At 73.5% G+C, this 56,992-nt stretch carries 50 protein-coding genes and 3 tRNA genes (2 of these 53 cut by a window edge); 13 read left to right on the forward strand and 40 right to left on the reverse strand.

Annotated elements, in window-relative coordinates; translation table 11 throughout:
* From DWV08_RS07955 to DWV08_RS08000, 10 genes are all read right to left on the reverse strand, one after another.
* On the reverse strand, positions 1–149 hold the 5' end (the start) of the coding sequence (locus tag DWV08_RS07955) for a Gfo/Idh/MocA family protein (protein WP_115413300.1). 862 nt of this gene lie to the left of the window's left edge; the window shows 149 of its 1,011 coding nt (coding positions 1–149); its start codon is at positions 147–149; its stop codon lies off the left edge, out of view.
* 2 nt (positions 150–151) lie between these two features.
* Positions 152–1,261, reverse strand: coding sequence for a DegT/DnrJ/EryC1/StrS family aminotransferase (locus DWV08_RS07960; protein WP_115413301.1), 1,110 nt, complete (start codon positions 1,259–1,261; stop codon positions 152–154).
* Entirely contained in the window at positions 1,258–1,953 is a 696-nt protein-coding gene (locus DWV08_RS07965; protein WP_115413302.1) for an acyltransferase, read from the reverse strand. Before DWV08_RS07965 ends, DWV08_RS07960 begins: the two co-directional genes overlap by 4 nt.
* A gap of 32 nt (positions 1,954–1,985) precedes the next feature.
* Positions 1,986–3,098, reverse strand: a complete 1,113-nt coding sequence (locus DWV08_RS07970) for an acyltransferase family protein (RefSeq protein ID WP_115413303.1) — start codon at positions 3,096–3,098, stop codon at positions 1,986–1,988.
* Positions 3,095–3,643 carry a 5-(carboxyamino)imidazole ribonucleotide mutase gene (purE, locus tag DWV08_RS07975; RefSeq protein WP_115413304.1) on the reverse strand — a complete coding sequence of 183 codons (549 nt, stop codon included), beginning with the start codon at positions 3,641–3,643 and terminating at the stop codon, positions 3,095–3,097. Before purE ends, DWV08_RS07970 begins: the two co-directional genes overlap by 4 nt.
* Positions 3,640–4,857 carry a 5-(carboxyamino)imidazole ribonucleotide synthase gene (locus DWV08_RS07980; protein ID WP_115413305.1) on the reverse strand — a complete coding sequence of 406 codons (1,218 nt, stop codon included), beginning with the start codon at positions 4,855–4,857 and terminating at the stop codon, positions 3,640–3,642. The genes purE and DWV08_RS07980 overlap by 4 nt, the downstream gene beginning before the upstream one ends.
* An 18-nt stretch (positions 4,858–4,875) precedes the next feature.
* Positions 4,876–6,342: an ATP-binding protein gene (locus DWV08_RS07985; protein ID WP_115413306.1), complete on the reverse strand. Its 1,467-nt coding sequence runs from the start codon at positions 6,340–6,342 to the stop codon at positions 4,876–4,878.
* 3 nt (positions 6,343–6,345) lie between these two features.
* A complete protein-coding gene (locus tag DWV08_RS07990; protein WP_115413307.1) occupies positions 6,346–7,041 on the reverse strand; it encodes a response regulator transcription factor in 696 nt (231 codons plus the stop codon).
* A 117-nt stretch (positions 7,042–7,158) separates the two neighbouring features.
* Entirely contained in the window at positions 7,159–8,358 is a 1,200-nt protein-coding gene (locus DWV08_RS07995; RefSeq protein WP_115413308.1) for an adenylate/guanylate cyclase domain-containing protein, read from the reverse strand.
* Entirely contained in the window at positions 8,355–9,269 is a 915-nt protein-coding gene (locus tag DWV08_RS08000; protein ID WP_115413309.1) for a biotin--[acetyl-CoA-carboxylase] ligase, read from the reverse strand. Before DWV08_RS08000 ends, DWV08_RS07995 begins: the two co-directional genes overlap by 4 nt.
* Positions 9,270–9,443: 174 nt before the next feature.
* Between DWV08_RS08000 and DWV08_RS08005 the strand changes: the two genes are divergently transcribed.
* The 5 genes from DWV08_RS08005 to DWV08_RS08025 are packed head-to-tail and all read left to right on the forward strand — an operon-like array spanning position 9,444 to position 15,600.
* A complete protein-coding gene (locus DWV08_RS08005) occupies positions 9,444–11,033 on the forward strand; it encodes an acyl-CoA carboxylase subunit beta (RefSeq protein ID WP_115413310.1) in 1,590 nt (529 codons plus the stop codon).
* The gene (locus DWV08_RS08010; RefSeq protein WP_115413311.1) at positions 11,030–11,305 is read left to right on the forward strand and encodes a hypothetical protein; all 276 of its coding nucleotides are present in this window, start codon (positions 11,030–11,032) and stop codon (positions 11,303–11,305) included. Before DWV08_RS08005 ends, DWV08_RS08010 begins: the two co-directional genes overlap by 4 nt.
* A 31-nt stretch (positions 11,306–11,336) precedes the next feature.
* A complete protein-coding gene (locus tag DWV08_RS08015) occupies positions 11,337–13,025 on the forward strand; it encodes a DUF885 domain-containing protein (RefSeq protein ID WP_115413312.1) in 1,689 nt (562 codons plus the stop codon).
* A complete protein-coding gene (locus tag DWV08_RS08020; protein WP_115413313.1) occupies positions 13,022–13,765 on the forward strand; it encodes a Maf family protein in 744 nt (247 codons plus the stop codon). The genes DWV08_RS08015 and DWV08_RS08020 overlap by 4 nt, the downstream gene beginning before the upstream one ends.
* A gap of 56 nt (positions 13,766–13,821) precedes the next feature.
* Positions 13,822–15,600 carry an acetyl/propionyl/methylcrotonyl-CoA carboxylase subunit alpha gene (locus DWV08_RS08025; protein ID WP_115413314.1) on the forward strand — a complete coding sequence of 593 codons (1,779 nt, stop codon included), beginning with the start codon at positions 13,822–13,824 and terminating at the stop codon, positions 15,598–15,600.
* Positions 15,601–15,612: 12 nt separating this feature from the next.
* On the opposite strand, the gene DWV08_RS08030 is transcribed toward DWV08_RS08025, so the two are convergent.
* A complete protein-coding gene (locus tag DWV08_RS08030) occupies positions 15,613–17,079 on the reverse strand; it encodes an NAD(P)H-quinone dehydrogenase (protein WP_115413315.1) in 1,467 nt (488 codons plus the stop codon).
* 98 nt (positions 17,080–17,177) lie between these two features.
* Here DWV08_RS08030 and DWV08_RS08035 point away from each other — a divergent pair, with 98 nt between their 5' ends.
* Together DWV08_RS08035 and DWV08_RS08040 are read left to right on the forward strand one after the other, a co-directional pair.
* Positions 17,178–18,023, forward strand: coding sequence for a purine-nucleoside phosphorylase (locus DWV08_RS08035; RefSeq protein WP_115413316.1), 846 nt, complete (start codon positions 17,178–17,180; stop codon positions 18,021–18,023).
* Positions 18,024–18,114: 91 nt separating this feature from the next.
* Positions 18,115–19,836, forward strand: a complete 1,722-nt coding sequence (locus DWV08_RS08040; RefSeq protein ID WP_115413317.1) for a phospho-sugar mutase — start codon at positions 18,115–18,117, stop codon at positions 19,834–19,836.
* Positions 19,837–19,934: 98 nt separating this feature from the next.
* Here DWV08_RS08040 and deoC read toward each other — a convergent pair whose 3' ends face one another.
* The gene (gene deoC / locus DWV08_RS08045) at positions 19,935–20,600 is read right to left on the reverse strand and encodes a deoxyribose-phosphate aldolase (protein WP_115413318.1); all 666 of its coding nucleotides are present in this window, start codon (positions 20,598–20,600) and stop codon (positions 19,935–19,937) included.
* 132 nt (positions 20,601–20,732) lie between these two features.
* Here deoC and DWV08_RS08050 point away from each other — a divergent pair, with 132 nt between their 5' ends.
* Positions 20,733–21,830 (forward strand): NUDIX domain-containing protein, encoded by a 1,098-nt coding sequence (locus DWV08_RS08050; protein WP_115413319.1) that lies wholly within the window; start codon positions 20,733–20,735, stop codon positions 21,828–21,830.
* A 7-nt stretch (positions 21,831–21,837) separates the two neighbouring features.
* On the opposite strand, the gene DWV08_RS08055 is transcribed toward DWV08_RS08050, so the two are convergent.
* The 8 genes from DWV08_RS08055 to DWV08_RS08090 form a co-directional block, all read right to left on the reverse strand.
* Positions 21,838–23,148: a thymidine phosphorylase gene (locus DWV08_RS08055; RefSeq protein WP_115413320.1), complete on the reverse strand. Its 1,311-nt coding sequence runs from the start codon at positions 23,146–23,148 to the stop codon at positions 21,838–21,840.
* Positions 23,149–23,322: 174 nt separating this feature from the next.
* Positions 23,323–23,778: a cytidine deaminase gene (locus DWV08_RS08060; RefSeq protein WP_115413321.1), complete on the reverse strand. Its 456-nt coding sequence runs from the start codon at positions 23,776–23,778 to the stop codon at positions 23,323–23,325.
* A gap of 13 nt (positions 23,779–23,791) precedes the next feature.
* The gene (locus tag DWV08_RS08065) at positions 23,792–25,129 is read right to left on the reverse strand and encodes an ABC transporter permease (protein ID WP_115413322.1); all 1,338 of its coding nucleotides are present in this window, start codon (positions 25,127–25,129) and stop codon (positions 23,792–23,794) included.
* Positions 25,126–26,670, reverse strand: a complete 1,545-nt coding sequence (locus tag DWV08_RS08070; protein ID WP_115413323.1) for an ABC transporter permease — start codon at positions 26,668–26,670, stop codon at positions 25,126–25,128. Before DWV08_RS08070 ends, DWV08_RS08065 begins: the two co-directional genes overlap by 4 nt.
* On the reverse strand, positions 26,667–28,238 hold the full coding sequence (locus DWV08_RS08075; RefSeq protein ID WP_115413324.1) for an ABC transporter ATP-binding protein: 1,572 nt from the start codon (positions 28,236–28,238) through the stop codon (positions 26,667–26,669). The genes DWV08_RS08070 and DWV08_RS08075 overlap by 4 nt, the downstream gene beginning before the upstream one ends.
* A gap of 106 nt (positions 28,239–28,344) precedes the next feature.
* A complete protein-coding gene (locus DWV08_RS08080; protein WP_115413325.1) occupies positions 28,345–29,460 on the reverse strand; it encodes a BMP family lipoprotein in 1,116 nt (371 codons plus the stop codon).
* A 248-nt stretch (positions 29,461–29,708) separates the two neighbouring features.
* Positions 29,709–30,950, reverse strand: coding sequence for a M20 family metallopeptidase (locus DWV08_RS08085; RefSeq protein ID WP_115413326.1), 1,242 nt, complete (start codon positions 30,948–30,950; stop codon positions 29,709–29,711).
* Positions 30,951–31,035: 85 nt separating this feature from the next.
* Positions 31,036–32,232, reverse strand: coding sequence for a mannose-1-phosphate guanylyltransferase (locus tag DWV08_RS08090; RefSeq protein WP_115413327.1), 1,197 nt, complete (start codon positions 32,230–32,232; stop codon positions 31,036–31,038).
* A gap of 274 nt (positions 32,233–32,506) precedes the next feature.
* Between DWV08_RS08090 and sdhC the strand changes: the two genes are divergently transcribed.
* The 4 genes from sdhC (at position 32,507) to DWV08_RS08110 (ending at position 35,949) form a co-directional block, all read left to right on the forward strand.
* Entirely contained in the window at positions 32,507–32,884 is a 378-nt protein-coding gene (gene sdhC, locus DWV08_RS08095) for a succinate dehydrogenase, cytochrome b556 subunit (protein ID WP_115413328.1), read from the forward strand.
* 5 nt (positions 32,885–32,889) lie between these two features.
* Complete coding sequence (locus DWV08_RS08100; protein WP_115414959.1) at positions 32,890–33,339, forward strand: succinate dehydrogenase hydrophobic membrane anchor subunit; 450 nt, start codon at positions 32,890–32,892, stop codon at positions 33,337–33,339.
* 73 nt (positions 33,340–33,412) lie between these two features.
* Complete coding sequence (gene sdhA, locus DWV08_RS08105) at positions 33,413–35,188, forward strand: succinate dehydrogenase flavoprotein subunit (RefSeq protein ID WP_115413329.1); 1,776 nt, start codon at positions 33,413–33,415, stop codon at positions 35,186–35,188.
* Positions 35,188–35,949, forward strand: a complete 762-nt coding sequence (locus DWV08_RS08110) for a succinate dehydrogenase iron-sulfur subunit (protein WP_115413330.1) — start codon at positions 35,188–35,190, stop codon at positions 35,947–35,949. Before sdhA ends, DWV08_RS08110 begins: the two co-directional genes overlap by 1 nt.
* A 195-nt stretch (positions 35,950–36,144) precedes the next feature.
* On the opposite strand, the gene DWV08_RS08115 is transcribed toward DWV08_RS08110, so the two are convergent.
* From DWV08_RS08115 to DWV08_RS08165, 11 genes are all read right to left on the reverse strand, one after another.
* Positions 36,145–37,797 carry a thiamine pyrophosphate-binding protein gene (locus DWV08_RS08115; protein WP_115413331.1) on the reverse strand — a complete coding sequence of 551 codons (1,653 nt, stop codon included), beginning with the start codon at positions 37,795–37,797 and terminating at the stop codon, positions 36,145–36,147.
* Between the two features lie 168 nt (positions 37,798–37,965).
* Positions 37,966–38,787, reverse strand: a complete 822-nt coding sequence (locus DWV08_RS08120) for an exodeoxyribonuclease III (RefSeq protein WP_115413332.1) — start codon at positions 38,785–38,787, stop codon at positions 37,966–37,968.
* A complete protein-coding gene (locus tag DWV08_RS08125; RefSeq protein WP_115413333.1) occupies positions 38,784–39,683 on the reverse strand; it encodes a bifunctional methylenetetrahydrofolate dehydrogenase/methenyltetrahydrofolate cyclohydrolase in 900 nt (299 codons plus the stop codon). The genes DWV08_RS08120 and DWV08_RS08125 overlap by 4 nt, the downstream gene beginning before the upstream one ends.
* A 106-nt stretch (positions 39,684–39,789) precedes the next feature.
* Positions 39,790–41,058: a serine hydroxymethyltransferase gene (locus tag DWV08_RS08130; protein WP_115413334.1), complete on the reverse strand. Its 1,269-nt coding sequence runs from the start codon at positions 41,056–41,058 to the stop codon at positions 39,790–39,792.
* A gap of 180 nt (positions 41,059–41,238) precedes the next feature.
* Positions 41,239–42,366, reverse strand: a complete 1,128-nt coding sequence (locus tag DWV08_RS08135; RefSeq protein WP_115413335.1) for a UDP-N-acetylmuramate dehydrogenase — start codon at positions 42,364–42,366, stop codon at positions 41,239–41,241.
* Positions 42,363–42,836 carry a MaoC/PaaZ C-terminal domain-containing protein gene (locus DWV08_RS08140; RefSeq protein ID WP_115413336.1) on the reverse strand — a complete coding sequence of 158 codons (474 nt, stop codon included), beginning with the start codon at positions 42,834–42,836 and terminating at the stop codon, positions 42,363–42,365. The genes DWV08_RS08135 and DWV08_RS08140 overlap by 4 nt, the downstream gene beginning before the upstream one ends.
* A 42-nt stretch (positions 42,837–42,878) precedes the next feature.
* On the reverse strand, positions 42,879–43,328 hold the full coding sequence (locus tag DWV08_RS08145) for a MaoC family dehydratase (RefSeq protein WP_115413337.1): 450 nt from the start codon (positions 43,326–43,328) through the stop codon (positions 42,879–42,881).
* 232 nt (positions 43,329–43,560) lie between these two features.
* On the reverse strand, positions 43,561–43,731 hold the full coding sequence (gene rpmG / locus DWV08_RS08150) for a 50S ribosomal protein L33 (protein ID WP_029360274.1): 171 nt from the start codon (positions 43,729–43,731) through the stop codon (positions 43,561–43,563).
* A 97-nt stretch (positions 43,732–43,828) separates the two neighbouring features.
* Positions 43,829–43,905: transfer RNA gene (locus DWV08_RS08155), tRNA-Met, on the reverse strand.
* 54 nt (positions 43,906–43,959) lie between these two features.
* Positions 43,960–44,032 (reverse strand) — tRNA-Thr (locus tag DWV08_RS08160).
* A gap of 85 nt (positions 44,033–44,117) precedes the next feature.
* Positions 44,118–44,199: transfer RNA gene (locus tag DWV08_RS08165), tRNA-Tyr, on the reverse strand.
* A gap of 231 nt (positions 44,200–44,430) precedes the next feature.
* On the opposite strand from DWV08_RS08165, the gene DWV08_RS08170 reads away from it, so the two are divergent.
* Positions 44,431–44,919, forward strand: a complete 489-nt coding sequence (locus DWV08_RS08170) for a YajQ family cyclic di-GMP-binding protein (protein ID WP_115413338.1) — start codon at positions 44,431–44,433, stop codon at positions 44,917–44,919.
* 161 nt (positions 44,920–45,080) lie between these two features.
* Here the strand turns inward: DWV08_RS08170 and DWV08_RS08175 are convergent, their stop codons facing one another.
* From DWV08_RS08175 to DWV08_RS08215, 9 genes are all read right to left on the reverse strand, one after another.
* Complete coding sequence (locus DWV08_RS08175) at positions 45,081–45,350, reverse strand: hypothetical protein (RefSeq protein ID WP_115413339.1); 270 nt, start codon at positions 45,348–45,350, stop codon at positions 45,081–45,083.
* A 68-nt stretch (positions 45,351–45,418) separates the two neighbouring features.
* Complete coding sequence (locus DWV08_RS08180; protein ID WP_244923663.1) at positions 45,419–45,679, reverse strand: hypothetical protein; 261 nt, start codon at positions 45,677–45,679, stop codon at positions 45,419–45,421.
* Positions 45,680–45,988: 309 nt separating this feature from the next.
* Positions 45,989–46,471: a hypothetical protein gene (locus DWV08_RS08185; RefSeq protein WP_115413341.1), complete on the reverse strand. Its 483-nt coding sequence runs from the start codon at positions 46,469–46,471 to the stop codon at positions 45,989–45,991.
* Positions 46,472–46,589: 118 nt separating this feature from the next.
* Positions 46,590–46,859, reverse strand: coding sequence for a WXG100 family type VII secretion target (locus tag DWV08_RS08190; protein WP_115413342.1), 270 nt, complete (start codon positions 46,857–46,859; stop codon positions 46,590–46,592).
* Positions 46,860–47,059: 200 nt separating this feature from the next.
* Complete coding sequence (locus tag DWV08_RS08195) at positions 47,060–51,526, reverse strand: type VII secretion EssC family protein (protein ID WP_115413343.1); 4,467 nt, start codon at positions 51,524–51,526, stop codon at positions 47,060–47,062.
* 112 nt (positions 51,527–51,638) lie between these two features.
* The gene (locus DWV08_RS08200; protein ID WP_115413344.1) at positions 51,639–52,349 is read right to left on the reverse strand and encodes an FHA domain-containing protein; all 711 of its coding nucleotides are present in this window, start codon (positions 52,347–52,349) and stop codon (positions 51,639–51,641) included.
* Between the two features lie 73 nt (positions 52,350–52,422).
* Complete coding sequence (locus DWV08_RS08205; RefSeq protein ID WP_115413345.1) at positions 52,423–54,084, reverse strand: serine/threonine-protein kinase; 1,662 nt, start codon at positions 54,082–54,084, stop codon at positions 52,423–52,425.
* Positions 54,081–56,846 carry an FHA domain-containing protein gene (locus tag DWV08_RS17055; RefSeq protein WP_115413346.1) on the reverse strand — a complete coding sequence of 922 codons (2,766 nt, stop codon included), beginning with the start codon at positions 56,844–56,846 and terminating at the stop codon, positions 54,081–54,083. Before DWV08_RS17055 ends, DWV08_RS08205 begins: the two co-directional genes overlap by 4 nt.
* A protein-coding gene (locus DWV08_RS08215; protein ID WP_115413347.1) for a PP2C family protein-serine/threonine phosphatase crosses the window boundary here: on the reverse strand, positions 56,843–56,992 show its end. The gene runs 729 nt beyond the window's last position; the window shows 150 of its 879 coding nt (coding positions 730–879); the start codon falls outside the window, past its right edge — the gene reads right to left on this strand; it ends in the stop codon at positions 56,843–56,845. The genes DWV08_RS17055 and DWV08_RS08215 overlap by 4 nt, the downstream gene beginning before the upstream one ends.

Here is a 56,992-nt window from a genome sequence, read left to right on the forward strand (position 1 = left end):
TCGAGGCCCGCGGCGGCGCCGTGCGGGTCGCCGTGCGCGTCCGCGACGGCCACCAGGTCCACACCCTCGAGGCCGTGGAGGTTGCGGGCGTGATGGCGCCCCATCATGCCCAGGCCGATCAGTCCGGCCCGCAGGGTCCTGCTGCCCATGCTCACGCTCCTGCCCCCGCCACGGTGTTCACGGCGGTCACGATCCGTTCCCGGTCCTCGTCGGTGAGGCTCGGATGGACGGGCAGCGAGAGCACCTCCGCCGCGAGCCGCTCGGTGACCGGGAGATCCACCTCGGTGCGGAAGGTGCGCAGGCGGTGCACCGGCGTGGGGTAGTACACCCCGCAGCCCACCTGGTGCTCCTCGCGCAGGGCGGTGGCGGCGGCGTCGCGCTCCGCCGCGCTCGCCCCCTCGAGCCGGATCGTGTACTGGTGGTAGACGTGGGTGGCGCCCTCGCGCACCACCGGCGTCACCACGCCCCGAAGGTGCGCGTCGAAGAAGGCGGCGCAGCGCTGCCGGGCGGCGGTCCAGCCGGACAGCTTCGCCAGCTGCACCCGCCCGATCGCGGCGTGGATGTCCGTCATGCGGTTGTTGTAGCCCACGATCTCGTTGGCGTACTGCGTCTCCATGCCCTGGTTGCGCAGCAGGCGCACCGTGCGGGCGGTCTCCGCGGCCGCGCAGGCGACCATGCCGCCCTCGCCGGAGGTCATGTTCTTGGTGGGGTAGAGCGAGAACATCGCCCCCTGCCCGAAGGTGCCCACCGGGGCGCCCTGCCAGGTGGCGCCGTGCGCCTGCGCCGCATCCTCGAACACCCACAGGCCGTGGCGCTCGGCGAGCGCGAGCAGGGCGTCCATCGGGGCGGGATGCCCGTACAGGTGCACGGGCTGGATGCCCACGGTGCGCTCGGTGATCGCGGCCTCGACCGCCGCCGGGTCCACGGTGAAGATCTCGGGGTCTACGTCCACGAACACGGGCGTCGCGCCGGTGACGGCGACGGTGTTCGCGGTGGCGGCGAAGGTGAAGGAGGGCACGATCACCTCGTCGCCCGGGCCGAGCCCGAGCGCGAGCATCCCCAGGTGCTGGCCGGAGGTGCCGGAGTTCACGGCGACCACCTCACGCCCGTCCACCAGGGCGGCGGAGAACTCCTGCTCGAAGGCGGCGACCTCGGGGCCCTGCGCCACCATCCCGGAGGCGAGCACCCGATCCACCGCCTCGCGCTCCTCGGAGCCGATCAGCGGCTTGGCCGGCGGGATGAAGGGGAGATCGGTGCTCATGCGGCGGGTCCGTCCTGTGCGTCGGGGTCCTCGGTGCGGTCGAGGGCGGCCGGGCGCGGGGCGTCGGCCTGCGGGGCGGAGGCGAGCAGCAGCCCGCCGGTGGAGTCGTCGGGGACGTACCACTCCCCGGTGGCGGGGCACACCCACGAGTCGGTGCCGTCCGCGGCGGGGACCAGCTTCTGCCCGGCGCGGCCCACCCAGCCGATCCGCCGGGCGGGCACGCCGGCGACGAGCGCGTGCGGGGGGACGTCCTTGACCACGGTGGCACCCGCGGCCACCATCGCCCAGGCGCCGATCGTCACCGGGGCCACGCACACCGCGCGCGCGCCGATGGAGGAGCCCACCTCGCAGGTCACACCCACCGGCTCCCAGTCCGCAGCGGACTTCGCGGTGAGGTCCGGGTTCACGGCGCGGGGGAAGTGGTCATTGGTGAACACGGCGGCGGGACCGACGAAGACGCCGTCGGCGAGGGTCGCGGGTTCGTAGACCAGGGCGTGGTTCTGCACCTTGCAGCCGTGGCCCATCGTCACGCCGGAGCCGATGTAGGCGCCGCGGCCCACGATGCAGTCGGTGCCGAGCGCGGCGCCCTCCCGCACCTGGGCCAGGTGCCAGATCGCACTGCCGCGGCCGATGGTCGCGTCCGGGGAGATGTCGGCCCCCGGGGCGACCCGGTAGGCGGGGGTGTCACTCATGGCCACGACGATACCGCCATCGTCCCGGGTTCTCAGGACGAGGCGCGGCGCGCCCGGGCGGTGCCGTCCGAGGGTGCACGGTCCGGCGCCCCGGGGGCCCGCAGCAGCCAGTGCGGGCCCCATCGCGTGAGCACGGCGTCGACCGCCAGCGCGCACACGATCGCGAGCGCGCTGAGCGCGGGGACCAGGAGGGTGGAGCGGACCGTGTCGCCCAGCACCTCCCCGGCGTGCGAGGCGCGCCACAGCATCACCGCCGCGCTGATCACCAGCGGATGCACCAGGTAGATCACCAGGGTCCGGCTGCCGATCAGGCTCCCGGCCCGGGCCAGCGGCGCCCACCGTGCCGGCAGGGGCAGCAGCGCCGCGCAGGCCGCGAGCCCGCTCAGCGAGGCGGCCAGCTCCATCACCCGGTGCAGGGCCGGTGCGGGCTGTGCGACCTCGAGCGTCGCGACCAGCGCGCAGAACAGTGCGGCGAGCACCGTGCCGGCCCATGGCGCGCCCCGCTCCCCCCGGCGCAGGATCCACGAGCGCGCCGTGAACCCGAGCACGAACCACAGCGCGTTGTCCAGCAGCTGGAACACCCCGTAGGTGAGGTCCGGGGAGGCCTCCACCGCCCGCATCGCCGTCTCCACCGCGGGCGCCGCCGCATAGGCGAGGAGCGCCACGGCCACCAGGGCCCCGCGGTGCACGCGCCCCAGCCGGGCGAGCGCGAAGAACACCGGCAGTACCGCGATGAACCAGTAGGGGGAGGCCGCCACCAGCATCCCGGTGACCTCTCCCCACAGGAAGCCGGCCGGATCCCCCGGCGCGTACTGCGGCCAGGCGATCACCGCGAACAGCAGGCTCCACAGCAGGTACGGCCACAGCAGATCCGCATAGCGCGGCCGCGCCACGGCCGCGAGCGGACGGTGCACGGCCCCGTGGGCGAGCAGCCCCGAGACCGCGAAGAACAGCGGCATCCGCAGCGGCACCAGCGCCAGGTTCCCCTCCACCCACCATCGTGCGGCGCGGGTGTCGACCCCGGCGAACAGGTCCCCGCGCGCACCGACGGCCACGTGGTAGACCACCACAAGCACGATCGAGAGCGCCCTGGCCAGATCCAGCCAGGCGATCCGCCCCGGCGCCGCCGCGGCGGGCCCGCTCACCGGGAAGCCTTCAGCGCCTCTCCCTTGGCGAGCGCGATGTCGCGCAGCTCCCCCTGGAAGGCCACCATCCGCTCCCGCAGCCGCGCAGCCTCCTCGTCGCCGCCGGCGGCGAGGATCCGGGCGGCGAGCAGCCCCGCGTTGCGGGCCCCGCCGATGGAGACGGTGGCCACCGGCACCCCGGCGGGCATCTGCACGATCGAGAGCAGGGAGTCCATGCCGTCGAGATGCTTCAGCGGCACCGGCACGCCGATCACGGGCAGCGGGGTGAGGGAGGCGAGCATGCCGGGGAGGTGGGCGGCGCCGCCGGCCCCGGCGATCACCACGCGCAGGCCGCGGTCGGCGGCCCCGCGGCCCCAGGCGACCATGTCCTCGGGCATCCGGTGGGCGGAGACCACCTCGACGCTCGTGGCGATCCCGAACTCGGCGAGGGCCTCCTCGGCCGCCTTCATCACGGGGTGGTCGGAGTCGGACCCCATGACGATCCCGACGAGGGGCCGGGACGACGTCTGCTCTGCGATCTGGTCTGAGGTCTGCTCTGCGGTCATCGGGGCTCTCCGTCGACGGTGGGGGCGGTGGGACGGTCGGCGTCGGGCCCGTCCACGATCAGGCGCTCGGCGCGGTGGGCGCGGCGGAGCAGGTCCTCGGGGTCCTCGCCCACCAGGGTGACGTGGCCGATCTTGCGGCCGGGGCGCACGGTCTTGCCGTAGAGGTGGATCCGCAGCTCCGGATCCTCGCCGAGCGCGGCACGGGTGCCGGGGGCGAGGTCCTCGGCGGCGCCGCCCAGGAGGTTCACCATCACGCTCGCGGCCGCGCGGGGGGCGGTGGAGCCCAGCGGCAGATCCGCCACGGCGCGCAGATGCTGCTCGAACTGCCCGGTCACGGCACCGTCCATGGACCAGTGCCCGGTGTTGTGCGGGCGCATCGCGAGCTCGTTGACGAGCACCTCGCCGCCGGGGGTCTCGAACAGCTCCACGGCCAGCATCCCGGTGACGTCGAGGTCCTCCGCGATCGCGAGGGCGAGCTGCTGGATCCGCTGCTGGGCGGCGTCGTCCAGGCCGGGCGCGGGGGCGACCACCTCGTAGCAGACCCCGTCCTTCTGCACCGACTGCACCACCGGGTAGGCGACGGACTGCCCGCCGGGGCGCCGCGCCACCTGGGCGGAGAGCTCCCGGGTGAAGGGCACCAGCTCCTCGGCGAGCAGCTCGCCGTGCGCGGCGAGCCAGTCCCGGGCCTGTGCGGCACCGTCCACGATCCGCACCCCGTGGGCGTCGTAGCCGCCGCGGGGGGTCTTCACCACCAGGCGCCCGCCGGCCTCCGCGAGCGCCTCGGCGAGCGCCTCCTCGCTCCCGATCCGCCACCAGCGGGGGCAGGGGTGGCCGAGCGCGGTGAGGCGCTCCCGCATCACGAGCTTGTCCTGGGCGTGCACCAGCGCGGCCGGGCCCGGCCGCACCGCGACGAGGGACTCCGCCTCGAGCCGTTCGAGGATCTCGGTGGGCACGTGCTCGTGGTCGAAGGTGAGCACCTCGACCTCCTCGGCGAGGGCGCGGACGGCCTGCTCGTCGTCGTGGCGGCCCGGGTGGACCTGCGCGGCGACCTGCGCGGCGCTCTCCTCGGGGGCGGTGGCGAGCACCGGGGTGGCCAGGCCCAGCTCGATGGCGGGGCCCAGCATCATCCGCGCCAGCTGACCGGCGCCGACGATGCCGACTCGTCGGGCCGCGGGGGCGGGGGTGCGGGCGGGCTGGGGCGGGGTCTCGTGCACGGCGGCCAGTGTACGAGGTCAGGCCTCCGAGCGCGGACGACGCCGCACCACGGACCCCTGCGGGAGGGAGTCGAGGTCATCGCCGCCCGTGCGGTGCGCGCGCCCTCCCTGCGGGGTCATGTCCGCGCGCGGTCCTCGTCCGCTCCGGGCCGAGCGCACACGCGCTCCCCGGGCGCGATGTCCGCGCCCGCTGCGACTCTCCTCGTAGGCATCCTCCTCCGGGTCCACGTCCGTCTCGCCGGGCGCGGAGATGAGGAACACGCCGAAGGTGGCGGGGCTCTCGGTGAGCAGCTCGAGGCGGCCGCCGTCGTCCTCGACGAGGGTGCGGGCGAGGGCGAGCCCCACTCCGGTGCCGCTGGAACTGCGCCCGGAGACCGAGCGCTCGAAAATGCGGGCGCCCAGCTCGGCGTCGATGCCGGGCCCCTCGTCGGCGACCTCCACCACGGTGGAGTGGTCGTTGCGGCGCACCTTCACGGTGGTGCGCCCGTCGCCGTGGGCGAGGGCGTTCTCGATCAGGGTGGCGATCACCTGGGTGAGCGGGCCGGTGGAGCCCCACACCGCGGCGCTGCGCGGCACCTGCACCCGCAGCTCGCGGCCGGCGCGGCGATAGGCCGGGGACCACTCCTCGCTCTGCTGGGTGAGCACGGTGCGCAGCTCCACCACGCCGGGGGTGCGGCGCTGCGAGGAGCGCGGGGCGTTGATGAGGTCGTGCACCACCTCCGTGAGGCGGTCGATCTGCTCCAGCGAGATGCGGGCCTCGTCCCGCACCCACTCCTCGGAGCTGGTGGCGAGGATCTCGTCCAGCCGCATCGACAGCGCCGTCAGCGGGGTGCGCAGCTGGTGCGAGGCGTCCGAGGCGAGGCGGCTCTCCGCCTCCAGCCGCTCGTTGAGCATCGCGCCGGAGCGCGCGAGCTCCTCGGCGACGTCGTCGATCTCCACGATGCCGGAGGGGTTCCAGGGCCCGCGCGAGCGCCCCGAGCCCATCTCCTCGGCGCGCCGGCTGAGTCGTGCCAGGGGCATGGAGATCCGCTGGGCCTGCCACAGCGCGACGGAGACGCCGATGGACAGCGCCGCCAGACCGGCCACGGTCATCAGCACCCAGGCGCTGGCGGTGTGGGCGCGCACGTCCGATTCCGGGATCGCGACCGTGATCGCCTGACCGGAGGCGCCGTTGGTGTTGCTCGAGGAGCCGCCGCCGCTCGGCTGCTCCCCGGCCGTGTATTGATTGTCCTCATAGGTGACGGAGATGTAGAGGCTGAGATCCGACTGCGCATCCACGTGGCGCTGCAGCAGCGCGTCGTCGATCTCGCCGTCCTCCTGGAGCCGGGTCTCGGTGTCGACCCGGACCTCGTCGAGGATGCTGTTGAGATCGTTGGTGAGGTTCTGGCGCACCAGCTGCAGCCAGGAGAACCCCAGCGGGATGCCGAGCATGAGCACGGCCAGCAGCACGGTGATGATGGTGGCCTGCAGCACGCGCTGCCGCACGCGTCAGCTCTCCGTGCCGGTCTCGAAGCGGAAGCCCACTCCCCTCACCGTGGTGATGCGGCGCGGGTCGGTGGCGTCGTCGCCGAGCTTGCGGCGCAGCCACGAGATGTGCATGTCCAGCGTCTTGGTGGATCCCCACCACTCCGCACCCCACACCTCGCGCATCAGGTCGTCGCGGGTGACGACGCTGCCGGACTCCCGCACCAGCACGGTGAGGAGGTCGTACTCCTTCGCGGAGAGGCTCAGCTCCTCCCCGTCGGCGTAGGCGCGGCGCGCGGAGACGTCGAGGGTGACGCCGTTGACGTCGAAGCTGTCCCCGGTCTCCTCGGTGGCCTGGGAGCGCCGCATCAGGGCGCGGATGCGCGCCTGCAGCTCGCCGAGGCGGAACGGCTTGGTGACGTAGTCATCGGCGCCGGCGTCGAGGCCCACCACGGCGTCGACCTCGTCGGCCCGGGCGGTGAGGATGAGGATCGGGCACTCGAGCCCGCCCTTGCGCAGGCGGCGCGCCACCTCCAGCCCGTCCAGGTCGGGCAGGCCGAGGTCGAGGATCACCAGGTCGATGGACTCGGCCCCGGCGGCGATGGCCAGCGCGTCCATCCCGCGCGAGGCGCGCGTGACGGTGTACCCCTCACGGTCCAGCGCCCGGGAGAGGGGTTCGGCGATGGCGGAGTCGTCCTCGACGAGAAGCAGTCGTGTCACGCGATCCATCCTATGACGATGCCGGCAGAGTGGGCCCTGTGCCCCGTGCGGGGCGGGCGCGGCTCCATCATCCCAGCCCGCGGGAGTCGATGGGGACGACCGTGCCGCGCGGCACGCTCACAGGCCGAGGTCCAGCGGGGCGGAGCCCTCGCGGCGCATCTCCCTCACGCGCACCTCGCCGATGCCGTGCAGCTCCACCGACTCCCCCCGGTCGAAGGAGAAGCCTCCCGGCAGCGCCTCGGCGATCGCGGCGGCGGTGTCCGCGTCCACCAGCACCGCTGCCGGTCTGGCCACGGACTCCATCCGGGCGGCGAGGTTGACGGTGGGGCCGAACACGTCCCCGTAGCGGGAGAACATCGAGCCCCAGGACAGCCCCACGCGCACGGGCGGGAGGTCCGTGGCCTCGGTGATCGCCTCCGCGAGGCTCACCGCGATCTGAGCGCCGTCCTCCGGCGTGTCGGCCAGGAACATGATCTCGTCGCCCACGGTCTTGACCACTCGTCCGCCGCCCACGGAGATGATGTCGCGGCTGACCTGTTCGAACCGCCCCACCATGTCCGCGAGCTCGGCGCCCGGCAGGTCCTGGGCGAGCCGGGTGAACTGGACGAGGTCGGCGAAGCCCACGGCCCGCTGCAGCGGGAACAGCTCGTCGGTGTCCCGGTGCAGCACCTCGCTGCCGGCCCGGGCGGCGTAGGCCGCGAGCTGTCGGCGGAAGGTGAACATCACCTGGGACTCGAAGATCTCCAGCAGCTCGGGGATGGCGTCGAGCATCTGCTGGCGGGCGCGGGCGTCGTCCAGCCCGTCGGCGTGCTTCGCCTCGTCCACCAGCGCTTCGGTGATCCACATCGCCAGGCGCCCCATGTGGAATCCCATGCCGCGGGAGATGCTCGCGAAGGCGCGCTCGGTGATCGCCCCCTCCTCGACCACGGCGGCGAGGTCCCCGATGGCGTAGGCGTCCTCCTCGGTGAACACCACCGTGTCCTCGTCCACCGGGGTGAAGCCGAGCGAGCGCCAGTACACGGAGGTGAGCCGCTCGGGGATGTCGTGCTGCTCGGAGAGGTCGCGGCGGGAGTACTTGCGCGGCCCCTGCAGCAGCACCTTCTCCAGCGCGCCCACGCTGCGGCGCACCGCGGCGAAACGGCGGTTGATGTCGAGGATCTCCTCCTCGCCCAGAGGGTCCGAGGCCTCGTCGTCCCGGGAGAGATCCGGCAGCTCGGAGGTCTCCGTGCCGAAGGCGTCCCGCGGCGACGAGCCCTCGAGCCCCTCGGGTGCCGCCGAGCGCGCCGGGCGCTCAAGATCGTCCATGCCTTCGGTCACGTGCCGTGCTCCTCCTGCTCGATGTCCATCGCCTCCTGGATGTCGGACCGGACGGGTCCGCCCGGTCGCAGATGCCGCACATCCCCGATGTCCACGGCCGTCCGGCCCCCTCCCGCGAGGTCGACGACCAGTCGGCCGCATGCGTCGATCTCCCGGGCGGTGCCGTGCACCGAGCGCGGCCGTGTCCCGCCCGCACCCGTCTCCCCCAACGGGTCGATCCGCACATCGCACCCGAGTGTGAGGCAGGTCATAGTGTAGCGCCCGTGGATCCCCGCGGAGACGGCGTCTCCCCCCGCGGACTCCAGCCGCGCCAGCTCGACGCCCAGCGCCTCCGCGAGCGCGGTCTCGAGCCGCTCGCGCAGCGACTCCACCGGAAGGTCGGCGCCGCCGGGCACGGGCGCGCCCTCGCCGAGCAGGCCGTCCTCGCCGAGCAGCCAGGCGGCGCCGGGCACCGGGGCGCCGTCGGGGTCCACCACCGGGCCGCGCAGGTTAAGCCCGACGCCCAGCAGCACGAGGTCCGTCCCGCGCGCCTCGACCAGGATCCCGCCCAGCTTGCGTCCGTCCCCGGTATGCAGATCGTTGGGCCACTTCAGTCCGGGGCCGCCCTCGCCTCCGAACGCGTCGCCCAGCACGCGATCCAGCGCGGCGAGCGCGGAGAGACCCGCCACCTGCGGGAACCAGCCGCGGCGGTCCGGCGCGAGCGCGGTGCGGTGCACGACGGTGAGGGCGAGGCTGGCCCCGGCGGGGCTCGCGAAGGCGCGGCCGAGCCGGCCCCGGCCGCGGCTCTGGTGCCGGGCGGCGACGGCGAACGGGTGGCGGGCCCCCTCGGCGAGGAGGCGCAGCGCCTCGTCCTGGGTGGAGGTCACCTCGTCGCGGCGGAGGATCCGCGGACTGCTCCCCGGTGGGCCCATCGGGTCTCCTTCCCTCGCCACGTCCCGGACAGGCGTGTGCCGTGTGCGACATCCGGGGACGGACGCGCCGTGCACGCACCGGACGCTCGCCGCCGTCGGACGTGCGTAGCGTAGTATCCCCGTGTCCATCCGCAGGAACAGCACGCGGCCCCACGGGCCGCAGCAGGAGGCTCCGTGACCGACGCCCCGAGGCCGCTCACCACCGCTCAGCGACTCGAGGACCTGCGCGAGCGCGATGCGGTCGCGGTCTCCGCGGCCGACGAGGTCGCGGTCCAGAAGCAGCATGCGCGCGGCAAGAAGACGGCCCGTGAGCGGATCTCCGACCTGCTGGACGACGGCTCGTTCGTCGAGACCGACCGCTTCGTGCGCCACCAGGCCCGCAGCTTCGGCATCGATGCCAAGCGGCCCGACGGCGACGGGATCGTCACCGGGTACGGCACCGTGGACGGGCGGCAGGTGTGCGTGTACTCCCAGGACTTCACCGCCTTCGGCGGCTCCCTCGGCGAGGCCCACGGCCGCAAGATCCAGAAGGTCCAGGACCTCGCGCTGCGCACGGGCGTGCCGATCATCGGCATCCTCGACGGCGGCGGCGCGCGCATCCAGGAGGGCGTGGCCTCGCTGGCGATGTTCGCCGGGATCTTCAAGCGCAACACCCGCGCCTCCGGCGTGATCCCGCAGATCTCCCTGATCATGGGCCCGGCGGCGGGCGGCGCCGTCTACTCCCCCGCCCTCACCGACATCATCGTGATGGTGGAGAAGACCTCCCACATGTTCATCACCGGACCGGACGTGATCCGCACCGTCACCGGCGAGGACGTGGGCTTCGAGGAGCTGGGCGGGGCGCGCACCCACACCTCCCGCTCCGGGGTCGCCCACTACATGGCGCCGGACGAGGCCGAGGCGATCGAGTACGTCAAGGACCTGCTGAGCTACCTGCCGGCGAACACGCTGAGCCCTGCCCCGTCGTTCCCGGTGCACGTCGAGGAGTCCCTCACGGCGACGGACACGGCGCTGGACACCCTGGTGCCCGACTCCCCCAACCAGCCCTACGACATGCTCACCGTGCTGCGCGCCGTGCTCGACGACGGCGAGTTCCTCGAGGTCCAGTCGATGTTCGCGCAGAACGTGCTGGTGGGCTTCGGGCGCGTGGAGGGGTACAGCGTGGGCATCATCGCCAACCAGCCCTCGCACCTGGCGGGCACCCTGGACATCGACGCCTCGGAGAAGGCGGCCCGCTTCGTGCGGCTGTGCGATGCGAACAACATCCCGGTGCTCACCTTCGTGGACGTGCCCGGCTTCCTGCCCGGCACCGACCAGGAGTACGGCGGCATCATCCGGCGCGGCGCGAAGCTGCTGTACGCCTACGCCGAGGCGACGGTCCCGCTGATCACGGTGATCACCCGCAAGGCCTACGGCGGCGCCTACATCGTGATGGGCTCGAAGGAGCTGGGCGCGGACATCAACCTCGCCTGGCCCACCGCGCAGATCGCGGTGATGGGCTCGCAGGGTGCGGTGAACATCCTCCACCGCGGCGACCTCCGCGAGGTCGCCGAGCAGGGCGGGGACGTCGCCGCGGCCCGCGCCCGCTTCGAGACCGAGTACGAGGAGCAGTTCGCCACCCCGTACACCGCCGCCGAGCGCGGCTGGATCGACGGCGTGATCCGCCCGGCCGAGACCCGGCTCGAGGTCTCGCGCGCGCTGCGCGCCCTGCGCACCAAGCGCGATGCGCTGCCCACCAAGAAGCACGGGAACATCCCGCTGTGAGCGCGGCCGACGCGACCGGCGACGCCGCGGCGGCGCCCGGCGCGGACGTGCGCCTGGTGCAGGGCTACCTGCGCGACGACGAGCTCGCGGCGATCGCCGTGGTGGTCTCCGCCATGAGCGTCACCAGCCGCCTCGAGGCGGAGGAGCGGATGCTCGCCGAGGGACGCGGCGCCGGGGCCGGGGCCTGGAACGACGCGGTGCACGGCCACCCGCGCGGCCATGCGCTGCGCAGCCATCCCTCCCCCACCGCCTGGCAGTTCTCGGACCGCTGAGCACGGGCGGCACGGCACTAGACTGCGGCGCATGCCCGATCCCACCGCCGTGACCGCACCGCGCCCCACGACCGCCCTGGACGCCCTCGCCGACGAGTACGTGGAGCTTAGCGCCCGCCTCGATCCGTTCCTCGCCACCTCCCTGGGGATCCCCGGGCACGACCACGAGGTCACCGACTTCTCCCCCGCCGCCGTCGCCGAGCGCACCGACGCCGCCCGCACCCTGCTGGCGCGCGCCGCCGAGGTGCCGGACGAGGACGCGGCCGACGCCGTCACCCGGGCCGCGCTCACCGAGCGGCTGGGCCTCGAGATCGAGCGTTCCGAGCAGCACCTGGACATCGCGACCGTCAACAATCTCGCCTCCCCGCTGCAGTCCCGGGACGAGCTGGACCAGATGCCCACGGACACCGCCGAGGACTGGCAGGTGATCTCCGAGCGGATGTCCCGCTTCCCCGACGCCCTGGGCAGCTGGGCGCAGTCCCTGCACGAGGCGGCCGGTCACGGCGTGCTCTCCGCGCGCCGCCAGCTGCTGCTGGGGGCCGAGCAGGCGCGCGGCTTCGCCGCCGAGGACGGCTTCTTCGCCTCCTTCGCCGCCGGCGCCGTGGGCGACGACGCGCAGCGCGCCCGGGTGCAGGAGGCGGCCCGCACCGCCGCGCAGGGGTACCTGGCCCTGGCCGACGAGCTCGAGCAGCTCGCCGCCCGGGCCCCCGAGCGGGACGCGGTGGGCCGGGACGCCTACGCCCTGGCCTCCCGCACCTTCCTGGGCTCGCAGATCGACGTGGACGAGACCTACGCCTGGGGCGTGGAGGAGCTCCGCGCGATCGTCGCCGAGCAGGAGGCCGTGGCCCGCCGGATCAACGAGCGAGCCGGGAACGGGGCCGGCAGCTCGGTGGAGGCGGCGAAGCAGGCGCTGAACGCCGATCCCTCCCGGGTGCTGCACGGCACCGAGGAGCTGCGCGCCTGGATGCAGGACCTCAGCGACCGGGCGATCGACGAGCTCGCCGGCACGCACTTCGACATCCCCGAGCCGCTGCGCCGGCTCGAGTGCCGGATCGCGGCCACCGGCTCCGGCGGCATCTACTACACCGGTCCCAGCGAGGACCTCACCCGTCCGGGGCGGATGTGGTGGGACGTGCCGAGCGGCACCACCGAGTTCCACACCTGGCTGGAGACCACCACCGTCTACCACGAGGGCGTGCCCGGCCATCACCTGCAGGTGGGCACCCAGACCCTCCAGGCCTCCGCCCTGAACCGGTGGCGGGCGATGATGTGCTGGGTCTCCGGCCACGGCGAGGGCTGGGCGCTGTACGCCGAGCGCCTCATGGACCAGCTGGGCCATCTCGCCGACGACGGCGACCGGCTGGGGATGCTGGACGCGCAGCGCCTGCGCGCGGGCCGTGTGGTGCTCGACATCGGCCTGCACTGCGAGCTGCCGATGCCCGACTCCTTGGCGGGCTCCGCCGGCGGGGCCTGGACCTACGAGAAGGCCTGGGACTTCATGGGCGCGCACTGGGGCGTCACCGAGGCGGAGCGCCGCTTCGAGCTGCACCGCTATCTGGGCTGGCCCGGCCAGGCGCCCTCGTACAAGATCGGCCAGCGCCTCTGGGAGGAGCTGCGCGCCGAGGCCGAGCGCGCCGGCACCCCGGTGCGGGACTTCCATCGCCGCGCCCTGGAGCTCGGCGGCCTGCCGCTGTCCGTCCTCGAGGAGGCCCTGCGATGACCGCCCCCACCCCTGCCGCCGACGGCGCGGCGCACGATCCGCTGCTGCTGCTCGCCTCCGCCTCCGCGGGCCGCCGCGCCACGCTGCGCGCGGCGGGCATCGAGCACGCGACCCTCCCGGTGGACCTCGACGAGGAGGGGATCCTCGCCCGGGCCCGGGAGCTCGCCGCGGAGTCCTCCGAGCCCGCCGGGACACCCACCCCTGCGGAGGAGGTGCTGCTGCTGGCCCGCGAGAAGGCGCTGGCGGCCACCGCCCGCTCCGAGGGCGGCTATGTGGTGCTGGGGTGCGACTCGATGCTCGAGCTGGACGGCGAGGTGATCGGCAAGCCGCACACCTCCGAGCGGGCCCGCGAACGCTGGCGCGCGATGCGCGGGCGCACCGGGGTGCTGCACTCGGGGCACTGGATCGTGGACGACCGCGACGAGGCCGACGGCGGCACCGGCGCGACCTTCGGGGCGACGGCGAGCTGCGAGCTCACCTTCGCGGCGCTCTCCGACGAGGAGATCGACGCCTATGTCGCCACGGGCGAACCGCTGGGCGTGGCCGGGGGCTTCACCCTCGACGGCCGCGGCGGCCCGTTCGTGGAGCGCGTCCAGGGCGATCCGCACGCGGTGGTGGGGCTGTCCCTGCCGCTGCTGCGGCGCATGCTCGGCGAGATCGGGCTGGGCGTGCACGAGCTGTGGGAGGAGCCGGCCGAGGATTCCGCCCACGGCGCCTCGCCCGGACCTGCCGCCGACTGAGCCGCCGCGGTACTACACTCGACCTCTGCTGACCCCCTCGGAAGGACCTCTCCCCGATGCCCGCACGCTCCTCCAAGCCCCGCCCCCTGACCACGGTGCTGATCGCCAACCGTGGGGAGATCGCGGTGCGGATCGCCCGGGCGTGCCGGGATGCCGGACTGCGCTCGGTCGCGGTGTACGCCGATCCCGATCGTGACGCCCTGCACACCCAGATCGCCGACGAGGCCTACGCCCTGGGCGGCACCACCGCCGCCAGCTCGTACCTGGTGGTCGACAAGATCCTCGACATCGCCCACCGCTCCGGCGCGGACGCGATCCACCCCGGCTACGGCTTCCTCTCCGAGCGCGCGGACTTCGCGCAGGCCGTGATCGACGCGGGCCTGACCTGGATCGGACCGCCCGCGGACGCGATCGAGAAGCTGGGCGACAAGGTCTCCGCCCGGCACATCGCGCAGAAGGCCGGCGCCCCGCTGGTGGCCGGCACCAAGGACCCGGTGAAGAACTCCGACGAGGTGGTCGACTTCGCCCGCGAGCACGGCCTGCCGATCGCGATCAAGGCCGCCTTCGGCGGCGGCGGCCGCGGGCTGAAGGTGGCGCGCGAGGAGTCCGAGGTGCGCGAGCTGTTCGACTCCGCGGTGCGCGAGGCGGTCTCCGCCTTCGGCCGCGGGGAGTGCTTCGTGGAGCGCTACCTCGACTCGCCCCGGCACGTGGAGACCCAGTGCCTGGCGGACACGCACGGCAACGTCCAGGTGGTCTCCACCCGCGACTGCTCGCTGCAGCGCCGCCACCAGAAGCTCGTGGAGGAGGCCCCGGCGCCGTTCCTCAGCCCGCAGCAGAACGCCCAGCTGGTCTCCTCCTCGAAGGCGATCCTGCGCGAGGCCGGCTACGTGGGCGCCGGCACCTGCGAGTTCCTGGTGGGTGCCGACGGCACCATCTCCTTCCTCGAGGTGAACACCCGCCTGCAGGTCGAGCACCCGGTCACCGAGGAGGTGGCCGGCGTGGACCTGGTCCGCGAGCAGCTGCGCATCGCCGCCGGCGAGCGGATCAGCGAGCAGGATCCCGCCGTGCGCGGCCACTCCTTCGAGTTCCGCATCAACGGCGAGGACCCGGGCCGCGGCTTCATGCCCGCCCCCGGGCGCATCCAGCGCTTCGAGATGCCCTCCGGCCCCGGCGTGCGGGTCGAGACGGGCGTGCGCGCGGGGGACGAGATCTCCGGCGCCTTCGACTCGATGCTCGCCAAGCTCGTGGTCACCGGCGCCACCCGGCAGCAGGCGCTGGAGCGCTCCCGCCGCGCCCTCGCCGAGTTCCATGTCGAGGGGATCCCCACCGTGCTCCCCTTCCACGCCCGCGTGGTCGAGGATCCCGCCTTCGCCCCGGCGGATTCGGAGCAGCCCTTCGGCGTGCACACCCGCTGGATCGAGACCGAGTTCGACAACGACCTGCCGGCCGCGCCGCTGCCCGGCCAGCCGGAGGAGCCCGAGGACCGCGAAGCCGTGGTGGTCGAGGTGGACGGCCGACGGGTCGAGATCAGCCTCCCCGCCTCCCTGCGCGCCCCGCAGGCCGCCGTGCGCCAGCGCCGCAAGCGCCAGCACCGGGCCGCCGGCGCCGAGGCGAGCGGCGGCGGCAGCGTCACCGCGCCGATGCAGGGCACCATCGTGAAGGTGCTCGCCGAGGAGGGCCAGTCGGTGGCCGACGGCGACCTGCTGGTGGTGCTCGAGGCGATGAAGATGGAGCAGCCGATCACCGCGCACCGCTCGGGGATCGTGAAGGGGCTCAGCGCCGAGATCGGCGCGACCGTCTCCGCCGGCGCCGTGCTCTGCGCGATCGAGGACTGACAGCCGGCGCCGTCAGCCCTGGTCGTCGAGGAGCCTCTGGCGTGCGACCTCCGCGAGGGAGCCGGTGAGCGAGGGGTACACGGTGAACGTGCCCGCCACCTGCTCCGCCGTGAGCCGGTGCGCGACGGCGAGGGTGTAGGGCAGGATCAGCTCGCTGGCCCGCGGCGCGACCACCACCGCCCCCAGCACGGTGTGCGAACCGGGGCGCACGATCAGCTTCACGAACCCCTCGGAGATCCCCTGCATCTTCGCCCGCGGGTTGGTGTCCAGCGGCAGCGTGAGCACCTCGCCGCGGGTCTCCCCGGAGGCGACGTCCTGCTCCGAGGCGCCCACCACCGCGATCTCGGGGCTGGTGAAGATCGCGGAGGAGACCTGCGCGGCGATCAGCGGGGAGACGGCGTCGCCCAGGGCATGGTGCATCGCGATCCGGCCCTGCATGGCGGCGACGGAGGCGAGCGGGTACACGCCCGTGCAGTCCCCGGCGGCGTAGACGCCCCGCACCGAGGTGCGCGAGACGCGGTCGGTCTCGATGTGCCCGCTCTCGCGCACCCGCACCCCGGCGGTGAACAGGCCGAGGTCCCTCGTGGAGGGGATCCCGCCCAGTGCCATCAGCACGTGGCTGCCGGTGATCTCCTCCCCGGAGGTGAGGGTCACCGCCACGCCGTCCTCGGTGCGTCGCGCCGTCTCGGCCCGGGTGCGGGAGCGCACCGTGATCCCGCGGCGGGCGAAGGCGTGCTCGAGCACGTCGGCGGCGTCCGCGTCGGTGCCCGGCAGCACCTTGTCCCGGGAGGAGACCAGGGTGACCCGGCTGCCCAGGGCGCGGTAGGCGCTGGCGAACTCGGCGCCGGTGACGCCGGAGCCCACCACGATCAGATGCTCGGGCAGGCGGTCCAGGTCGTACAGCTGGGTCCAGTTGAGGATCCGCTCGCCGTCGCAGGGGGCGCCGGCCAGCTCGCGGGGCCGGGCGCCCACGGAGAGCAGCACCACGTCTGCGTCGAGCAGCTCCTCGCAGCGTCCCGAGGCGTCGAGCACCTCCACCCGGTCCGGTCCGTCCAGCCGGCCCCTCCCGTCGAGCACCCGCACCCCGGCCTCGACCAGGCTGGCGCGGATGTCGGCGGACTGCGCGGCGGCCAGCTCCCGCACCCGGCGGTTGACGGCGGCGAGGTCCACGTTCAGGGAGTGCGCCGCCGGGGCGGTGCCGTTGTCGGCGTCGCGGATGCCCAGCTGCTCGGAGCCGGCCACCAGGTCCAGCACGTCCGCGGTGGCGATGAGGGTCTTCGAGGGCACCACGTCGGTGATCACGGCGGCGCCGCCGATCCCGCGCTCCTCGACGAGCACGGTCTCCGCGCCGTGGCGGGCCGCGGTGAGCGCGGCCTCGTAGCCGCCGGGGCCGCCGCCGATGATCACCACCCGGGCACGGTCCCCGGCGCGCTCGACGCGCCGGGGGTCGGAAGGGAGGGCGGTGCTGGGATCCGTCACGGCTCAATTGTGGCAAAGAGCGCGCGGTGGGGAGGCGAATCCGACGGCCCGGCCGCGGAGCGTGGGCGGCGGCCCGCGCTCTGCGCTACCTTCGGTCCATGACGACTTCGACTCCGGATCCGTACCAGCTCGCCCGCGAGGCCGCCGCCTCGATCGCCGAGGCCAGCGGGGTGCCCTCGCACGATCTCGCCCTGGTGCTCGGCTCGGGGTGGTCCGGCGCGGCGGACCTCCTCGGCGAGACCGTGTGGCAGGCCGACGCGACCACCGTGCCCGGATTCCGCCCCCCGGCCGTCGCCGGCCACGTGGGGACCCTGCGCTCGATCCGCGTGGAGGGCACGGGGGCGCGCGCGCTGGTGCTCGGCGCCCGCACCCACTTCTACGAGGGCGCGGGGGTGGACGCGGTGGTGCACGGGGTGCGCACCGCGGCCGCGACCGGCGCGCGCACCATGGTGCTCACCAACGGCTGCGGCGGCATCGACCCCTCCTGGACGCCCGGCACCCCGGTGCTGATCCGGGACCAGATCAACTTCACCGGCGCCACCCCCCTGGTGGGTGCGAACTTCGTGGACCTCACCGATCTGTACACGCCGGCGCTGCGCGCGATCGCGCACGAGGTGGACGACAGCCTCGACGAGGGTGTGTACATGCAGTTCTCCGGCCCCACCTACGAGACCCCCGCGGAGGTGCAGATGGCGAAGACGATCGGCGCGCACCTGGTGGGGATGTCCACCGCGCTCGAGGCGATCGCCGCCCGCGAGGCGGGCATGGACCTGCTGGGCATCTCCCTGGTCACCAACCTCGCCGCCGGGATCAGCGGCGAGGCGCTCAGCCACGAGGAGGTGCTCGAGGCGGGGCGGGAGGCGGGCCCGCGCATCTCCCGCCTGCTGGCCGAGACGGTGCGACGGATCACCGAGCGCCCCGCCGAGGTGGGCGCGGGCGCCTGAGCCCGCGCGCCCGCACCGCACCGCGCACCACGCACCGCACCGCACCGCAGAGCACGCCGCAGCACACACCGCACGGGAGGAGCACACCGCGATGAGCATCGACGCCGCACTGCGGGACCGGATCGATCAGTGGCTGGAGCACGATCCGGATCCCACCACCCGGGCCGCGCTGGAGGGTCTGCGGGAGCAGGCCGAGGCCGGCGACGCCGCCGCGCTCGAGGAGATCACCGACGCCTTCGCGGCCGATCTGGAGTTCGGCACCGCCGGGCTCCGCGGCCGGATGGCCCCGGGCCCGCACCGCATGAACCTCGCCGTGGTCTCCCGCGCCGCCCGCGGCCTCGCCGACCACCTGCGCGAGGACGTCGGCCTCGAGGACCCGCTGGTGGTGATCGGCTACGACGCCCGTCACCGCTCGGCCGACTTCGCCCGCCGCTCGGCGGAGATCATGACCGCGGCCGGCTGCCGGGTGCACCTGCTGGAGCGCTTCGGCCCCACCCCGCTGGTCGCCTTCGCGGTGCGGCACCTGGAGGCCGATGCCGGCATCGTGGTGACCGCCTCCCACAACCCGCCGGCGGACAACGGCTACAAGGTCTACCTGGGCGGGCGCGCGGCCGATGCCGACGGCCGCGGCGTGCAGATCGTGCCGCCCTCGGATGCGCAGATCGCCGCCCGCATCGCGGCCGTCGGGCCCGCCTCCGGGATCCCGACGGCGGAGGCGGGCTGGGAGCTGCTGGGCGAGGAGCTGCGGGAGGACTATCTCGCGGCGATCTGCGCGCTGCCGGACCCGCAGGGGCCGCGCGGGGTGCGGATCGTGCACACCGCGATGCACGGCGTGGGCACGGAGACGGCGCTGGCGGCGCTGCACCGCACCGGCTTCGAAGAGGTGCACCCGGTGGCGAAGCAGGCCGATCCGGATCCCGACTTCCCCACCGTCGCGTTCCCGAACCCGGAGGAGCCCGGGGCGATCGATCTCGCGCTCGAGCTGGCGCGCACGGTCGAGGCCGACGTGGTGATCGCGAACGACCCCGATGCGGACCGCTGCGCGGCCGCCGTGCTCGACGCGCACCGGGGCGACTGGCGGATGCTCACCGGCGACGAGCTGGGCGTGCTGCTGGGCGACCACATGGTGCGCCGCCACGGCCGCCGCGGCACGCTGGCGCGCTCGATCGTCTCGAGCCGCTGGCTGGGACGGATCGCGGAGAAGTCCGGGCTGGAGCCCGCGGCGACGCTCACCGGCTTCAAGTGGATCACCCGTGCGCCGGGGATCGTGTTCGGCTACGAGGAGGCGATCGGCTACTGCGTGCAACCGGACGTGGTGCGCGACAAGGACGGCCTCTCCGCCGCGCTGATGGTGGCCGAGATGGCGGCGCTGGCGAAGGCCGAGGGCGGCACCCTGATCGGGCGGCTGGACGAGCTCGCCCAGCGGGACGGCCTGTTCTCCACCGCGCAGCTCTCGCTGCGGGTGGCGGAGCTCGCCGAGCGGGACGTGATGATGGCGCGCCTGCGGGCCGAGCCGCCCGCCGCGCTGCTGGGCTCCCCGGTGGCGGCGAACCAGGATCTCGCCGAGGGCTCGGTGGAGACCACCGGGCTGCCGCCCACCGAGGGCGTGCTGCTGCTCAGCGAGGACGGCACCCGGGTGGTGGTGCGCCCCTCCGGCACCGAGCCGAAGCTGAAGTGCTACCTCGAGGTGCTCTCCTCGGTCCCGGCCGGGGCACCCGTCGAGGAGCTCACCGCGATCCGCCACCGCGCCGACGAGCGCCTCGAGGCGCTCACGGCGGAGCTGCGCGAGGTGCTCGGCGCCCCCACCGACTGAGCCCGTGAGCCCGCCCGCGGCGGCACCCCCGGCGTGACGGCACCGGGCCCCGCCCGCGATGTGCGGAGGGGCCCGGCGCCATCGACAGGCGCGGCGGCTCAGTACCCGCTGCCGGTGCCGCCCTCGAGGATGGCCTTGGAGGAGGAGAGCCCGAGCCGGCTCGCGCCGGCGGCGACCATCGCCTCGGCCGCCTCGCGGGTGCGGATGCCGCCGGAGGCCTTGACGCCCAGGCGGTCGCCGACGGTCTCGCGCATCAGCCGCACCGCGTGCTCGGCAGCGCCGCCGGCGGGGTGGAAGCCGGTGGAGGTCTTCACGAAGTCGGCCCCGGCGCGCTCCGCGGCCTGGCACACGCCCACGATCTGCGCGTCCTCGAGGGCAGCGGATTCGATGATCACCTTGAGCACCACGGGCGCCGGGGCGGCCTCGCGCACCGCCCGGATCTCCGCCTCGACGGCGTCGAACTCGCCCGCGCGGGCCAGGCCCACGTTGAGCACCATGTCCACCTCGTCGGCTCCCTTGGCGACCGAGTCCGCGGCCTCGGCCGCCTTGAGGGACGGGGCGTGCTGCCCCGAGGGGAAGCCGCACACGGTCGCGACCTTGACGGTGGTCTCGACCGGGAGCATCGACGGGGAGACGCAGACGGAGTAGGTGCCCAGCTCCTCGGCCTCCCGCAGCAGCGCGGTGACGTCGTCGCGAGTGGCCTCGGGCTTGAGCAGGGTGTGGTCGATGAGCTGTGCGAGCTGTGCGTTCTCGAGTGCGGTCATGGAGCGATCTTGGCAGAACCCTGCCCCTGCGCGCATCCGTTCCGGCGCGGAGCGTCCGATCCTGCGACCGTCCCCACTCCCCCGGCCCGGGGGCCGGGCGACCTCCCCGGGCCCGTCGTAGACTGGCTGGCCGTGACCACCCCCTCGCCGTCCCGGGCCCCGCGCCGCATCGTCCTGCTCACCGGCCCCTCCGGCAGCGGCAAGGGCGTGGTCTCGCGCCGCGCAGGAGTGCCCGCGCTGAACCTGGACGACTTCTACCGCGAGGGCGACGATCCGACGCTGCCGCGCCGCTTCGGGATCCCGGACTGGGACCACCCCGCCTCCTGGGACGCGGGCGCGGCGCTGCGTGCGCTCACCGCGCTGGCGCACGACGGCGCGGCCGAGATCCCCACCTACTCGATCGCGCTGTCGCGCCGCACGGGCTCGGCGCGGCTGGAGCTCGGGGACGCGCCGGTGCTGATCGCCGAGGGCATCTTCGCCGCCGAGCTGATAGCCCCGCTCGCCGCCGCCGGACTGCTCGCAGAGGCAATCGTGCTGGACCGTGCGGTGCCCGTGGTGTTCACCCTGCGCCTGGCCCGTGACCTGCGCGAGCACCGCAAGCCGGTGCCGATCCTGCTGCAGCGCGGCACCGCCCTCGCCCTCCAGCAGCGCGACGACATGCACGGCTGGGTGCGTGCGGGGCTCCGGCCCGACGGGCTGCGCGCCGCGGTGCGCAGGATCCGGGAGATCGTCGTCCACGCCGAGGCGGAGCGGCACTGCCGGCCCGCCTCCGCGGCGCGCTCCCGGCTGCGGATCGCGGCGGTGTGCTTCCTGCGCGACGCTCCCGCGGGGACGGCGCCCGGCACCGAGCTGCTGTGCGTCCGCAAGCACGGCACCGGCTCCTGGATGCAGGTGGGCGGGAAGCTCGACGGCGAGGAGAGCGCCCGGGAGGCGGCGCTGCGCGAGGTCGAGGAGGAGCTGGGCGTCCGGCTGCATGCCGAGGAACTCGACCCGCTGGGCGAGTTCGAGGCGGTGGCCGCGAACGAGCCGGGCACCGTGGTGCACGCGAGCGTGTTCCTCACCCGCACCCCGCTGCCGGGCCCTCTGCAGGTGCGCGCCGAGCTCGCCGAGCACCGGTGGATCCCGCTCGAGAACGACGGCGCGCACGGCAACGGAGGACGTCTCGCGCCGCTGATGCGCGAGCACATCCTGCCCGCGCTGCGGCGTCGCGAGGCGTCGCGCCGCCCCTGAGCCGCCCTCAGCCGATCCGGTCCAGCACGATCCGGCGCTCGGGAACCTCCGTGCCGGGGGCGGAGAGGTCCCAGGCCCTGTCCAGCGCCTCGAGCGCCCGGGCGAGGCGGCCGGGGGTGTCGGTGTGGAGGCGGGCGAGCACGTCCCCGGCCCGCACCTCCTCCCCCAGGTGCTTCTCGATCTCGACGCCCGCGGCGGCCTGGACGGCCTCCCCCGGGCGCGAGCGTCCCGCGCCGAGGCGCCAGGCGGCCACGCCCACGCCCATCGCGTCCAGCCCGGTCACCACGCCGTCCTCGCTCGCGCGCAGCTCCTCGACGTGCTGCGCGGTGGGCAGCGGGGCGTCGACGTCCCCGCCCTGCGCGGCGATCATCGCGCGCCAGGAGTCCATCGCCCGCCCGTCGGCGAGCGCGGCCTCCACGTCGGCGTCGTGCACCCCGGCGGCCTCGAGCATCTCGCGGGCCAGGGCGCAGGTCAGCTCCACCACGTCGGCCGGGCCGCCGCCGGAGAGCACCTCGAGGGACTCGCGCACCTCGAGGCCGTTGCCGGCCGTGCGGCCGAGCGGCGCGGACATGTCGGTGAGCAGGGCGACGGTGCGCACCCCGGCGTCGGTGCCGAGGTCCACCATCGTGCGGGCGAGCTCGCGGGCGTCGCCCTCGTCCTTCATGAAGGCGCCGGCGCCGGTCTTCACGTCGAGGGTGAGCGCGGCGGTGCCCTCCGCGATCTTCTTGGACATGATCGAGGAGGCGATCAGCGGGATCGCCTCGACGGTGCCGGTCACGTCGCGCAGGGCGTAGAGCTTCTTGTCCGCGGGGGCGAGGCCGGACCCGGCCGCGCAGATCACGGCGCCCACCTCGTCGAGCTGCCGCATCATCTCGTCGTTGGTGAGCGCGGCGCGCCAGCCGGGGATCGCCTCGAGCTTGTCGAGGGTGCCGCCGGTGTGGCCGAGGCCGCGCCCGGACAGCTGCGGCACCGCCACGCCGTAGGAGGCGACCAGCGGGGCCAGCGGCAGGGTGATCTTGTCCCCCACCCCGCCGGTGGAGTGCTTGTCGGTGGTGGGCTTGGCGAGGGCGGAGAAGTCCATCCGCTCGCCGCTGGCGATCATCGCGGCCGTCCAGCGGGCGATCTCGGGCCGCTCCATGCCGCGCAGGAAGATTGCCATGGCGAGCGCCGCCATCTGCTCCTCGGCGACGACGCCGCGGGTGTAGGCGTCGATCACCCAGTCGATCTGGGCCTCGTCGAGGCGGGAGCCGTCACGCTTGGTGCGGATCACGTCGACGACGTCGAAGGGCTCGACGTCCGGGGTGGGGTTCTCGGTCACGGGTGCTCCTCGGGATCGTGGCGGGGGTGGTGGTCGGTGGGCCGGCGAGGGCCGTGGCCCGGGGGCCGCCGGCGAGGGCGGTCCGGGCGCCGACGGCGCTCGTGGCCGACGGGACGGCCACGGGCGATGGGCGGTGGGCGCCGGAGCGCCGGCACACCCGGGGTCCTCAGGGTCTCAGGGTCGCAGATCCGCGGGGCCGAAGGCCTGAGGCAGCACGTCGTCCATGCCGCGCGGGCCCTCCGGCGTGAGGAGCACCAGATCGGGTGCGGCGTGCTCGGAGAGCAGCTGGCGGCAGCGCCCGCAGGGCATCACCACCTGCCGCTCCCCGCGCGGCAGGGACTCGTCCCCGCCCACGCACACGAAGCGGCGCAGCCTCCCGCCGCCTCCGGCGACGAGCTCGCTGATCAGCCCGCACTCGGCGCAGAGGGTGACGCCGTAGCCCGCGTTCTCCACGTTGCAGCCCCGCACCAGGCGGCCGTCCTCGGCGAGCCCGGCCGCGCCCACCCGGAAGCGGGAGTACGGGGTGTACGCGCGTTCGGCGATCTCCCGAGCGGCCGCCAGCAGATCCGTGAACTCCTCGGAGGGTTCCGGGGCGACGGGCTCGGGCGCGGCGGAATCGTGGAGGCTCATGCCTGCGATGGTCTCACTGCTTGACGTACGGCTGGCCGTTGGCGGCCGGGACGCGCACGCGCCCCACCACCCCGGCCACCGCGAACAGCGCCACCACGTAGGGGAGCATCAGCAGGAAGTCACCCGGGATCGACACCCCGCCCGCGGAGGCGGACATCGTGCCCAGCCGCAGCTGGAGCGAGTCCGCGAACGCGAAGGTGAGCGCCGCCAGCAGCGCGCCGACGGGGTGGTAGCGGCCCAGGATCATCGCGGCCAGGGCGATGTAGCCCTTGCCGGCGGACATCTCCTCGCCGAAGGCGACGCCGGTGCCGATGGTGAGCGTGGCCCCGCCCAGCCCGGCCACGGCCGCGCCCAGCAGCACGTTCTTCCACCGGGTGAGGTTGACGTTGATGCCCACGGTGTCCGCCGCCTTGGGGTGCTCGCCCACGGAGCGCACGCGCAGACCCCAGCGGGTGCGGAACAGCGCGACCGTGAGCCCCGCGACGATCAGCCACATGAGGTACACGAGGATGTTCTGGTCGAACAGCGCCGCGCCGATCAGCGGCAGGTCGGCCAGCACCGGGATCCGCAGCGTGGGCAGGCGCATCGGGGCGTTGAACAGGCCGGGGTTGTCCCGCATCACGGAGCCGAAGAAGAACGAGGTGATGCCGATCGCCAGCACGTTCAGCACCACGCCCACGATGATCTGCTGCACCTGGTAGCCCACGGCGAACAGGGCCAGCAGCGCTCCCATGAACAGCGCCATCAGGGGGGCGGCGAGCAGTCCGATCCACACGCTGCCGGTGAGGGAGCCGATCAGCGTGGCGCCGAAGGCGCCGAACAGCAGCTGCCCCTCGATCGCGATGTTGATGACGCCCGCGCGCTCGGAGAGCACGCCCGAGAGCGCGCCGAACGCGAGCGGGACCGCGAGCACCAGGGTGCCCTGCAGCAGGGTGGTGACGTCGAGGGTGCGCTCGGAGATCACCCAGGTGAGGAACGAGAACACCCACGCCGCGGCGAACACGGCCAGCAGCGTGGTGCGCACCCGTGCGCGGGGGCGGGCGCTGCGGGCGTTGAGCACCCACAGTCCGGCCGAGGCCAGGAGCGCGAGCACGGAGAGGGCCACCGCGCCGCCCTTCGAGGGCACGGTGATCCGCTCCGGTATCAGACCGAAGGGGTTCAGATCGCTCTCGTGGACCACCACGTACACCGACTCGACGCCCGGGATGCCGCGCAGTCCGAAGACGACCAGGGCGAGCAGGCCCAACACCGTGGTCGCGGCGGGCACACGCCACCAGCTGTCGGGGCGCCTGTCCTCGAACACCTTCTCGGTCGCGGAGTCGTCCATGACGACGGGTGATGCCGTGCTCATCGCTCCTCCTCCTGCGCATCGGTGGGCTGCTCGGGGCGGTCCGGGCCGGGCGGTCCGTCGCGCTCGCCGCTGCGCTCCCCCGACGTGGCCGGGCCCGGATCGGGGTCGGCGTCCTCGGCCTCCGCGGGGCTGCGCCGCGCGTCGTCCGCGACGGTCGCAGCGGTGGCCGCCGCCCCGGCGGCGACCGCGCCGCCCTGCTGCGCCCCGCGGGCGCGGCGCACGCGGGCGCGGGCGCCGGGATGATCCACGCGCCGCAGCCCGATCAGGGTGCGCACCAGCGGGGGCGCGGCGATGAACAGCACCACCAGCACCTGGATCACCTGCACGAGGTCCAGCGGCACCCCCTGGTTCGACTCCATGAAGCGCCCGCCGGTGGACAGACCCGCGAACAGCAGGCCGGCCAGCACGATCCCGACAGGACCGGAGCGGCCCAGCAGCGCCACCGTGATCGCGTCGAAGCCGATGCTCCCGGCCACGCCCTCGGTGAGCCGTCGCTCCGTGCCGAGCACGTGCACGGCACCGGCGAGGCCCACCAGTCCGCCGGCGACGGCGAGCACCAGGAAGGCGGTGCGCGCCGGGGAGATGCCGGCCACCTGGGCGGCACGAGGGTTGGAGCCCACGGCGCGGAAGTGGAAGCCGATCGTCGAACGGCTCATCAGCCACCACAGCAGCACGGCGGCGCCGGCGGCGAGGAACAGGCCCGCGTGGAGCCGGAAGCCGGAGCCCAGCAGCAGCGGCAGCGCGGCGTTCTCGCCCACCGAGGGCGAGGTGGGCTGGGACTGGTTGGCGCCGGTGAACGCCGCCGTCTTCAGGGCGAAGAACAGCAGATAGGTCGCGATCCAGTTCAGCATGATCGTGCTGATCACCTCGTTGGCGCCGAAGCGCGCCTTGAGGAAGCCGGCGATGCCGCCCCAGACCCCGCCCGCGAGGACGCCGGCGATCAGGCAGGCCAGCAGGTGCACGGCGACGGGGAGATCGAAGGTGAAGCCCACGTAGCCGGCGGCCATCGCGCCGGCGATCAGCTGGCCCGTGCCGCCGATGTTGAACAGTCCCGCGCGGAAGGAGACGGCCATGCCGGCGGAGGCGATGATCAGCGGGGTCGCGACGGTGAGGGTCTCGGTGAGCGGTCGCAGCCCGGTGGCGAGGGCGGGCAGCAGCACGTAGGTGCCGCTGCCGCCGGCCTCGCGGATACTCTCGGCGGTGCGCTGGAAGCCGGGGACATCGAAGATCGCGCCGCGGAACATCGCGCCGTAGGCCTGGGTGACGGCCTGCCAGATCGCGCCGAGCGCGTCGGTGGGGCGGGCGACGAAGTACCCGAGGGTCTCGCGCACCTCCTGGTTCGCGATGACGATCAGCACGGAGCCGATCACGAAGGCGAACACGAAGCTCATCACCACCACCAGCAGGTCGCCGCGAGCGATCCGCTGCAGGGTGCGCGACAGCGCGGTCTCCGCGCTCTGCTCGGGCGGCGGCGGGGTGTCGGAGCTGCCCGCCCCGACACCGGGCGCGGAGCCGGTCTCCGCGGCGTCGAGCGTGCTCATGCGATGTCTCCTTCGTCCGCGAGCTGGGAGTCGGTGGTGCGGGCGCCGGCGGCGACGGCCTCGCGGGCGGCCTCGGCCGAGTAGCCGGCCATCATCAGGCCCAGCACGTCGCGGTCCTCGTCGCCAGGCACGATGCCGAGGATCCTCCCCCGGTACATCACCGCGATGCGGTCGGCGAGCTGGGTGACCTCGTCGAGCTCGGTGGAGACGATCACCACCGGGGTGCCCTTGTCCCGCTCGTCGAGGATGCGGCGGTGGAGGAACTCGATCGAGCCGACGTCCACACCGCGGGTGGGCTGGGAGGCGAGCAGCAGGGACAGCTCGCGGTTCAGCGCCCGCGCCATCACGATCTTCTGCTGGTTGCCGCCGGAGAGGGTCGAGGCCGCGGCGGAGGCGGACCCGGTGCGGATGTCAAACTCGGGGATCAGCCGCTTCGCGTTCTCCGCGATGGCGCGCAGGGACATGGCGACCGCGCTGCCGAAGGGCGGGCGGTCGTGCTGGTCCAGCACGAGGTTCTCGGCGACGGAGAAGTCCGCCACCAGGGCGTCGTGGGTGCGGTCCTCGGGGACGAAGCCCACCCCGGCGTCGAGCACCTGCTTGGTGCTGCGGCCCACCAGCTCACGGCCCTCCAGGCGCGCGGAGCCGTGCACCGTCTCCTGCAGGCCCAGCAGCGCCTCGGTGAGCTCGGTCTGGCCGTTGCCCTGCACGCCGGCGATGGCGAGCACCTCGCCGTGGCGCACGTCGAAGGAGACCCCGTCCAGGGTGCGGGTGCCCGCGGCGTCGGTGACCCGCAGATCCTCCACCTCGAGCGCGACCTCGCCCGGGGTCGCCTCCGCCTTCTCCTGGGCGAGGGAGACCTGCCGGCCCACCATCAGGGAGGCGAGCTCGGCCTGGTCCGCGGAGGGATCCGCCTCGCCGACCACCCGGCCGCGCCGGATCACCGTGATCCTGTCGGAGACCGCCTTGACCTCGCGGAGCTTGTGGGTGATGAACACGATCGAGGTGCCCTCGTCCCGCAGCTGACGCATGATCGCCATCAGCTCGTCGGTCTCCTGCGGGGTGAGCACCGCGGTGGGCTCGTCCAGCACCAGCACCTCGGCGCTGCGGCTGAGCGCCTTGATGATCTCGACCCGCTGCTGGGCGCCGACGGGGAGGTCCTCCACGCGCGCATCGGGATCCAGGTCGAAGCCGAAGCGGGCGGAGATCTCCCGCACCAGGGTGCGGGCGGCGGCGATGTCCAGCAGGCCGCCGCGGGTGGGCTCGTTGCCCAGCACCATGTTCTCCGCGACCGTGAACACCGGCACCAGCATGAAGTGCTGATGCACCATCCCGATGCCGGCCTCCATCGCGTCCCCCGGATCGGAGAAGGAGACCGGCGTCCCGTCGATGACGATCTCGCCGCCGTCGGGGCGGTACAGCCCGTACAGCACATTCATCAGGGTGGACTTGCCGGCGCCGTTCTCCCCCAGCAGGGAGTGGATCTCGCCGGGTTCGACCACCAGGTCGATGGCGTCGTTGGCCACGAAGGTCCCGAAGGTCTTCGTGATCCCGCGCAGTTCGAGCTTCACAGCACTCGCTTCCGTCGGCGCCGGCCGAGCTGCTCGGCCGGACGGTTCTCGGACAGGGGACGCGGCCCCCGCCCGGGCGGGCGGGGACCGCGTTCAGAGCATCGGCTCAGGCGCCCTCGGGCGTAGCCTGCGAGTCGACGACGACGGACCCGTCGATGATCTCCTGCGTCAGGGTCTCGACCTCCTCGGCGAGCTCCGCGGGGACCTCGTCCTCGAAGTCGTGGAACGGCGCCAGGCCCACACCGCCGTTCTCGAGGGTGCCCACGTACGGGGTGCCGTCGAACTCGCCGCCGGCGGCGCCGGTGATGACGTCCTCGACCGCGGTGCCCATCTCCTTCATGACGGAGGTGAGGATCACGGACTGCGCGTCGGGATCGGAGGCGTTGGACTCGTAGCCGTCGGAGTCGACCCAGATCACCATGCGGCCGTCGGACTCCTTGGCGGAGGCGAGGGTGCCGGCGCCCACCGGGCCCGCCACGGGCATCACGATGTCCGCGCCCGCGCTGTAGAACTCGTCAGAGACGGCCTTGCCCTTGGACTGGTCCTCGAAGTCACCGGTGAAGGAGCCCTCCTGGGCATCCTTGTCCCAGCCCAGCGCCTCGACCTCGGTGCCGTGCACCTCGTTGTAGTGGGCCACGCCGTCCACGAAGCCGTCCATGAAGATGGTGACGGTCGGGATGTTCACGCCGCCGTAGGTGGCGACCTTGCCGGTCTCGGTGGTGCCCGCCGCGAGGTAGCCCGCCAGGAACGCGGCCTCGGCGGTGTTGAACTCGAGCGGCTTGACGTTGTCGAGCTCGATCGGGTTGCCGTCGGCATCCTGCGCGGTGGAGTCGACGATCGCGAAGTCGGTGTCCTCGTTGTCCTGGGCGGCCTTGCCGGTGGCCGGCGCCAGCAGGAAGCCCACCGTGACGACGAGGTCGCAGTCCTGGGTGACCATGTTGTTGATGTTCGGCTCGAAGTCGGAGACCGAGGTGGACTCCGCGGTGGCGGTCTCGATGCCGAGCGCCTCCTCGGCGGCGAGCAGGCCGTTGTAGCTGGACTCGTTGAAGGACTTGTCGTCCCAGCCGCCGGCGTCCGAGACCATGCAGGCCTTGTAGTCGCTGGAGGCGCCGCCCATGTCGCTGCCGCCGCCTCCGGCGGTCTCCTCGGGAGCGGAGCCGCAGGCCGCGAGGGTCAGTGCGCCGGCGCCCACCAGGGCGAGGGAACGAGTGATGCTCTTCATGGGGATTCCTTCGATCAGGGGAGGGGCCGGTGCGCCCCGAGGGTCCTCGGCGACAGCGCTGTCGCAGTGCGTCTCGGACCATAGCCTCACCCGGGTCCCCGGCGAGCGCTCTTCGGTCCCACGTGATGAACCGTTATGAAATCGACGCGGATCTGACGTATGGACCTCCCGCGCCCGGGCACCGCCCCGGGCCGCCGCCCTGCACACCCCGTCCGCGGGCGACGGCTCGCGCGCGCCGACCGGCCCGCTCAGGCGGGCTGCAGGTCGCGCTGCACGCAGGCCGCGGCGAGCACGGAGGCGCCGATGCCGATGGCGCGCTCGTCGATCAGCAGGTCCCCCATGTGGAGGTCGAAGGTGCGCCCGCCGGGGGTGCGGGTGCCCAGCCGCGCGAGGGCGCCGGGCACCTTCTCGAGGTACCAGGCGAAGTCCTCGCCGCCCAGGGACTGCGCGGTGGGGTCGAGGTTCTCCGCCCCCAGCACGCCCTCCACCGCGGCGGCCAGCACGTCCACGCTCGAGCGGGCGTTGGAGACCGGCGGCACGCCGCGGTCGTGGCTCACCCGCGCCTCCACGCCCCAGGGACGCACCAGGTCGGCGAGCACCGTCTCCAGCAGCTCCTCGGCCTGGTCCCAGGCCTCGTGGTCGAGGCAGCGCAGGGTCCCCTCGAGGGTGCCGCTGGAGGGGATGGCGTTGAAGGCCGAGCCGGCGTGGATGCTGCCCCAGGTGAGGTTCACCCCCGAGCGGGGGTCCATGCGGCGGGTCAGGGCGGCGGGCAGCTGGGTGACGATCGAGCCGAGGGCGTAGACGAGGTCCTGGGTGAGGTGGGGGCGGGAGGTGTGACCGCCCGCGCCGCGCACCTGGATCCGCACCGGGTCGGTGGCGGAGGTGATGGGGCCGGACTTCAGACCCACGTGGCCCACGTCCACGCCGGGGTCGCAGTGCAGGGCCAGGATCGAGTCCACCCCGTCCAGCACGCCCTGGCCGATCAGCTCGAGCGCACCGCACGGGTGCTGCTCCTCCGCCGGCTGGAACACCAGGCGCACCCCGCGCCGGAGACCGCCGGCCTCGGCGGCGCGCACCAGCGCCGTCGCCGCGCCGAGCACGGCGCTCATGTGCACGTCGTGCCCGCAGGCGTGGGAGACGCCCTCCACGGTGGAGCGGTAGGCGACGGTGGTGAGCTCCGGGATGCCGAGGGCGTCCATGTCCGCGCGCAGCGCCATCAGCGGCAGCGAGGGGTCGGTGCCCGGGATGTCGCAGAGCAGGCCGGTGTGCGCCATCCGCCGCGGGGACAGTCCCAGGCCGCGCAGCTGCTCCTCGATGAAATCGGTGGTGGCGTGCTCCTGGTGCGAGAGCTCGGGGTGGCGGTGGAGGTGGCGGCGCACCGCGCGCAGCGCCTCCTCGGACTCGGCGACGGTGCGGGCGATCAGCCCCGTCGGCCCCAGCATCGCCTGCTGCTGCGAGGTCCCCGCCAGCACCTGCTGCGACTGCTTCACCTGTGTCTCCTGCGTTCTCGGCCCGACCGCCGCGACCGGTCGTCGCGGGCGGCGCCCTCGCGCCGGCCGCTGCGGGCGGCCGACGTCAGCGCAGGCGGTCCAGGCCGTGCCCCTCGAGGCGGGCGACCAGCCGTGAGAGGTCCTGCGCCTGTGCGTCGGCGAGCACCAGCAGGGCGTCCTCGGTGTCCACGATGCTGATGCCGTCCAGCCCGACCAGGGCGATGTGGCGATCGGTGGAACCGTACACCGTGGCCCGCGAGGAGACGGCATCGACCTGGGCCCCGCCGAGCACCCGCACGTCCCCGTCGTCCGCCCCGTCGCCGCTCGCCGCCCGCGTGCCGTCGGGCCGCTCGCGCAGCTGGCGTGCCAGGGCGGCGAAGTCGCCCACGTCGTCCCAGCCCACGGAGGCCGGCACCACGGCCACCTTCCCCTCGGCGGCGAGCGGCTCGGCCAGCGCATGGTCGATCGCGATCGCCGTGAGACGGGGCCAGACCCGCTCCAGCACCGCGCCCTCCTGGGCGGTGCCGTGGGCGGCGGCGATCTCCCGCACGCCGGCGGCCAGGGCCGGCAGCTGGAGCGCCAGCTCGTCGAGCAGCCAGGAGGCCCGCGCGAGGAACATGCCCGCGTTCCACAGGAAGCGACCGCTGGCCAGGAACTCCTCCGCGCGCTCGCGATCGGGCTTCTCGACGAAGCGGTCCACCCCGTGAGCGCCTGCGGGGAGGGCGCCCGGCCCGCCGGGGCGTGCGAGAGGGCGGTCCGGCCGCGCCGGCGAGTCCGGGCCGCTCGCCGCGTCGCCGGCCGAGCGCTCGATGTACCCGAACCCGGTGGCGGGATGGGTGGGCTGGATGCCCAGCGTGACCAGGTAGCCCTGCGCGGCGGCGTCCCGCGCTACGGCGACGGCGCGGGCGAAGGCCTCGCGGTCGCCGATCAGGTGGTCCGCGGCGAAGGAGCCGAGGACCGCACCGGGGTGCTCCCGCTCGATGAGGGCGGCGGCCAGCGCGATCGCCGGCATCGAGTTGCGCGGGGAGGGCTCGGCCACGATCCGCGCGACCTCCGGGCCGCCCAGCTGCTCCCGCACGGCGGCCCGGTGCATCGCACCGGTCACCACCACCGGGGGCGCGTCGGCGAGGGGTGCCAGCCGGGAGACGGTGTCCTGCAGGAGGCTGGTGCCCTGACCGGTGAGGTCGAGGAGGAACTTCGGCCGCGCGCGGCGTGAGAGCGGCCACAGTCGGGTCCCCGCGCCGCCGGCGGGGATCACGGGCACGAACGGAGCCTCGGGCATCCTCCCAGCGTAGCCGAGGGCCCCGCATCCCGACGGGCCGCCCGCGCGGGTGCGACACCGGCGCGTCGGGGCGCGCCGCACCCGCCCTGCCTGGTGCTACGCTGAAAGGGCCCCTGTCGGGGTCGATGATGATGTCGCCGTGTCGTGAAACGTCGCCCTCGGGCGATGCCTGCCGCGACCGCCGTCCGGAGCCTCGCTGCGGAGGACGCGCGCCGAATGCCGCGGCATCTCGTCACCGCTCCCGGCACCATCCCGACGCTTCTGGAGGATCTCCGTGGCTTCAGCCCAATCCGGGACGCTCTATCGCGGACGCGAAGGCATGTGGTCCTGGGTCGCCCACCGCATCTCAGGAATGCTCATCTTCCTGTTCCTGCTCGTGCACGTGCTCGACACCGCTCTCGTCCGTGTCTCCCCCGAGGCGTACAACGAGGTGATCGGGCACTACAAGACGGTGGTGTTCGGCCTCGGCGAGGTCGGCCTCGTCGGCGCGATCCTCTTCCACGCCCTCAACGGTCTGCGCATCATCCTGGTGGACTTCTGGTCCCGGGGCACGGCGCGCCAGCGCAGCCTGTTCTGGGGCGTCGTCGTGGTGTGGGCGGTGCTCATGGCCGGCTTCGTCCCCCGTCACCTCATGCACATGTTCGGAGCGTGATCCCGATGACCACCACCTCGATCCCCGATCCGAGCACCCGCTACCGCCGCACCGGGCAGCGGGGCGTCAACTCCGAGATGCTCTCGTGGATGTTCATGCGCGCCTCGGGCGCCCTGCTCGTCATCCTCGTGTTCGGCCACCTGTTCGTGAACCTGTGGCTCGGCGAAGGCGTCAAGGGCATCGACTTCGCCTTCGTGGGCGGCAAGTGGGCGAGCCCCTTCTGGCAGGTCTGGGACCTGCTGATGCTGTGGCTGGGCCTGATCCACGGCGGCAACGGCGTGCGCACGATCATCAACGACTACGCCCGCGGCGGCCGCACCCGTCTGGTGCTCAAGGGCCTGCTGTACCTGGCGGTCGTGGTGACCATCGTGCTGGGCACCCTGGTGATCTTCACCTTCGACCCCTGCCCCGTCGGCGCCGAGCCGAGCCTGCTGCCCTCCTTCTGCGAGGGCTGACGCCCCGGGGCGGCCCGGCCCGGGCCGCCCCTCCCCCTCTTCCCGGTCGAATCGAACGGAGCAGTCACCCGACATGCAGACCCATAACTACGACGTGGTGATCATCGGCGCCGGCGGCGCCGGCATGCGCGCGGCCCTGGAGTCCTCCAAGCGGGCCCGCACCGCCGTCGTCACCAAGCTCTACCCCACGCGCTCCCACACCGGCGCGGCCCAGGGCGGCATGTGCGCCGCCCTCGCCAACGTCGAGGACGACAACTGGGAGTGGCACACCTACGACACCGTCAAGGGCGGCGACTACCTCGTGGACCAGGACGCCGCGGAGGTGATGGCCAAGGAGGCCATCGACGCGGTGCTCGACCTCGAGAAGATGGGCCTGCCCTTCAACCGCACCCCCGAGGGACGCATCGATCAGCGCCGCTTCGGCGGGCACACCCGTGAGCACGGCGAGGCGCCGGTGCGCCGCTCCTGCTACGCCGCGGACCGCACCGGCCACATGATCCTGCAGACGCTCTACCAGAACTGCGTGAAGCAGGACGTGGCGTTCTTCAACGAGTACTACGTGCTCGACGTGCTGATGACGGGCGATCCCCGCAGCGACGAGGGTGTGCGCGCCTCCGGCGTGGTCACCTACGAGCTGGCCACCGGCGAGCTGCACGTGTTCCGTGCGAAGTCCGTGGTGTTCGCCTCCGGCGGCTTCGGCAAGATCTTCAAGACCACCTCGAACGCCCACACCCTCACCGGCGACGGCCCGGCGATGGCATTCCGTCGCGGCATCCCGCTGGAGGACATGGAGTTCTTCCAGTTCCATCCCACGGGCCTGGCCGGCCTGGGCATCCTGCTCTCCGAGGCGGCCCGCGGCGAGGGCGGCATCCTGCGCAACAGCGACATGGAGCGCTTCATGGAGCGCTACGCCCCCACGCTGAAGGACCTCGCCCCGCGCGACGTGGTGGCGCGGGCGATGGCGAACGAGGTGCGCGAGGGCCGCGGCGCCGGTCCCAAGAAGGACTACGTCTTCCTCGACCTCACCCACCTCGAGCCCTCGCACATCGATGCGAAGCTGCCGGACATCACCGAGTTCGCCCGCACCTACCTGGGCGTGGAGCCGTACACGGACCCGATCCCGGTGTTCCCCACCGCGCACTACGGCATGGGCGGCATCCCCACGAACATCGAGGGCGAGGTGCTGCGCAACGCCACCGACGTGGTCCCCGGCCTGTACGCCGCCGGGGAGACGGCCTGCGTCTCGGTGCACGGCGGCAACCGCCTGGGCACCAACTCGCTGCTGGACATCAACGTGTTCGGCCGCCGCGCCGGCATCGCCGCCGCGGAGCACGCGGCGACGGTGGAGCTGCCGGAGCTGCCCGAGGGCGTGGAGCTGCCCACCGCGGAGCTGCTGGAGCGGCTGCGCGACCGGCCCGCCACCGAGGACCGCATCGCCGACATCCGCAGCGCGCTGCAGGAGACGATGGACGCGAACGTGCAGGTGTTCCGCACCGACGAGACCTGCCGCACGGCGCTGGCGGACATCAAGGAACTCAAGAAGCGCTACGAGACCGTGGCGATCCAGGACAAGGGCAAGCGCTACAACCTCGACCTCATGGAGGCCGTGGAGCTGGGCTTCCTGCTGGATCTCGCGGAGATCGTGGCCCTCGGCGCGCTGCACCGCAAGGAGTCCCGCGGCGGCCACTTCCGCGAGGACTTCGAGAAGCGCGACGACGTCAACTTCCTCGAGCACACCATGGCCTACCGCACCCTGCCGGGTGAGGAGGGCGCCGAGGGCACCCCGATCCGCCTGGGCACCAAGCCCGTCGTGATCACCCGCTACGAGCCGAAGGAGCGCACGTTCTGATGACTGCCGTCGCTGAGAAGCCCCAGGCCGAGACCGCCGCGGGCGAGATCCCCTCGTTCGACGTCACGCTGCGCATCTCGCGCTTCGACCCGGACAGCGCCAAGGGCGCCCGCTGGGAGGACTTCACCGTCACGATGCACGGCACCGACCGTGTGCTCGACGCCCTCCACGAGATCAAGTGGCACCTGGACGGTTCGCTGACCTTCCGCCGCTCCTGCGCCCACGGCGTGTGCGGCTCGGACGCGATGCGGATCAACGGCCGCAACCGCCTGGCCTGCAAGACCCTGCTCAAGGATCTCGACATCTCCAAGCCGATCACGGTGGAGCCGATCAAGGGCCTGCCGGTCGAGAAGGACCTGATCGTGGACATGGAGCCGTTCTTCGACTCCTACAAGGAGATCATGCCGTTCCTGGTGGCCGGCGGGCAGGAGCCCAGCCGTGAGCGCCTGCAGTCCGCGGAGCAGCGCGAGCGCTTCGACGACACCACCAAGTGCATCCTGTGCGCCGCGTGCACGTCCTCGTGCCCGGTGTTCTGGACCGACGGGCAGTACTTCGGCCCGGCGGCGATCGTCAACGCCCACCGGTTCATCTTCGACTCGCGCGACGACGCCGGCGAGCAGCGCCTGGAGATCCTGAACTCCAAGGAGGGCGTGTGGCGCTGCCGCACCACCTTCAACTGCACCGAGGCGTGCCCCCGCGGCATCCAGGTCACCAAGGCCATCGCCGAGGTCAAGCAGGCGGTCATCACCGGCCGCATCTGACCGTCGGCCCCGGCCCCGGCCGCGGCCGCACCATGTCCGGGGACCCGCCTTCGGGCCGAGAAATGTCGCCTGACGATCGATGTTCTGCGCATCATCGATCGTCAGGCGACATTTCTGTGTGGGGTGCTGCGGCAGCGGGGATCGCGGAAGCGGGCACTGCGGGGCCGATCGGAGGGGCGGGCGGGCCGGTGCCACTCAGGCGTTCACCCGGATGACCTCCTCCTGGTACGGCGCGATCACCGACCGGGAGATCTGCAGGTCCAGCACCAGGAAGCGGCGCGTCGCCGGGTCCTCCCGGCTCCATGCACGCAGCCGGTCCAGATCCGCGAGCGAGCGCACCGTGACGCCTTCGGCGCCGGCGGCCTCCCCGTAGGCCGCGAAGTCGATGCGGTCGATCAGCATCGGCGCCGGGTCCAGACCCATCAGGCCGTAGAGGTTCACCTCCGCGCCGTAGGCGGCGTCGTTCCACACCACGGCCATACCGCGCCCGCCGGCGGTGCGCACGGCGGAGTCGAGATCGGCCAGGGCCATCACCCCTCCCCCGTCGCCGGTCGTGAGCACGATGGTCGCCTGCGGGTTCGCGCGCGCCGCACCGGGCACGCTCGGCCAGCCCAGCCCGATGGACTGGTAGGCGGTGCCCACCATCGCCATCCGGTGCGGGGCGGCGACCGGCCAGTACATGTTGGCCCAGGCGATGAAGTGCCCGCCGTCGGAGACCACCACCCTGTCCTCGGGCAGCAGCTGGGCGAGACGGGCGGCGGCGGCGCGCGGATCCAGCAGGCCGTCCTCGGCATGCTCGCGAGCGACGGCCTGGGCACGCAGCGCCGGGGCGTCGACGCTCTCCCGCCAGGGGGTGCGGGACTCCTCGCGCGGGGGCAGCGCGGCGGCGAGGGACTCGACGGCGAGGCGGGCGTCGGCGCGCACGAACCCGCCCACCCGGGCATGGGTGGCGGCGGGGGCGGTGTCGATCTGCCACACCGCGGTCTCCGGGGCGAACAGCTCCCCGAAGCGCATCGTGAACTGGTTCAGCCCGGCGCCGATCACCACGGCCACGTCCGCCTCCCGCACCAGCGCCATCGCGCCGGGCGCCCCGAATCCGCCGGCCACGCCGAGGTCGTAGCGGTCCTGGGGGAAGATCCCCCGGCCCAGTGCCGTGGTCACGGTGACCGCGCCGGTGGCGTCGGCGAGCTCCCCCAGCGCCTCCCCGGCACCGGCTCGCCAGGCACCGTGCCCGGCCAGCAGCAGCGGGCGCTCGGCGGCGGCGAGCTCCGCGGCCAGCCGCGCGATCGCGGCGCGGGTGAAGTCCGCGGTGGGGGCGAGCGGGGAGGGCAGGCCGGGGCCGGGCACCTCCGGCACGGCGCCGATGTCGAGCCGGGCCACGTCGTACGGGATCGCGAGCACCACCGGGACCCGGTAGGCGAGGGCGTGCTCGATCGCGGTGACGGTCGCGGCGGCCGCGTCGATGCGGCCCACCGTGTAGGTGCGCACCCCCACGGCGGCGCTCAGCGCGATCTGGTCCACGTCCCAGGGGCGCGGCCCGGAGGTGGGCTCGTCCCCGACCACCAGCACGAGCGGGATCCGGGCCTGGGCGGCCTCGGCGAGGGCGGTGAGGGTGTTGGTGAACCCGGCGCCGTAGGTGGTGGTCGCCGCGGCGATCCGGCCCGAGGTGCGGTAGTGGGCGTCGGCCGCCGCGACGGCGCCGGCCTCGTGCCGCACGGCGGTGAAGGTGGCGTCGGTCTCGCGCGCGAGGGCGTCGAGGAAGTGGGCGTTGCCGTTGCCCATGAGGCCGAACACCTCGTCGAGGTGGAGGGCGAGGGTGCGGGCGACGTGGGTGGAGACGAGGGCCATCGAGGGTCCTTCCGAGAGATATGCGAACGCTGGCGTGCAGTCCGTATATGTCTCGCCCCGAGACCGCTCGGGGGTTCGTGCCCCTTGTGAGAGCACCGGCGCCGGCCCCGCCGCGGGCCCGCCTGACGCAGTGGAGGATAGCACCGCCGACGAGCCCGCGAGCACCGCTCAGGTGTAGCTGATCACCAGCGGGGCATGGTCCGACCAGCGGGTGTCGTAGCTGGGCGCGCGATCCACCTGCGCGGAGGCGGCGCGCTCGGCGAGCGCCGGATCGGTGAGCTGGTAGTCGATCCGCCAGCCGGAGTCGTTGTCGAAGGCCTTGCCGCGCTGGGACCACCAGGTGTACGGGCCGGGCACGTCGCCGGAGAGACGGCGGTGGACGTCCACCCAGTCCCCCTCGACCAGCAGGCGGTCGAGGTAGGCGCGCTCCTCGGGGAGGAAGCCGGCGGACTTCAGGTTGCCCTTCCAGTTCTTGATGTCGTTGTTCGCGTGGGCGATGTTGAGGTCGCCGGTGAGCACCACGTGCCGGCCGTCGGCGCGCAGCGCCGCCAGGCGCGCCATCATCACGTCGAGGAACGCGTACTTGTCGGTCATGGTCTGCGGCTTCTCGGTGTTGCCCGAGTGCATGTAGCAGGAGATCACCGTGAGCGGAGTCCCGTCGCCGAAGGGGTCCTCAAGATCCGCCTCGAGCCAGCGCCCGGTGTGGGTGGGCTCGGTGAGGCCGGGCAGGCCGCGACGCACGCCCTCGAGGTCGATCCCCGCCAGGGAGGTGCGGGCGGCAATGGCGACGCCGTTGCGTCCCTTGAGCTCGCTGGCCTGGCCGACGATGGTCCATCCCTCGCCCACGAGGCCGGCGAGCAGCTCGTCGGGGGCCCGGACCTCCTGCAGGGTGATGACATCGGCCGCGGTCTTGGCGAGCCAGTCGGCCATGCCCTTGCGGGCGGCGGCCCGCAGGCCGTTGACGTTGACGGTGGCGAGCGTGAGGCTCATGCGGACACCTCGATCCCGGCGGCGCGCTCGCCCGCCTCGACGACGTTGTACATCAGCAGTGCCCGCGTCATCGGCCCCACACCGCCCGGGTTGGGGCTGATCCAGGAGGCGACCTCGGCCACGGCCGGGTCGACGTCGCCCACCAGCGTGGCACGGCCGCCGGCGGGGTCCTCCTGGCGGGAGACGCCCACGTCCAGCACGATCGCGCCGGGCTTGACGTCCTCGGGGCGCACCAGGTGCGCGACCCCGGCGGCGGCGACGATCACGTCGGCGCGGCGCAGGTGCGCGGGGAGGTCCGCGGTGCCGGTGTGGGTGAGGGTGACGGTGGCGTTGACGCTGCGACGGGTCATGAGCGCGCCGATGGAGCGGCCCACGGTCACGCCGCGGCCGATCACCACCACGTCCTTGCCCTTCAGCTCCAGGTCATGGCGCAGCAGCAGCTCGATCACCGCGCGCGGCGTGCACGGCAGCGGCGTGTGGATCGGGTCGTAGGCGTTCAGCACCAGGCGGCCCAGGTTCGTGGGGTGGAGGCCGTCCGCGTCCTTGGAGGGATCGATCCGCTCCAGGATCGCGTCGGTGTCGAGGTGCTTCGGCAGCGGGAGCTGGACGATGTAGCCGGTGCACGCCGGGTCCGCGTTGAGCTCGTCCACGACCGCCTCGACCTGCGCCTGCGTGGCATCGGCGGGAAGGTGCTTCTGGATCGAGTGCAGGCCGATCGCCTCGCAGTCACGGTGCTTGCCGCGCACGTAGGCGGCGCTGCCCGGGTCGTCGCCCACCAGCACGGTGGCGAGACCGGGTCGCGGGTGACCGGCGTCCACCAGTCGCGTGACGCGCTCGGCGAGCTCCGCCTTGATGGCCTTCGCGGTGGCCTTGCCGTCGAGGATCTGGGCCGTCATGGCGCTCCTTGGGTGTCGGGGTCGAGCGGGAGGGCGGGGCGCGCTGCGCGCCGCCGGGACAGCGGGCGGGGCCCGACGCCGCGGCGCCGGGCCCCGCCCCGGTGGATCAGTACTGCTGCAGCTCCGCGTACAGCGGCATGCGCTCGGCGAGCGCCGCGGTGCGGGCCCGCAGCGACTCGAGGTCCGCGCCGCCGGTGAGGGCGAGGGCGATGACGTCCGCGACCTCGGTGAACTCGGCGGCGCCGAAGCCGCGCGTGGCCAGCGCCGGGGTGCCGATCCGCAGCCCCGAGGTGACCCGCGGCGGGCGCGGGTCGTTGGGGACCGCGTTGCGGTTGACGGTGATGCCCACCTCGTGGAGGCGGTCCTCGGCCTGCTGGCCGTCGAGCTCGCTGTCCACCAGGTCCACCAGCACCAGGTGCACGTCGGTGCCGCCGGAGATGACCTTCACGCCCGCGGCCTTCGCATCCTCCGCCTGGAGACGCTCGGCGAGGAGCCGCGCGCCCTCGAGGGTGCGTGCCTGACGGTCCGCGAACTCCTCGGAGGCGGCGATCTTCAGCGCGACGGCCTTCGCGGCGATCACGTGCATGAGCGGGCCGCCCTGCTGGCCGGGGAACACAGCGGAGTCGATCTTCTTCGCCCACTCCTCCTTGCACAGGATCATGCCGGAGCGGGGACCGCCGATGGTCTTGTGGATCGTGGTGGAGACCACGTCCGCGTAGGGGACGGGGCTGGGGTGCAGGCCCGCCGCGACCAGGCCCGCGAAGTGCGCCATGTCGACCCACAGCGCGGCACCCACCTCGTCGGCGATCTCGCGGAAGCGGGGGAAGTCGAGCTGGCGGGTGTACGCGGACCAGCCGGCGACGATCACCTTGGGCTTCTCGGCGACGGCCAGCTCGTGCACCTTGTCCATGTCGATCAGGCCGGTGCCGGGCTCGGTCTCGTAGGCGACGATGTCGTAGAGACGGCCGGAGAAGTTGATCTTCATGCCGTGGGTGAGGTGGCCGCCGTGCGCGAGCGAGAGCCCCATGAGCTTGTCGCCGGGACGTGCCAGGGCGTGCATCACCGCGGCGTTGGCGGAGGCGCCGGAGTGGGGCTGGACGTTGGCGTGCTCGGCGCCGAACAGCTCCTTGGCGCGGTCGATCGCGATCTGCTCGGCGACGTCGACCTCCTCGCAGCCGCCGTAGTAGCGCCTGCCCGGATAGCCCTCCGCGTACTTGTTGGTGAGCACCGAGCCCTGCGCCTCGAGCACCGCCCGGGGCACGAAGTTCTCGCTGGCGATCATCTCGAGGGTGCGCTGCTGGCGTTCCAGCTCGCGATCCAGCACCTGGGCGATGTCCGGGTCGAGAGCGGCGATGGACTGGTCGAGGACGTTCACAGGGCCTCCTGCAGGGACGGGGGTGGGCGGCGAGGGGCGCCGTCCCGCCATCTTAGGACGCCGCGGAGGGGCCTCGTGGGCGGGATCAGAGTTCGTCGGCCGGGCAGTGCCGCCGGCCGGGCGCTGCCCGCCCGCTGGGCCCCGTCGCACGCGCGCGTCGGCCGCCCGCGCCGGGCGGGGTCAGAGCTCGAGGCCGAGGCGCACCGGCTCGGGGACCAGGCGCACCCCGAAGGCGTCCTCCACCCGCGCCTGCACGTCCCGTGCGAGCGCGACGAGGTCGTCGCTGCTCGCGCCGCCGCGGTTGGTCAGCGCGAGGGAGTGCTTGGTGGAGACGGACGCCCGCTCCCCCAGCGCATGCCCGCGCTCGATGCCGGCGTGGCTGATCAGCCAGGCGGCGCTGGTCTTGACCCGGCCCGCTCCGGCGTCGAAGCGAGGGGCGGCCTCGGGCAGGCGGGCGGCCTCCGCCGCGTCCAGGATCGGGTTGGTGAAGAAGGAGCCCGCGCTCCAGGTGTCATGGTCGTGCGGGTCCAGCACCATGCCCTTCGCGCCGCGGATCCGCAGCACCGCCTCCCGCACCTCCTGCATCGGTGCGCGGGCACCCACCTCGACCCCGAGCTCCTCGGCGAGCTGCGCGTACCGGATTGGCGCGGAGAGCGAGCCGAGGGTGTGCTGGAAGGCGACCGAGAGCACCACGTAGCGCCCGGTCGCCGAGGGCACCTCTCCGCGGTGCCGGGTGCGCTTGAACACGCTGTCGCGGTAGGAGAAGTCGCAGTCGGCCGCGAAGAAGGTGCGCACCGCGCCCCGCTCCCGGTCCCAGGTGCGCACGCGGGAGATCGTCGAGGAGACCTCCTGGCCGTAGGCGCCGACGTTCTGGATCGGGGTCGCGCCCACGGTGCCGGGGATGCCCGAGAGCGCCTCGATGCCCACCATCTCCCGGGCGATCGCGTAGCGCACCGCACGGTCCCAGCCCACCCCGGCGAAGTGCTCCACGACGGCGCCCCCGCAGGTGGGATCCAGCGGCGTGAGCTCCGCGGGGTCCACGGGGACGCCGTCCGGCTCGCCGGAGGCGCCCACCTCGCAGGTCGCGTCCAGCAGCGGCGGCTCCTCCGGGTCGCGCAGCAGCACCACGGTGCCCTCGAAGGGCGCATCGGAGGCGACCAGGTTGGAGCCGCCGCCGAGCACCAGCAGCTGCTCCCCCGCCTCGTCCGCGGTGCGCACCGCCTCGATCACCTCGTCGGCGGTGCGGGCCTCCACCAGGGTGCGGACCTCCCCGCCGAGGCGGAGGGTGGTGAGCTCGGAGAGCCTCATGCCTCGCCCTGCCCGGCCTGCGCACCGGTCGCGGGCAGGGCCAGGGTGGCGCGGGCCCTGCCCAGCACCTTGGTGCCGTCCACCTCGGCGACGATGTCCACCCGGGCCGTGCCGGCGGCCTCGTCGATCGCGCCCACGGTCGCGACCGCCTCGAGGGTGACGCTGCCGGTGGCGGGGACCGGGATCGGGTTCGTGAAGCGGGTGGTGTAGCCGCGCACCAGCGAGGGATCCCCGAGGGCGTCGAGCAGCCCGGTGATCGCGGTGCCCATCGTGAGCATGCCGTGGGCGATGACGCCCGGCAGTCCGGCCTCGGCAGCCACGGCGTCGTTGTAGTGGATGGGATTGAAGTCTCCGGAGGCGCCGGCATAACGCACCAGCGTGTCCCGGCTGATCTCGTGGCGGGTGCGGGCGAGCTCCTGGCCGACGGTCAGGGTGCTCAGGTCGAGCGGGGCGGGGGGTGTGGCGGTCATCTCAGCTCCAGGGATCCGGGGTGGCGGGGCGGGCGGGCGCGCTCAGTCGCCGCGGACGACGAGCATCGAGCGCACGGCGGCGACCTCCGCACCGTCCTCGTCCGCGAGGTCGACCCGCGTGCTGACCATGGCGTGCCCGCCCGCGGCGCGCACCGACTCGACCGTGAGGGTGGGAACCAGGCGGTCGCCGGCCACGACGGGGCGGTGCAGGGTGAAGGTCTCCTCGCCGTGGACCACGCGGGAGAAGTCGATCCCGGCCGCCGGATCCTCGATGTACTGCGCCTCGGTGGCCTGGGCGAGGGAGACCAGGAAGGTGGGCGGGGCGAGGACGCCCGCGTGACCGGCGGCGCGGGCGGCGGCCGGGTCGGTGTGCAGCGGCGAGGCCGCGCCGGTGGCGCGGGCGAACTCGGCGATCTTCGCGGCCGAGACCGTGTGCACCGGGCCTGCCGGGTAGGTGCGGCCGGCGAAGGCGGGGTCGGGGGTGGTGGGCATGACGTCTCCCGTGGTCGGGTCGGCCGGGGCCGACGGATGCGATCGTCCCGATCATCTCACCGACGCGGCGCTGCGGGCGCGAGGGCGGTCGGCGGGTGACGCGGCGCCGGCGGGTGACTCGCCGCCGCCGGGCGGCAGGGCGCCGACGGGCGGGAGCCGCCGCTGCTCCCCGGGGACGACGAAGGCCACCCGGGGATCCCGGGTGGCCTTCGGTTCGATGCGGCGGACTCGCTCAGCGGGTCTCGCGGTGCGCCGTCTGCTTGCCGCAGGTCGGGCAGAACTTCGAGAGCTCGAGCCGATCCGGGGTGTTGCGACGGTTCTTCTTGGTGATGTAGTTGCGCGCCTTGCAGTCGACACACGCCATGGTGATCTTGGGACGCACGTCAGAGCTCTTGCTCGCCACGGTTCGCCTCTTTCGTCCGGGTGGCGCGCCCGGCGGCGCACCTCGTGGGTCCCCGTACTCGGGGGATGTGGATTCTGCACTCCGGTGGGGACCGGCGTGGTACCGAGGGCGGGGATCGAACCCGCGACCTCACGATTATGAGTCGTGCGCTCTAACCGTCTGAGCTACCCCGGCGTGACCGATGAAGCGGCCCGATCTCGAATGAGACCGGGCCGCCGCATCCATCAGAGCCCTGAAAGGGAATCGAACCCTTGACCTTCTCCTTACCATGGAGATGCTCTGCCGACTGAGCTATCAGGGCAACCCGGTGAACCTTACCCGCCTCCTTGCCCGAGGGCAATTCGGGAGCCGGTCCCGGTGCTTCGGATCACATGGACCCTCCGCCGTGGCAGATGAGGGATTCGAACCCCCGTAGGCAATGCCAGCTGATTTACAGTCAGCTCCCTTTGGCCGCTCGGGTAATCTGCCGTGACTGCTTCCCTCACCCATCGGACCGAGATCCGATGGCCGCCGGAAGCGGACCTGGACAAGCATACAAGCGCCGCGCCGCCGATGCGAACCCAGGAGGGCCGATCGGCGCATGAAGAGCGTCACAGCGCCCTGGGGCCCCGCACGGCCCGCCTCCGCGGCCCCGCGGGCGGGCGCCGGGGACAATGACCACGCGGCCGGATCCCGCGGCCGCCCGACGGAAGGACCACCATGGCCGATTCATCGTTCGACATCGTGAGCAAGCTCGACCGCCAGGAGGTCGACAACGCCGTGAACCAGGCGGCGAAGGAGGTGTCCCAGCGCTACGACTTCCGCGGCACGGGCGCCTCCCTCCGCCTCAGCGGCGACGAGATCGTCCTGACCGCCAACGCGGAGGAGCGTGTGCTCGCGGTGCTGGACGTGCTGCAGACCAAGCTGCTCCGCCGCGGGATCTCGCTCAAGGCGCTCGAGGTGGGCGAGCCCCGGGAGTCCGGCAAGGAGGTGCGCCTGGCGGCGGCGCTCAAGGAGGGCATCAGCTCCGAGGACGCCAAGAAGATCTCCAAGCTCATCCGCGACGAGGGCCCCAAGGGCGTCAAGCCCCTCATCCAGGGCGACGAGCTGCGGGTCTCCTCGAAGAAGCGCGACGACCTGCAGGAGGTCATCGCGCTGCTGAAGGGCAAGGACCTCGACGTCGCGCTGCAGTTCGTCAATTACCGCTGACATGCCCGCCGGTCCCGTCCCGGCACGGCCCGGGGCGGCGGGCCGAGGCCCGACGGGCGAGCCCGGCACGACGTGCCCAGCACGACGGGGCGAGCCCGGGACGACGAGAAGGACCCCGGATCCGCGCGGATCCGGGGTCCTTCAGCCCGTGAGGGCGCAGTTCACTGCTGGTTGGAGGTCTGCGTCTGCTCCTCGGCGTGCTGGGAGAGCTCCTTGCCCTTGGTCTGCAGCCCGTTCACCAGCTGATCGACCGGGCCGCTGAGGAAGGCGTTCCAGTCCTCGCGGTACGCCTCGTAGTCCGGACCGACCCACTCCACCGAGTTCACCAGGTTGGTGACGTCACCGATCGCCTGGAGCACCTGCTCCGAGGTCTGACCCACCGCCTGCGCGATCTCCGCGCCCTCCGCCGGATCCATACCCTTGAAAGCCATGACCTACCCCTTTCGCCCCGTGCCGGGGCCGAGAATTCGAGATTGAGAAGAAGAAATCGCCGGGCGGCTCAGGAGGAGGCGCCGCGCTGCGCCTGGGCGTTGGCCCGGGCCCGCTCCGCCAGCTCGCCGGCTCGCGAGACGACCTGCTCGGTGAGGGCCCCCAGCCCGTCCCGGAACTCGCTCACGTAGCGGTCGCGATCCTCACCGGTCCAGTCGAAGCCCTCGACCCGGGACGCGGTCTGCTCGAACAGGTTGCGCACGGTCTCGCCCGACTCCGTCATCGCCGTGGCCATCTGATCGACGGCCTCCGGGTTCATGCCCTTCTTCATGATGTCCTCCATCGTGTCGTCTGCTTCCGGACCCACCCACCGGAGAGGAGCTCCGCGGCCCGTCCCCCAGGTGATGCCTCCACCCTAGGGCCCCGTCCCCCCGGACGCGATGGGGACAACTCCCCATCACCCTCCCCAGTCCGAGATGGGCGACTTCTCACTGGTCAGAGCATAGTTCTCCGCGGAACGCCATTGTGGACAGCGGCGGCGCGGACAGCCGCGGCAGGCCCGGGCGCGCCGGCCCCGCCAGGTCCCGGAACGGCGACGACCCCGACCCTGGGAGGGTCGGGGTCGCACGGGGCGGGAGGCTCAATCCAGGCTCAGGCTCAGCGAGTCCTGGATGGTGCGGACGATCTCGATCTGCTCGTCGGCGCCCTCCGCGCCGCAGCTGCCCACGATCTCGACCACGTCGGTGGCGACGTCGGCGCGCTCGATCACGGTGTAGCGCGCGGCCTGGACCACGGTGGGGCGCCCGGGCTGGGTGTAGCCGTACTCGCTCGCGATCCAGGAACGGCCCTCCACCTCGATCTCGCCGGTGCCGAGCTCCTCGAGATCGGGCAGGGACTGCTTGCGCTGGTCGAGCCCGGCGCGGGCCTCCTCGAGCGTGAACCCGGGGCCGAATCGCTGCACGGTGACGACCACGTTCGCACGGAACTGACCGTCCACGCGCGGCTCGGCGACGGCCACCTGGACCCCGGGGACCGTCAACGGCTCCCAGTCCTCCGGCACGTCGAGCGAGATCCGCGGCGGCCCCGGGAACTGCGCGCTCGGGTAGTCGATGCTTCTGGCCATGGACATGCTCCGTTCATCCCACCTCTGACGGCGCCCAACATATCAGGCATGTGCAGGGCCCGAGCGGTGCTCCGCCCGGGCCCTGTGCCGCTCCTCCGGCCGCCGCTGCCGCGCCGGCTCAGCTGCTGGAGGTGGCCTCCTGCTCGGCCGCGTTGCGATCCGCCGTGTCGCCGAGGTCGTTGACCGCGGTCATGATCTGCTGCAGCGCCGGCACCATCTCCGAGGACCACTGGCCGCGGAAGCGGTCGGCGTCCGGCCCGGTCCAGTCCACGTCGGCCAGCCCGGAGGTCAGCTCCTGCTCGATCCGCGTGATCTCCTCCGCCGCGTCGCGCAGCTGCGCGGACATCCGCCGGACCTCGTCGACGTTCATACCCTTCGTGGCGTTCACGGTGCGGGTTCCCCTTCCTGATCGTTCGCGCCCGCACCCCCGATGCGGTGCGACGGCCTGCCGTTCTGCTCGATGCCTCCCACTGTAGAGCGGAGCCCCGTGCCGGGACATGGGGAGGAGTCCCCATGTGGACGACCGCCGTCGGCAGCGACGAGCGCACCGTCCCCGCGCACCGCACTGCGGCGGGCCGACGGCGCCTCTCAGCCCGTGGTGATCTGTGCGACCTGCAGTTTCATCGCCCGGCCGCCGGAGACGAGGAACCCCCGCCCCTCGGGGAAGTCCGCGCGACGTATCCTCCCCAATCCCGTGCCGAGGAGGGAGTCGCCGTCCATCTCCCCCGGCTGCAGCAGCAGGCCGCGCCGCCCGGCCTTGAACGGCTGGGCGAGCACGTACGCCTGGGACCACGAGGCCGATTCGTTCTCGCCCACCACGAACTGGCCTTCCCGGGTGCAGGCGCGGATCAGCTTGTCGAGGTCGTTCTCGATCCCGCTGCCGGTGAAATCCGCGACGCCGTCGATGAACAGGGCGAGCCTCCCCTCGCCCACGGTGCCCGACTCGAGGGTCTCGCGCAGCTGGCCGGCGAGCTCCCGCACCCTGTCCGGGTCTGAGGCCTCCACGTCCCAGACGGGCAGACCCGTCAGCGGGGTGCGCCGGGAGGAGAAGCGCACCAGCCGCATCGGCTCCGGCATCGCGGCGAGGCCGGAGGCGATGGTGAGCATCGCCGTGGTCCTCCCGGAGCCCATCGGACCGGTGACCATGAACGCGCCGCGCGGCTCGTAGGTGAGCTCGGCGAGGGTCTCGTCGGCCACCCCCAGCACCGGCCGCCCGTCCACCACGGGGCACAGGGAGGCGAACTCGACTCGCTCGGGCAGGTGCTCGATCGCGGGCGCCTCGGAGACGCCGGCACGGCGCATCGCCTCGGCGAGCTTCGCCACCTCGCGGGACTGGATGGCGACGTTCGAGTCCCCGCCGTGCACCGCGACCTGGACCTCGTGCCCGTCCTGGATCGCTCTGCCGGGCGGGGAGGCGGCGTCGAGCACGTCCTTCGGCTCGCCGAAGGAGGCGTAGTCGTCGTCCGCCGCCATGCGGTGGATGAGGCGGCGCTGGATCGAGGAGCCCAGGGAGGTGGGGATCGCGTTGGGGCGGTCGCCGGTGACGATCACGTGCACGCCCACCTGGCGGCCGTCCGTCGCGATCTGGACGAAGGTGGTGAACCACTTCGAGAGGGTGGAGTAGTCGTACGCCTCGCGGAAGGCGGCCATGCCGTCCACCAGCAGCAGGATGCGCGGCGTCTCCGGCGCCCCCGAGAGCTCGCGGTACTCCGCCACGGACCCTGCCCGCACCCTCGCGAACTCCTTCGCCCGCTCGTCGATGAGGGAGCGCAGCGTGCGCAGCAGGCGGATCACCCGCTCCTCGTCGTCCCCGGGGACGATCGAGCCCACGTGGGGCAGCTCCTCGAGCATCGTCAGGCCGGAGGCGCCGAAGTCGAGGCCGTAGACCTGCACCGGTCCGCCGCGCACCGTCGAGGCGGCGGAGATCGCCAGGGTGCGCAGGGTGGTGGACTTGCCCGAGCCGCCGGTGCCGTAGATCGCCATGTTGCCGTCCCGGTCGGGCAGGTACGAGAAGGTGGGCTGGGCCTGGTCCTCGGGGACGTCCATCACACCCAGCAGCAGCTCCTCGTCGGTGCGGCGGCTGGGGAGCCGGGAGAGGTCGTAGGCATCGGCCAGCTCCGAGAGCCACGGCTTGCGGGGGGCGGGGACGCCCGCGCTCTCCGCCGCCGCGCGCACTGTCGCCACCACGCGGGAGATGTCGTTCGGCCCCGGGTCCCCCGAGTCCGTGGAGGGCGGGGCGGGCACGTCCCACTGCTCGCCCGTGCCGAAGTCCTTCTCGACGATGTCGATCCGCGCCCGCTCCGGCTCGTCGGTGGTCCAGCCGCCGGCGTAGCCGGTCTGGAAGGTGGCGATGCGACCGGGGCCGGTCTTGGCCGCCCCGCGGCCGGGGATCCCGGGATCGAAGTGCGCCGCCATCGCGTCCCCGAGGATGTCCTTGGAGTCCGCCTCGTCGGCCATGCGCAGCGCGATGCGCAGGTTGGTGTTCGCGCGCAGGTTGTCCTTGATCACGCCCGCCGGCCGCTGCGTGGCCAGGATCAGGTGCAGGCCCAGGGAGCGGCCTCGCGCGGCGACGTCCACCACCCCGTCGACGAACTCGGGGATCTCCTTGGCCAGCGCCGCGAACTCGTCCACGATGATGATCAGGCTGGGCGGGGCCTCGGGGTCGCCGGTGCGCTCGAGCGAGATGAGGTCCTTGGCCTTCTTGCGGTTCAGCAGGTGCTCGCGGTGGTGGAGCTCGGCGCGCAGCGAGGTGAGCGCCCGGCGCACCAGGTGCTGGGAGAGGTCCGTGACCAGGCCCACCGTGTGCGGGAGGTCCACGGCGTCCGCGAAGGCGGCGCCGCCCTTGTAGTCCACGAACAGGAAGGTGACCCGGTCGGGGCTGTGCGCGGTGGCCATGCCCAGCACCCAGGCCTGCAGGAACTCGGACTTGCCGGCGCCGGTGGTGCCGCCCACCAGGGCGTGGGGGCCGTTGGTGCGCAGGTCCAGGTGGAAGGCGTCCTGTCCGTTGTGCCCCACCAGTCCGCGCAGGTTCGCATCGTGCTTGCGGCGCTGCGGCTCGGAGCCGTCGCGGGGGGTGAGGGAGTTGTTCTCCTTCCACCGCTCGATGACGGAGTTCGGGTCCTCGGCCATCTGCATGCCGCCGAGCTTGAGGTAGGAGATCGCCCGGGGCAGGTCGGAGTCGTCGTCGATGGGGACGCCCGCGTCCACCACCGGGGAGAGGTGCCGGGCCACCCCGGAGGCCACCTCCACCGAGACCGTCTCGATGGTGACGGGGTAGAACCGCTCCCCCAGGCGCACGTGGCCGGCGCTCGCGCCCTCCACGGACTCCTCCACGGCGACGTAGGTGCGACACGCGGCCGGCAGCGCGGCGACGTTCGCGGCGCTCCAGATCACGTGCACGCCCACGTCCGGTCCGCGCTCGGCGATGCGCACCAGGCGGGCGCGGTCCACCGGGGCGTCGTCCTCGACGATCAGCACCAGGCTCGGCGTGACCGGCTCGGGAGGCAGCGGCGGCTCCTGGGTGATGTCCACGGTCATCGGGGTGCGCAGCTGCGCCGGCGCCTCGCCGGAGCGCTGCGCGATCAGCTCCTCGATCCGCGACAGCAGCGAGGTGCCGCGGCCGGGGGTGTCGGCCAGGTGATCGCCCGGCAGCGGCGAGTGCGGGCTCGAGGTGTGCGGCAGCCACTTCAGCCACTGCCACAGCTCACGGCTGGACCGGGAGGTGATCGCCGCGATCGCCACCTCGGCCGGGGAGTGCAGGGCGAAGAGCTGGGTGACGATCGCACGGGCCACGCCGTCGGCCTCGTCGCCGCCGCCCGCCACACCGATGTTCCCGGCGTGTCGGAGCTCGGCGGCGACGGGCACGCCGGCGATCATCCGGTACTCCTCGTGCATGTCGTCGAGCATGTCGTAGTAGGTCGGGATCGCGTCGTTCTCGCCCGGCATCTCGATGCCCACCCGCGACTCGGCGATGCCCAGCCCCAGGCGCACGGTGCCGAAGGCGCTGTGCTCAGGACGGTGCGTCCACAGCAGCCGGCCCAGTCGGAAGGCCGCGTCGACGGTGTCCGCCGCGGAGGGCGTCTCCACCAGGCGGACCGCGCGCTCGAGGTCCTGCGCGGCGGTGACGCGGCGCTTGAGCGAGGCGAGCCCCTCCTCGAAGTTCGCGATCTGCCGTTCGAGCATCTTCTTCTGCTGGAACTTGCGGTTCAGGTACCCGGCGGTGGCCATCATCGGCATCATCACCACGAAGATCAGCGAGAACGGGCTCTGGGTGAGGGAGAACATGAAGGCGCCCATGAGCAGCGGGGCGAACAGCATGAAGATCGGGAAGAACTGCGGCTGCGGCTCCTTCGGCGGGGTGGGCGCCTTCAGCGGCCGGTAGGGGAAGCGAGGCACCACGCGTGGGGAGCGGTTGAACTCGACCACCGGGGAGTTCGGCGCGGTCCCTCCCAGGCGGTGCAGGGCGATCACGGAGAACGTGGTCTGCCCGATCAGCACCGTGTCCGACGGCCCGATCACGGCGCGCTGCACCTGCTCCCCGCCGATCACCACCCCGTTGGCGGAGCGGAGGTCGACGATCTCGATCGAGTCGCCCACGTTGATGCGGGCGTGGCGCTTGGACAGCATCGGATCGGCGATGCGGATGTCCAGATCGCCCTCGCGACCGAGCACGCTCGCCCCAGAGGGCAGCGGGAACTCCCTCCCCGCCTCCGGACCGGAGAGCACGCGCAGCAGGGCCACGGGCGCGCCGCGGGACTCGGAGCGGGTGGCGTACTCGGAGGAGGAACGCGCGATGGAGACCACGCTGCCGGAGCGCAGGCCCGCCTGGATCAGGTCGACGTACCGGTCCAGCGAGCGCACGCCCTGGGCGCCGGGCCCCGCCCCCGGGTCCTGGACCTGCAGCGTGAGGCCCTCGGGCGCCTCTGCCTCGCCGCGCAGCGGGTCCGCGCTGTACAGCGCGTTGGCGACGTCGGCGACCGTCGCCGTGGCATCGGCGGTGACCTCGAGATCGGTCAGCCTGTCCTCGGGCCTGCGCAGCGTGAGCTTGATGCGCATCGGAGCTCCTCCCCCGGCGGGCCCCTGGCCCGCCTGCCGGTGCGCCCCACCGGGGCGCCCGTCGTGTCAGTGTGCGTCGATGCCGGACCGTCCGCGGACGGCGGCCGGATCCTCAGTCCTCGTCCGTGCCCTGCTCCTGGTCCAGCAGGGGCAGGTCCTCGGTGGTGACGAGGCGGGAGAAGACCGCGTGCTCGACGAGGCGGGCGCGGCGGTTGCTGGCGAGCTTGCCGGGCCCGCCGCGCAGTCCGCGCACACCGAGCCGGTCCAGCTTGTCGCACACGTTGTCCAGCTTCCGGTTGAACTTCGTGAGCTGCCAGCCCAGGCGCTGCGCCGCCTGGGCCGAGGTGGGCACCGCGCTCATGCCGGACCCCTCCCGCACCAGCATCGGCTCGGCGAGCGCCAGGATCAGGAGCTTCTGGCTCTCGGTGAGCTGCACGGAGCCCATCGTGGTCTCCCCCACCGGATCGTCGGGACCGGCGATGCGGGCGAACTCCGGCGACTCGGCATGGACTTCGAGATCGTACGTGGTGGGGCCCGCGGTGAAGACCACCTTGGTCACGTCGAACACCAGGGGGATGCGGGCGCCGGGCGCGAGCCAGGCCTGCATCGAGCCGGAGCCGTCGGTGATCGTGGCGGACAGCCGGGAGCCGATGTTCACCAGCCACCACATCGACTCCACCTGCACGATGGTGAGGAAGCGGCGATGGAGGAACGGATTGTCCTCGTCGATGACGAGATCTGCCTCCCGGCCGATCGTGAGCTCCTCGCCGTCCTCGACGCGCAGCCATTCGCCGCAGAACTCGACCGAAATCGTCGACGCCATCGTCAGTTCGCCCCCTCTGGTGTGCTGTGGTCCCTGTGCAGGGCCGTGGTCGTTCTCCGGTGCACGCTACCCGTCACCCTGTCTCCAGGCAGGCGGGGACCCAGTCGCTGGCCTGCCCGTTGGCGTTGACCGTGCGCACCTCGGCGCACAGGTCCTCCAGCTGGGGCGGGATCTCCAGCACGATGGAGTTCCGGCCGTGCACCTCGTGGATGGCGCCGTAGCGGCTCTCGTAGTTCCCGGGGACGTCCTTCCAGCGCGCCTGGAAGGACTCCTCCTCCGAATAGCCTGCGGGCGGCTCCCACACCACCTTCGCGCGTCCCGTCTCGGTCCCGTCCCCGCCCTCGGTGACCACCTCGACCCCCACGGCGGTGGGGATGTCGGGCACGTCCTGCGGCAGCTCCGGGGCGTTGACCAGGGTGGTCGGGTTCTCGGTGGGCTCGGGCAGCAGGAGGTGCCGCGCTCCCAGCGTGGTGCCCACCCCGAGCAGCACGATGAGCACCCCGGCGAGGGTCACGAACGGCCACGCGGGGGTGGAACGGGTCCGCGGGGCGGGCTCCTGCCGGTGCGGGGGCGGCGGCGCGGGCGCGGCGGAGCCCGCCGACACCGCCCCGGCCGGGCGCAGCATCGTCGAGTCGGTGGCGCCGTCCACGGGCGAGGAGCGGTGCCCGACGCCGCCCCGGGGACCGGGCGCGGCGAGCGATCCCAGCGCCGGGGCCACCCCGGCGAAGGGATCGATCCGCGTCCCGCCGCCGGGCCCTGTGGTCGCGCCCGTCTCCGGATCGACCGTCGAGACCCGACGGATCCTGGTGTGGTTGTCGAGGTCGTCGTCCGCGGCGCCGTGGGGAGTCGGATCGGCGCGGTCGTCGAGCACGTCCATCGGCGTGACCGGCAGGGCGAGCGCCTGCTCGACCTGCTGCAGGCCGCGGCCGAGGGCGAGCGCGGTGTCGTAGCGCCCGGAGGGGTCCTTCGCCATCGCGATGGCGAGCACGCGATTGAGCTCGGCGGGGATGTCCGGCCGGTCCAGCGGCCGCAGGGGATCGGTCGCGATGCGGTGGATGAGGTCCGAGGCGGTGTTGCGCTGCCCCGCCCGCTCGAAGGGGGTGCGGCCCGCCAGCAGCGAGTACACCGTCGCGGCGAGGGAGAACACGTCGCTGCGGGCGTCGGCCCACGGCGGATCGGCGAAGAACTCCGGCGGGGACCAGGGGATCGACATCCCCTGCGATCCCTCGACGTCGTTCCCCTTCGCGGTCGCGACGGAGATGCCGAAGTCGGTGAGGGCGGGCCGGTTGTAGTCGTTGAGCAGGATGTTCGCCGGCTTGATGTCGCGGTGGAGGATCCCCGCACGATGCGCGGTCTCCACGGCCCCGGCGATCTGCACCCCCACGCGCAGCGCCTCGGCCACCGTGATCCTCTCGGTGCGGAACCGGAGCCCGTAGTTGGGGCGCGGGCAGTACTCCATCACGATGTACGGGCGATGGTCGTCGGAGACCTCGGCCTGGTGGATCGCGACGATCGACGGATGCGTGGACAGCTGCGCCATCACATTGGCCTCGGCGTCGAACAGCTGTCGCACCGACTCGTCGAGCACGTTGGACAGCAGCACCTTGATCGCCACCCGGCGCTGCGGCCGGAACTGGCGGTACAGGAACACGTCGGCGAAGCCGCCGGAGCCCAGCAGCTGCTCGTACTCGTAGCCGGGCAGGCGCGGCGGGGAGGAGGGCGGTCTCGAGCTCATACACGCTCCCCGAACAGGAGGTGCACGCCGTCGCCGAGGTCGAGCTGGTCGGCGTCCCGCAGCACCACGCCCTCCCGCGGGCGCAGCCGCACCGGGTCGTAGCCGTGGCGGTGCAGGGTGGTGCCGTTGGTGGTGCCGAGGTCGATCGCGACCACGTGCCATCCCTCCAGGCGCAGCTCGAGGTGGGAGCGGGAGATGTCCTGCTGCGGGCTCGGCACGGTGATCAGCTGCGGCATGTCGTGCGCGCTGACGCGCGAGGCACGAGGCCGACGGCCGACGATCGCGGTGCGGTCCAGCACGAAACGGTCCCCGGTGGAGATCCTCACCGCTCCCAGCGGTGGGCGGGTCACGGAACGGGCCGGCCCCTGTAGGGCGGCGCCGCATCCGCGGCAGGTGGAGCTCTCCGGCGAGTTCGCATGGCCCTGCGGGCAGACCAGGCCGGGCAGCGTCACCTCCGTCCCGGCGCGAGGCGCCTCCTGCCGGGCGAAGGCGGCGGGGGGCGGGGAGTCGGGAGCGTCCTGGTGCCGTCCCGCGGCGTCGGCCGGGCGCGGGTCCCCTGCCGGGGGGCGCGAGGCGCCGTCGGCCCGGGTGGGGGTCCGGGAGTGCGCGGGATCGGCCGCGTCCCGGGACCCCGGCTCCGCGCGATCCTCGCCGGGCGCGGCAGGCGACGGCGGGACCTGTGCGTACGGCGCGGTGCGAGAGGCGGCACCGTGCGGCGGCGCACTGGGGGCGGAGGCCTGCGGGGCGATCTGCACCTGGGGATAGTCCCGCGGGGGCGGGGGAGGCGCGGCGGCACGCCGGGCGGCGGTCTGCGCGATCTCCGGGGCGCTCCGGCCCACACCGGGCACCCAGTCGATGAAGTCGCCGGCCGCGGGCGGGGGCTCTGTCGCCGGCGAGGGCTCTGCCGCGGCCGCGGCGGGCGCCGCCGGCCCCGCGGGGTGCGGGGAGCCGGTGGTGGCCGTCCCCGTCGGGGCGGAGGTCCCGTCGGCGACCGGGGACCTGCCGTCCCGCTCTGCCTGCGGGCCGATCGGGCGGGCGTGCCCGTCGACGGCCCCAGCGGCTCCGGGCTCGTCGGTGTGCTCCTCGTCCTCACCGCGCCGCACCGCGGCGTCCTCGATGCGCCGGTAGATCGTCTGGCCGAAGAGGTCGTCGTAGGAGCGGGAGCTCTCGAGATCTCCCGAGACGGCGGCCGCGCTGCGCGGCGGTTCGGGGGCCTCGGGAGGCGGCGCGGACTGCTCACCGGCAGCGTCGTGGCCGCGGTCCGCGGGCGGGTGGGACGGGCCGTCGTCCACGCGGTAGACCTGCGTCACCGCGGCCCCCGCGGGGTTCTCCTGCGGGGCGGCGCGCTCCGGGGCGTCGGCGCTCTCCCGCCGGTCGGCGCCCGCCTGCGGAGCGGTCGTCGGCGAGGACGGCGCCGCACCGTCCTGGGTCGACGGCGAGGACGGGCCGCCCACCGTGACCTCCGCGGGAGTGCCGGCCGACCGCGACGTCGGGACCGGCGCGGACGCCGCGGCGCGGGCCGCCTGCGCAGGGGACGCGCTCGCCGCGCCATCGGCCGTCGTCGCGCCATCGGCCGTCGGCCCGGCGGGGGCCGAGCTCTCGCGCGGGGGGCGGCGGTCGAAGAGCGAGGTGCTCACCAGGCGGCGCCGACCGCTGCCGGCGGTCCGCGGGGCGGCGCCGTCCGTCGCGGCAGGCGAGGGCTGCGGCCCGCGGTCCGACGGCGAGGCGGGATCCGGCGTGTGCGTCGCAGGGGCGTCCGCGCGTGCGGCAGGGGCCGGGACGGTGGGGGCTGCAGGAGCAGGGGCCGCGGGCGCCATGGGCGCCGGTGCCGTGCGCTCCGGGTCGGCGGGTTCCGCGCGGGCCGGGGTCGCCGGCGGCGGCGCAGGGGCGGTCCGCGGCGGAGTCGAGGTCTCCGCACCCGACGGCTCCGCGGCCTGTGGCTCCGCGGCCGGTGCCGTCGGTCCCGGTGCCGCCGTCGCGCCCGCGCCGCTGGTCCCGAACAGACCGGCGAACAGGTTCGGGCCGGAGGACGGCGCCTCCCCCGTCGCGGGCGCGCCGGCGCCCTGCACCGGTCGCGGGGAGGGCGGCGGCGCGGTGGTGCGTGCGGTCGGTCCCGGCTCCGACGTCGACGTCGACGTCGGAGCCGTGGCGGGCTTCGGGGTCGGGGCCGGTCGTGCGGCGCGCCGCTGCTTCGCCTCCGCCGTCTCGATGGAGCGACCCTCGGCCTCGACCTGGGCGGCGAGCGCCGTGCGTTCGGCCTCTCCCAGGCTCTCCGGATCCGTGAGGACCTGCACGAACCCGCGCACGGGAGCGACCCCGGCGACCAGCCGCGGCGCGCCCGTGCCCTCCTCCGGGGGCAGGTCGCCGAACGCGATCCGATGCACGCCCTCGAGGGTACGGAGCACGAACGGCTCCTCCTCGGTCCCCGCGACGTGCTGGGCTCCCGCGGCCGTGTACGCCGCGACCGGCGTGCTCCCCTTCACCCCGAGCACCGAGGTGCCCTCGGCATGGAAGCCGAACAGCAGCGCCGTGAGCGCCTCGAGGCCCGGCAGCTCCCCGGCCGCGACGAGCCGGTCCACGAACTCCTCGGGCGCGGGACGCTCCCCCAGCACCGTCCATGCCGCCTCGATCACCTGCTTGCGCAGCCCGGGCACGAGCACGGCCCAGGCGCCGGCGCGCAGCACGAGCGTCGCCGGGCCCTGCCGGGTCCACACTCCCGGTCCGAGCAGGGGCGCCGCGTCCGGTGCCTGCTCCTCGGTCATCGGGCGCCGTCCTCACGCAGACCGCGCGGCAGCGTGTCCTCGTCGACCTCCGTCTCGGCGTCCTCGGTCGGCGATTCGGCACTGCCGGCGGTGTTCTCCGCCGCGAGCGACTGCCCCACCACCTCGACGGCCTCGACGACCACCAC

This window comes from Brachybacterium saurashtrense, assembly GCF_003355475.1.
GTDB classification, from domain to species: Bacteria; Actinomycetota; Actinomycetes; order Actinomycetales; family Dermabacteraceae; genus Brachybacterium; species Brachybacterium saurashtrense.

What these genes read in the sequence shown, in the direction of transcription:
- DWV08_RS07960 (WP_115413301.1), bottom strand. Translation starts at nt 1,261, where the DNA reads ATGAGCACCGATCTCCCCTTCATCCCGCCGGCCAAGCCGCTGATCGGC.
- DWV08_RS07965 (WP_115413302.1), bottom strand. Translation starts at nt 1,953, where the DNA reads ATGAGTGACACCCCCGCCTACCGGGTCGCCCCGGGGGCCGACATCTCC.
- purE (WP_115413304.1), bottom strand. Translation starts at nt 3,643, where the DNA reads ATGACCGCAGAGCAGACCTCAGACCAGATCGCAGAGCAGACGTCGTCC.
- DWV08_RS08000 (WP_115413309.1), bottom strand. Translation starts at nt 9,269, where the DNA reads ATGGGCCCACCGGGGAGCAGTCCGCGGATCCTCCGCCGCGACGAGGTG.
- DWV08_RS08015 (WP_115413312.1), top strand. Translation starts at nt 11,337, where the DNA reads ATGCCCGATCCCACCGCCGTGACCGCACCGCGCCCCACGACCGCCCTG.
- DWV08_RS08020 (WP_115413313.1), top strand. Translation starts at nt 13,022, where the DNA reads ATGACCGCCCCCACCCCTGCCGCCGACGGCGCGGCGCACGATCCGCTG.
- DWV08_RS08025 (WP_115413314.1), top strand. Translation starts at nt 13,822, where the DNA reads ATGCCCGCACGCTCCTCCAAGCCCCGCCCCCTGACCACGGTGCTGATC.
- DWV08_RS08035 (WP_115413316.1), top strand. Translation starts at nt 17,178, where the DNA reads ATGACGACTTCGACTCCGGATCCGTACCAGCTCGCCCGCGAGGCCGCC.
- DWV08_RS08040 (WP_115413317.1), top strand. Translation starts at nt 18,115, where the DNA reads ATGAGCATCGACGCCGCACTGCGGGACCGGATCGATCAGTGGCTGGAG.
- deoC (WP_115413318.1), bottom strand. Translation starts at nt 20,600, where the DNA reads ATGACCGCACTCGAGAACGCACAGCTCGCACAGCTCATCGACCACACC.
- DWV08_RS08060 (WP_115413321.1), bottom strand. Translation starts at nt 23,778, where the DNA reads ATGAGCCTCCACGATTCCGCCGCGCCCGAGCCCGTCGCCCCGGAACCC.
- DWV08_RS08065 (WP_115413322.1), bottom strand. Translation starts at nt 25,129, where the DNA reads ATGAGCACGGCATCACCCGTCGTCATGGACGACTCCGCGACCGAGAAG.
- DWV08_RS08070 (WP_115413323.1), bottom strand. Translation starts at nt 26,670, where the DNA reads ATGAGCACGCTCGACGCCGCGGAGACCGGCTCCGCGCCCGGTGTCGGG.
- DWV08_RS08080 (WP_115413325.1), bottom strand. Translation starts at nt 29,460, where the DNA reads ATGAAGAGCATCACTCGTTCCCTCGCCCTGGTGGGCGCCGGCGCACTG.
- DWV08_RS08090 (WP_115413327.1), bottom strand. Translation starts at nt 32,232, where the DNA reads ATGCCCGAGGCTCCGTTCGTGCCCGTGATCCCCGCCGGCGGCGCGGGG.
- DWV08_RS08100 (WP_115414959.1), top strand. Translation starts at nt 32,890, where the DNA reads ATGACCACCACCTCGATCCCCGATCCGAGCACCCGCTACCGCCGCACC.
- sdhA (WP_115413329.1), top strand. Translation starts at nt 33,413, where the DNA reads ATGCAGACCCATAACTACGACGTGGTGATCATCGGCGCCGGCGGCGCC.
- DWV08_RS08110 (WP_115413330.1), top strand. Translation starts at nt 35,188, where the DNA reads ATGACTGCCGTCGCTGAGAAGCCCCAGGCCGAGACCGCCGCGGGCGAG.
- DWV08_RS08115 (WP_115413331.1), bottom strand. Translation starts at nt 37,797, where the DNA reads ATGGCCCTCGTCTCCACCCACGTCGCCCGCACCCTCGCCCTCCACCTC.
- DWV08_RS08120 (WP_115413332.1), bottom strand. Translation starts at nt 38,787, where the DNA reads ATGAGCCTCACGCTCGCCACCGTCAACGTCAACGGCCTGCGGGCCGCC.
- DWV08_RS08125 (WP_115413333.1), bottom strand. Translation starts at nt 39,683, where the DNA reads ATGACGGCCCAGATCCTCGACGGCAAGGCCACCGCGAAGGCCATCAAG.
- DWV08_RS08135 (WP_115413335.1), bottom strand. Translation starts at nt 42,366, where the DNA reads ATGAGGCTCTCCGAGCTCACCACCCTCCGCCTCGGCGGGGAGGTCCGC.
- DWV08_RS08140 (WP_115413336.1), bottom strand. Translation starts at nt 42,836, where the DNA reads ATGACCGCCACACCCCCCGCCCCGCTCGACCTGAGCACCCTGACCGTC.
- DWV08_RS08145 (WP_115413337.1), bottom strand. Translation starts at nt 43,328, where the DNA reads ATGCCCACCACCCCCGACCCCGCCTTCGCCGGCCGCACCTACCCGGCA.
- DWV08_RS08170 (WP_115413338.1), top strand. Translation starts at nt 44,431, where the DNA reads ATGGCCGATTCATCGTTCGACATCGTGAGCAAGCTCGACCGCCAGGAG.
- DWV08_RS08175 (WP_115413339.1), bottom strand. Translation starts at nt 45,350, where the DNA reads ATGGCTTTCAAGGGTATGGATCCGGCGGAGGGCGCGGAGATCGCGCAG.
- DWV08_RS08180 (WP_244923663.1), bottom strand. Translation starts at nt 45,679, where the DNA reads ATGAAGAAGGGCATGAACCCGGAGGCCGTCGATCAGATGGCCACGGCG.
- DWV08_RS08185 (WP_115413341.1), bottom strand. Translation starts at nt 46,471, where the DNA reads ATGGCCAGAAGCATCGACTACCCGAGCGCGCAGTTCCCGGGGCCGCCG.
- DWV08_RS08195 (WP_115413343.1), bottom strand. Translation starts at nt 51,526, where the DNA reads ATGCGCATCAAGCTCACGCTGCGCAGGCCCGAGGACAGGCTGACCGAT.
- DWV08_RS08200 (WP_115413344.1), bottom strand. Translation starts at nt 52,349, where the DNA reads ATGGCGTCGACGATTTCGGTCGAGTTCTGCGGCGAATGGCTGCGCGTC.
- DWV08_RS08205 (WP_115413345.1), bottom strand. Translation starts at nt 54,084, where the DNA reads ATGAGCTCGAGACCGCCCTCCTCCCCGCCGCGCCTGCCCGGCTACGAG.
- DWV08_RS17055 (WP_115413346.1), bottom strand. Translation starts at nt 56,846, where the DNA reads ATGACCGAGGAGCAGGCACCGGACGCGGCGCCCCTGCTCGGACCGGGA.